Source organism: Actinoplanes sp. NPDC051513, from assembly GCF_044454685.1.
In the GTDB taxonomy this organism is placed as follows: domain Bacteria; phylum Actinomycetota; class Actinomycetes; order Mycobacteriales; family Micromonosporaceae; genus Actinoplanes.
Genome location: NZ_JBITDW010000008.1, coordinates 112004 through 167686, shown reverse-complemented (window position 1 = coordinate 167686; position 55683 = coordinate 112004). Strand labels below are relative to the sequence as shown.

The window sequence follows — 55683 nt, the reverse complement described above, 5'->3', positions numbered from 1 at the left end:
ACCGCGCGGGGAAGCCGCCGCCGAGGTCGAGCATCTCCAGCGTGATGCCGTCGGCCAGCAGGCGTCCCATCAGCTCGCCGGCCGCGCGGATCGCGGAGCGCCACGCGCCGGTGCTCTCGCACTGGGAGCCGACGTGGAAGGTGACGCCGTAGGGGCGCAGGCCCATCCGCTGCGCGAGCAGCATGAGGTCGTAGGCGTCCTCGACGTCGGTGCCGAACTTGTGCGACAGCGGGAAGACGCTGGTGCTGTCGTCGACGCGCAGGCGCACGTAGACGGCCGCGCCGGGCGCGGCCTCGGAGATCTTGGCGAGCTCGCCGGGGGAGTCGAAGGCGAAGCGCCACAGGCCGGCCTTGGCCGCGGCGCCGATCTGGCCGACCGGCTTGACCGGGTTGCTGTGCAGCACGGCGGCCGGGTCGACGCCGAGCGCCTGGAGCATCCGCAGCTCGCCGATCGAGGCGACCTCGAAGCTCGCGCCCCGGTCCGCGAGGGTCCGCAGGATCTCCGGCGACGGGTTGCACTTCATGGCGTAGAACGTCGAAACCCCGGGCAGCGCCGAGCTGAACGCCGCATACCGGGCCGCGACTGTGTCGAGGTCGGTCACCAGGTAGGGCGTGGGCACGTCGATCAACCGCAACGCGTCGGGGTGGAGCGCCGCCGGCCAGGAGGCGGCAGGGGCGTCGGCGCTCGTCGTGAGGGCGATTGTGCCGGTGCTCATGCGGCTCCTTCTGGTGGCGGCTCATCGGCCGCGGACGGGAGGGGACGGGCGAAGGGAACGGCGGGGGATGGGCGAAGGGGACGGCGGGGAGGGCTCAGCGGACGGCGTCGGCGCCGTCGAGGAACAGGCGGCCGGCCTCGTCGGCCGGGACCGGGCGGGAGAAGTAGTAGCCCTGCGCGAACTGGCAGCCCATTTCGCGCAGCGCCGCGAGCTGGCCGAACTCCTCGATTCCCTCGGCGACCGTGGCCATGCCGAGGCTCTTGCCGAGCTGGACGATCGTGTCGGCCAGCGCGGTGTCGTCGGTGAGGGCGCCGAGGCGCTCCACGAACGAGCGGTCGATCTTGAGGGTGTCGACCGGGAAGCGGCGCAGGTAGGCCAGCGACGAGTAGCCGGTGCCGAAGTCGTCGATCGCGAGCGTCACGCCGAGCGCCTTGAGCCGCAGCAGCTGCTCGAGGTTGTCGTCGGTGTCGGTCATCAGCACGCTCTCGGTCATCTCGAGGCAGAGCTGGTCAGCCGGCATGCCGGTCTCGGCGAGGATCCCGGCGACGACCTCGACCAGGTCGGCGCGGTCGAACTGGCGCACCGAGACGTTGACCGCCATCTTGACCTTCCGGCCACCCGACGCCGCGCTCCACTCGACCGCCCGGCGGCAGGCCTCGCGCAGCACCCAGCGGCCCAGCGGCACGATGAGGCCGGTCGCCTCGGCGATCGGGATGAACTCGGCCGGCGGGATCATGCCGCGCTCGGGATGCTGCCAGCGGGCGAGCGCCTCGAAGCCGACGACCTCGCTGGTCGCCAGGTCGACCGTGGGCTGGTAGTGCAGGTGCAGCTGGCCGCGCTCGAGGGCGAGACGCAGGTCGGCCTCCAGCTCGAGCCGGGCGACGAGCCCGGCGAGCATGTCGGGGTGGTACGCCGCGTAGCAACTGCCGCCGGCCGCCTTCGCCTTGTACATGGCCAGGTCGGCGTTGCGCATGAGCTGCTCGGCGACGTCGCCCTCGGGCTCGCCCAGCTTCGAGGCCGAGGCGAGGCCGATGCTGGCCTGCACGTGGATGTCGCGGGTGTCGCTGCCGAACGGCTGCTCGAGCACCTCGACGATGCGCTGCGCGACGCCTTCCGCCTCGTCGCCCGAGCCGGAGCCGGAGGAGGGCGACTCGACCAGCACCGCGAACTCGTCGCCGCCGAAGCGGGCCACCAGGTCGCCGTCGCGCACCGAGGCGCGCAGCCGGTCGGCGACCTGCACGAGCAGCTGGTCGCCGGCGAGGTGGCCGAGGCTGTCGTTGACCTCCTTGAAGCCGTCGAGGTCGAGGAAGAGCACGGTGACGTCGTCGGCGGGCCCGCGCTTGCGCAGCGCCTCGGCGACCCGCTCGCGGAACAGCGCGCGGTTGGCGAGCTGGGTGAGCGCGTCGTGGTACGCCTCGTGCACCAGCTGGTCCTGGAGCTCCTTGCGCTCGCTGATGTCGCGGGTGTTGAGCACCAGCCCGGCGACGCTCGGGTCGGAGAGCAGGTTCGTGATGGTCATCTCGGCCTGGCGGACCCGGCCGTCGCGGTGCCGCACCGCCAGCTCGAGCACGGTCGTCGCGTACGGACGGCCGGCGACCTGCCGCAGCGCCTGGGCGAGCCGGAGGCCCGACTCGGGGTCGACGAGCTTGGTGAGCCGCCGCCCGGTGAGCGCCCGCGCCGGATAGCCGAAGACCCGCTGCACCGACTCGCTCTGGTACAGCACGTCCGCCTCGGGCGAGACGACGGTGACGACGTCCGAGCTGTGCTGCACGAGCGCGTGGAACCGCTGCTCGCTGGCGAACAGCTCGGCGGTGCGGTCGGCGACGCGCGCCTCGAGCGTACGGGTGAGGTCGCGGTTCTCGCGGAGCGTGAGCAGCTGCCGCCCCACGATCAGCAGGATCAGCGCCGACCGGGTGTAGGCGACGAAGAGGTTGCTGTGCCCGGTCTTGGCGTACCAGACGACGGTGGTGAACAGGGCCGCGAGCACCGCGACGTAGGGGAGCAGGATGCCGATCGGCTGGCCGCCGTCGGTGGTTTCGTGCTCCTCGTCGGTGGCCGCCGGGATGGGCTTGGTCGCGGCGAGCAGGATCAGCGAGAAGCCGGCGAACCAGCCGATGTCGGTGATGCCGCCCGAGGAGTACTCGCCCTTGAGGTTGAGGTACGCGTAGGCGATGTCGGAGACCGCGAACGCGACGATGCCGCCGCCGACCAGCGCGAGGTGCGTGAAGGTGCGCCCGTGCCGCCGCTGCTGGGCGAGCATGTAGAGCACGATGGTCACGATGACCACGTCGCCGAGCGGGTAGGTCAGGCTCACGTAGAGCGCGAGCGCGGTGTCCTGCCCGGCCTCGATCAGCGGCGCGACCACGAAGATCCAGGCGATCAGCGAGAGCGAGGCGGCGACCATGAGGCCGTCGAGCACGCTGCGGACGCGGTTGGCGAGGGCCTGGGCGCGGCTCGGCAGGATCAGCAGGCCGGCCGGGGTGAGCGCGACCATCCCGAGGTAGCCGACGTCGGCGGCCGACGGGAACGGCGCTTCGACGCCGCGGAACGTCTCGAGGTAGACCCAGGCGCATTGCCCCAGCCCCCAGCTGAGCACGCCCAGGCCGATGAACGCCCAGCCCCAGCGCATCCGGCCGGTGAACTGGTGTGCCCGCAGCAGGCAGGCGACGGCCGCGGTGATCGCGGCGTAGCTGAGTCCGAAGTTGGAGACGAGCTGCGCGGTGCGCGGGCCGCCCACGACCGCTCCGAGCACCACGGCGAAGGCGACGACGACCGCGCCGACCACCAGGCACAGCCGCGACCAGCGGCTCAGCGCGACCCTGCCTGTCATGGGCTCTCCGGTCGGGTTGTCCTTCGGCGGATGTCCGTCCCGGGAGGGACGGATGTACCGGAGATCGGGACCGGCGGGCCGCGCTTGAGGGTTTCGCCGGGCAGAACCTGTGGCGCCGGGTGCAACTCGGATGCAGTCCCATTGACATTCGTCACTGCTCCGACAACGTTGTCATAGAGACGGAAGACCACCGGAGGTTGCGATGCTCCCCTCAATCTCGGCCGCCCTGCTCGCCGCGAGCCTCGCCGTGGCGCCGGTCGCGGCGAACACCGACCCGGTCGACCTGGTGAACCCGTTCGTCGGCACCGAGAACTTCGGCAACACCTTCCCCGGCGCGAGCGCACCCTTCGGGATGGTGCAGGTCAGCCCGGACACCGGCGGGCAGGGCGGCTACGACTACCGGCAGAGCTCGATCTACGGCTTCAGCCAGACGCACCTGTCCGGGGTCGGCTGCGGCGTGGCCGGCGAGCTGCCGATCATGCCGACGACCGGCGCGATCACGAGCGTCGACCCGGCCGCCTATCGCTCGGCCTACTCGCACGACGACGAGGAGGCCTCGCCGGGCTACTACCGGGTCGGGCTGACCAGATATCAGATCTCGGCGGAGCTGACCGCGACCCCGCGCACCGGCTGGCAGCGCTACGCGTTCCCCTCCACCGCGGCCGCGAACATCCTGTTCAACACCGGCAAGGCCAACCAGTCGGTCTTCGACTCCGAGATCCACGTGGTCGGCGACCGCACCGTCGAGGGGCGCGTGCACGCCGGCAACTTCTGCGCCGGCAAGGACGACCACACCGTCTACTTCACGGCGCGGTTCGACCGGCCGTTCGCGTCGTTCGGCACCTGGCGCGGCTCGTCGCTGAATGCCGGCACGAGGGATGCCGCGGGCACGGGTGGTAACGGCGCCTTCGTCACGTTCGACGCGTCGGCCGACCGCGATGTCACGGTGAAGGTGGGCCTGTCCTACACCGGCCTCGCGGGCGCCCGCGCCAACCTGGCCGCCGAGACGGGCGAGGGCTTCGACTTCGACCGGGTCCGTGCGTCGCTGCGCGCCACGTGGGTGGCCGCTCTTGCCAAAATCAAGATCGGCGGGGGTACGGGTGACCGCAGAGTCGCCTTCTACACCGCCCTCTACCACTCCCTGCTGCACCCGAACCTGGCCGGCGACGTCGACGGGTCGTACGTCGGGTTCGACCGCGCCGTGCACCGGGCGGACGGGTACACGCCGTACCAGAACTTCTCGCTCTGGGACACGTACCGGCCGCAGAACCAGCTGCTCGAGCTGCTCACCCCGGAGGTGGCCCGGGACGTGGCACTGTCCGTGGTGGCGATCGGGCGCGACGGCGGATGGCTGCCGCGGTGGGCGCTCGCCGACAGCGAAACCAACATCATGACCGGCGACCCGGTCACGCCGTTCCTGGTGGAGGCCTGGTCGAAGGGGTTGCTGCGTGGGCACGAAGAAGAGGCGTACGCGCTGCTGCGCGCCAACGCGACCAGCCAGCCGCCCGCGTCGTCGCCGTACAACGGGCGGACCGGGGTCGACTACTACAGCGCCCGCGGCTACATCCCGTCGGGGCTGCGGCTCGGGACGGACTGCGCGGCCAAGGGCGGCGACAACGACTGTCAGCACCCGGCGTCGGCCACCCTCGAGTACGCGGCGGCGGACGCGGCCCTCGCGCTGATGGCCCGGGGCCTGGGGAAGGCGGCGGACGCGGCGATGTTCGCGGGGCGCGGGCAGCGGTACCGCAACCTCTGGGACTCCTCGATCCAGCAGTTCCGGCCGCGGACGGTGGCGGGGACGTGGCTGACCCCGTACGACCCGGTGGGCGCCGCCGAGCAGTTCCACGAGGGCGGGGCCTATCAGTACCAGTGGCTGGTGCCGCAGGACCCGGCCGGGCTGGTGCGGCTGATGGGCGGCCGGGGCGCGGCCGAGAAGCGGCTGGACGACTTCTTCGCGTACGCGGCGCTCTTGACGGATCCGGCGGGGACGGCCCGGACCGCATGGATCGCCAGCCCTTACGACTACTACGCCAAGCCGACCTACAACCCGAACAACGAGCCCGACCTGCTCGCGCCGTACATGTACCACTGGGCGGGGGCGCCGGCGAAGACCGCGACCGTCGTGCGCGCGGCGATGACCCTGTTCACCACCGGGCCGGACGGGATGACCGGCAACGACGACCTCGGCACGATGAGCGCCTGGTATGTGTTCTCGTCGCTTGGGCTGTACCCGACGATGAGCGGGGCGAACTTCCTGGCGGTGTCGAGCCCGCAGTTCCCGTCGGCGGAGGTCGCGGTCGGCGCCACCACGCTCAGGATCACCGCACCCGGTGCCTCGGACGCCAACCGCTACGTCCAGCGGGTCCGGGTCAACGGCGCCTCGCTGCCCAACAACTGGATCCCCTGGTCGGCGATCGGCTCGGGCGGGACGATCGCGCACACCCTCGGGACGGCGCCGTCGTCGTGGGGGACCGGGGTGGCCGACCAGCCGCCGTCGGTGAACCAGGCGCCGGCGGACGGGCGCACCCACCTCGACGCGTCGATCCGGCCCTCCTCGGCGGCGCTGGCGCCGGGCGGGAGCGTGACGCTGACCGTGGACGTCGTCGGGCAGGCGCCCGGCGTGCTGCGCCCGCACCTTTCGGTTGCCGCCCCCGAGGGGTGGAAAGTTTCCATTCGCCAACCGCAACCGATCGTTTCCCACCGCAAGCCGACCGCCGCCTCAGGGGCGGTGACGGTCTCGGCTCCGGCGGGGGCGGCCTTCTCCTCGTACGATATGTCGGTCTCGGTGAGCGCCCGTGGCACCGAGCCGGAGGCAACGACGGCGAGCTTGATCGTCAGGAAGCCTTTGACCTGCGCTGTTGTCGGCGAGTCCGGGTGCGCCGTGGATCTTGGCAGCGAGCTCACCCGCGACGGAACCGCGACAGTCTCGTCGCCGGCGGAGGGAAATTTCGACGGCGGCGGGTGGAGCTACGACGCGGCGCTGATGCCCGCGGCCGGCCCGGTGACGTGGGGAGGGGTGGCCTTCGACGCGCCGGATCCGTCGGGCACCGCGCCGAATTTCGTGCAGGCGAATGGCCGGCCGCTGCTGCTGCCGCCCACCCCTTCAAGATCGATACATCTCGTTCTGACCTCGCACAACGGCCCGGTGAGCGGCGCGCTGACCCTGGGTTACGAGGACGGGACGACCGCCGAGGCGCCGCTCACGGTGGCGGACTGGTGCGGCAGCGCGGCCGCGGGCACGACGACCGCGCTGGCGATGGACCACCGGATCAAGGCCGGCCAGGGCGTCGACGGCCCACCGGTGAACCTCTTCGAGACGACCATCCCGGTGGGTGCGGGCCTGCGGTCGATCACCCTTCCGGCCGAGCCGCGCCTCTATCTCTATGCGCTAACCCTGGACCCAGCCGTATAGGTGCTCGACGTGGATGTGGACGACCAGCCGGCCGTCGGCCACCATGGCCCGGCGGTAGTCGTCCCAGTCCGGGTGCTCCTTGCCGGCGATCAGCCGGTAGACCTCGATCAGCTCCCCGACCACCGCGTCGTCGAGGGCCCACGACACCGCGCTCAGCTCGGCCGTGCCCTCGGCCACCGCGTAGCCGTGACCGCCCGGGGCGGTGACCTTCATGCTCACCCGGGGGTCGCGGCGCAGGTTGTGCACCTTCGCGAGCGCCGTCCTGGTGGAGAAGCGGATGAGCCGGTCGGCGGCGTGGTAGCTGACGTCCGACAGCTGCGGTCGCCCATCCTTCTTGATCGTCGCCACGGTCCCCAGCGAGCCGGCCGTGATGACACCCCAGAGGAGATCTTCAGACATGATCCGAACCCTAACTCGGTCGAAAGGACCAGACCGGCGATCGCTCTCGATCACTCTACGTGATCATCTACTTGTTACTGTGGGGCGGTGCCCCCGATTCGCGCCCTCGCCTCGCGATCGCTGATCCTCACGGCACTCGCCGTTCTCGGCACCGCGGCGCCCGCGGCCGCGTCGGTGGCCGGCCCCGCGCCGCCCGAGTCCGCGCTGGACGTGCTCGCCGGCACCCCGGCGACGGCCGACCTGGACGTCATGACCTTCAACCTCCGGTTCGCCGGTAGCGTCCCGCCGAACTCCTGGGCCCAGCGCCGCCCGGTGATGCGCACCCTGCTGACGAGCGAGCGGCCCGACCTGCTCGGCACCCAGGAGGGCCTCGCCGGCCAGCTGCGCGACATCGAGAGCGACCTGGGCCCCGGCTACGACTACATCGGCCTGGGCCGCGAGGGCGGCCACCTCGGCGAGCACATGGCGATCTTCTTCGACAAGGCCCGGCTGCTGCCGCAGAAGTCCGGCAACTACTGGCTCTCGGCGACGCCGCAGGTCCCCGGATCCATCGGCTGGGACGCCGCCCACATCCGCATGGTCACCTGGGTGCTCTTCGCCGACCTCGAGACCGGCCGACACTTCTACGCCGTCAACACCCACCTCGACAACGTCAGCGAGAACGCCCGCCGCCAGGCCGCGGCGCTCATCGGCGACCGGCTCGCCCGCCTCGACCCGCTGCCGATCGTGCTGACCGGCGACTTCAACAGCCCCGCCGAGCCGCGCAGCCAGGTCTACCGCCTCCTGGTCGACCGGGCCGGCCTGCGCGACACCTGGACCGAAACCCTTCGGCGCGGACCCGCCTGGGCCACGATTCACAACTATCAGCCCCTGATCCGCGACGGCGAACGCGACGACTGGATCCTCGCCTCCGCGGGCGTCACCGCGCTGGCCACCCTGGCCAACACCTACCGCGACGGACACCAGTACCCGAGCGACCACCTGCCGGTCCAGGCCCGCCTCCGCCTCCCGTAAGCCGGCATGAAGTCCGAGATCTACCAGCGGAAACGGCCGTCCGGCCGAGGCGCTCCGTGCGCCGCAGGAGCAGGGTCGTCGCTGGAAATCGGAACAAAGGGGAGGGAGTTCGTCATGAGCACTGTCCGCCGTGTCGCGGTGGCCGCCGTCGCCGTCGCCCTGGTCCCAGCGTTCGCCGCGCCGGTACACCCGGGAGTTCGCCGAGGCGAAGGCGCTCGGGTCGGCCACCTCCACCGCTCGCACCCCCGCGCAGACCGATGTCGCGCTGTTCTTCTCCGGCAACGCCGCCGTGCAGGTCAACACGGCGCTGCGTGACCAGGTGGCAAGGCGCGGCATGGACATCGTGGACGCCGCCCGGATGTTCGCGGCGGTCGACATGACCGTGCTGGACGCGCTGATCGTGACCTGGCAGGCCAAGCTCGACCGCGCCTACTGGCGGCCGATCACCGCCGTCCAGCTGGCCGACACCGACGGCAACCCGGCGACCGCTGCCGACCCGGCCTGGACCCCGCTGCTCACCACGCCGAACTACCCGGACTACGTGAGCGGCTACAACGCGGTGATCGCCGCGTCCTCCCGGGCCTTGGAGCACGTCGTCGGCGCCCGGCTGAACCTCACACTGGTCTCCACCGCCGCGCCCGGCGCCACCCGGCACTACGACAGCGGCACCGCCCTTCGCGGTGACGTGGTAGACGCCCGGATCTGGCTGGGCATCCACTTCCGTACCGCCGACACCGTAGCCCGCACGCTCGGCATCGACCTGGCCGACTGGGCGGCCCGCCACTACTTCCGCCCCACCGCCCGGCACGGCTGACCGGGGTGGTGACGACCCTGTGGTTCGTGGGAGTGTCGACCGGCCGGTCCGTGGTGAACGCGGCCTTCCCGCTGTGGATGGCCGGCCTCGGCCGCGACATCCGGCTGGCCGGGCGGGACCTGCCGGTCGGCGCGCCCGCGGCGAACTACCGTGCCCTGATCGCCGAGTTGCGGACGGGCGCGGCGCAGGGTGCCGTGATCACTTCGCACAAGGTCGCGGTGCGGCGCTCGGCCGGCGACCTCATCGATTGGCTCGACCCGATGGCGACCGAGTGCGGCGAGGTCAACGCCCTGCGGTGGCAAGACGGCAGGCTCCTGGGCTTCGCGCGGGATCCGCTGTCGATCGGGCGGGTGGTCGACGAGATCTGGCCGCGCGGCGAGCAGGTGATCTGCCTCGGCGCCGGGGGCAGCGCGATCGCTCTCGGCCGCCACCTGCTGTCCCGCCCGGGGCCGCCGGGACAGATCACCTTCACCGACCGGAGCACGGTGGCGGCGGAACACCTCCGGACGGTCCTGGCGCCGTGGGCGGACCGATTCACCGTACGGGTCGGGGAAGGGCCGTGGGATGCCTTGGTCACGGGCGGGCTGCCCGGCTCGCTCGTGGTCAACGCCACCGGGCTCGGCAAGGACCTCCCCGGTAGTCCGCTCTCCGCGACCGTCCGGTTTCCCGAGGCCGCCGTGGTGTGGGATCTGAACTATCGCGGTGACCTGGCCTTGCTTCGGCAGGCGCGGCAGCGCGGTGACCTGGTCGCGCACGACGGCTGGCAGCTGTTCTGCCACGGCTGGGCAGCCGCGCTCGGTCCGATCCTGGATCTGCCCGACGAGGTGGCGACCGCGCGCCGTTTCGCCGCGCTCGCGCAACCGTTGCGACCGGCCGGACCTTCCCCGCGGCCGCGCCGATCACCGGCGTGACCCTGCACCAGGGCCGCGCCGTGCACGCCGAGCAGTGGCGGCCCGGCGGCGACCTGCTGCGCGACGACGATCCGGCGACGGCCCGGCTCTTCGCGGCCCCGCTGGCCCGTCTGGTCGACCTGGCCGCCGACATCGAGATCGGCGGCGCCGAGCCCGGCGCGGTCGAGCCGCCGTTGCCCAACCCCGAGTGGACCCGCTGGGACCACGACGATCCCGGCGTCTGGCCGCGCATCCCGTACTTCGAGGGACACGACGAGTCGCGCGTGCCGGGGTTCGTGGTCGAAGCGGCCTTGCGGGTCCGGGACCGGCTCTCCGAGATCTACCTGCCGCGGGTCCTCGGGCACGCCGACTGGGAGTCGCCCCTTCACCGACGAGGAGATCGAGGTCGCCTGGGCGGCGAGCCTGTGGCTGGCCCTGCACAACGCTCGCGCCGAGGCCCTGCACGCCGGGACGCTGCACGCCGAGACGCTGCATGATCGCAGGCCGGTGGCGTTGAACGCGGTGGCGTCCCAGGCGACCGAGCGCCTACGTCTGGCGGGCGCCTAGGGATGCGAACCAGTTCTCCAGCTCGCGGGCGGAACGGGCCTGAACCCACCCGGGATCCCAGGTCAGGTCGTCGATCGCGTGGTAGGGGAGGCCGAGACGATCGCCGAGGCGGCGCGCCAGCGTCGATTTGCCGGAACCGGTGACCCCGTAGACCAGAATCCGTCGCACCCGGTCACCTTACGATTCATTCGTGTTCACCGTTGTCCGTGCATGCCTGCGGGACGGCGAGGGCGGCAGCCCGACCGCCGTGCTCGACGAGTCGCCGATGCCCGACGACGAGCGCCGGCTGGCGCCGGGGCGAGCGGGCGCCTCGCACGCGGTCTTCGTCGCGCCGAACGGGACCCTGCGGTTCTTCACGTCCGAGGGGGAGTTGCCGGCCTGCGGGCACGGGACGGTGGCGGCGCTGGCGCTGCTCGCCCATCGAACCGGTCGCGCCGAGCACCTGCTGAAGGTCGGTGGCCGCACCTTCTGGGGCCGGGCCGTTCTCGGCGAGGACGGCCTCTTCGACGCCGCCTTCGACCCTGGCCCGATCACCACCCGTGACCCCCTATTCGACGAAATTTCCGAAATGTCGGATGCAGTGGGTGTGGCGGCTGGCGTGGCGTCGGCGGCCGGCGTGGCCTGTGTCGCCACGCTGGGGCGGCCCCGGCTTCTCCTGCCGGTGGCCGACCGGGCGACCGTCGCTCGCCTGACCCCCGACCTCGAGCGCCTGCGCGCCGCCTCCGACCGGTTCGGCCTGCTCGGCTGCTATGTCTACGCCGTGCCCGACGCCGACGGCCGGGCCACCGCCCGCATGTTCGCGCCGGCCATCGGCGTACCCGAAGACATCGCCAACGCCAACAGCACCGCCTGCCTGGCCGCCCACCTCGGTCGCGACCTTCGGGTCGACATGGGCGACTCGCTCGGCAGCCCCGCCACTGTGACCGCCACGGCACAGCCGAGCGGCATCCTGGTCGGCGGCCTCGCGGCGATCTTGATGATGTAGCGCGGCAGCTCATCTCGATTCAGGAGCTGACCAGGCCGTCCTCGAAGGCGATGATCACCAGCTGGACCCGGTCGCGGACGCCCAGCTTGGCGATCGCGCGCGTGATGTGGGTCTTGGCGGTGAGCGGGCTGATGAACAGCTCCCGCGCGATCTCCTCATTGGACAGCCCGCGAGCCACCAGCCGCACCACCTCGCGCTCCCGCTCGGTCAGCACCGCCAGCCGATCGCCGCCGGAGGCAACCGCCGGCACGGGCCGGTTGGCGAACTCTCCCACCACCCGGCGGGTCACGCTCGGCGACAGCAACGCGTCACCGCGGGCGACCACCCGCACCGCCTCGCGCAAACCTTCGGGGGCGATCTCCTTGGTCAGAAAGCCGCTCGCCCCGGCCGCGAGCGCCGCGAACACGTACTCGTCGGTCTCGAACGTCGTCAGGATGACGACCCGCGTCCCGGGCAGCGACGCCAGGATCTCCCGCGTCGCCGCGATCCCGTCCAGGCCCGGCATCCGGATGTCCATGAGGATCACGTCGGGCCTCAGTTCCCGCGCGGTGCGGACCGCCTCGTCGCCGGTGGCCGCCTCGCCGACGACCGTGATGTCCCGGTCGCGGCGCAGCAGGCTGCGGAAACCGGCGCGGACCAGGTGCTGGTCGTCGGCGAGGAGAACGGAGATGGTCATGGAGCGCCTTCTCTACGGAAAGGGGATCGTTGCTCGTACGGTGAAACCGGTCTTGCCCGGACCGGCCGTGAGCGCGCCGCCCAGCGCGGCCACCCGCTCGCGCATGCCCGAGATGCCGTGCCCGTCCGCCACGTCGGCGGAGCTCGAGCCGTCGTCCTGCACGTCGACCACGACGCTGGCCGGCGCGTAACGCAGCGTGATCGCCACCTTGTGCGCCTGGGCGTGACGCACCGTGTTGGTCAGCGACTCCTGCACCACCCGGTAGACCGCCGTCGCGACCGGCGCCGGCACCTCGGCCCGGTCGCCGAACTCGTTGAGCGACACGTGCAGCCCCGCCGCCCGCACCTGATCGGCGAGCCGGTCCAGGCCGTCCAGATCTTCCACCGAGCCGTCCCGCAGCACGCCGACCAGCGACTTCAGGTCGGTCATCGCCCGGCCGCGCACCTCCTGCGCGAGCCGCAGCGACTCGCGCGCCTCGGCCGGGTCGGCGTCGAAGGCGTCGAGCGCCACGTTCAGGTGCACGCCCACCACCGCCAGCGTGTGCGAGACGACGTCGTGCAGGTCCCGGGCGATCTCCACCCGCTCCTCGGCGCGGCGGCGCCGGGCGTCGAGCTCACGCTCGTGCTCGTCCTGCGCCAGCCGGTGGGCGACCTCGCCGCGCCAGCGCAGCGTGTTCCGGTACGCGGTCGCGGCCGCCAGCACCGCGGCCATCCACAACGTCTCGCCGCCGACGTGCGCGAGCGCCCACTCGCCACCGTGGTGGATGTCGGCGTAGCCGTCCCAGGCGAACCCGAAGAGCAGCCCGCAGCCGACCGCGATCACCGCGGTCCGCAGCCGACCGGCCAGGACCAGCGCGGCGGCCGCGGCGCTGGCCGGCCATACCCAGCCCGAGCCGATGAGGTCCGCGGTGCGCCATGCGATCACGCTGAGGATCGACACGATGAGCACGGTGAGCGGCCGGCGCCGCAGGAAGAGGGTGAACACCGCGAGCCAGAACGCCAGCGTCACGGTCATGACCGTCTGGATGTTGCCGTCGGTGATGGCCAGCCCGGCCGGCACCCCGACGAAGGTGAGCACAGCAGCGATTCTTGTCATGCCCGGCACGCTAATTTCGGGCGCGGCCTGTCCGCGTCGTCCCACGGCCGTCACCCTCACGGACGCCTCCCGAGTAGGCGACTACTCCAATCGATGTAGCCGACATTAAGGTAGCCGGGTGACCGCCGCGGAACTTCTTGCCGCTTCCGGCCGATTCCCCATCGCAGCCGGCCTCACCGACGACGAGCTCACCGCCATCGAGCGCGAGTTCGGCTTCACGTTCTCCGCCGACCACCGCGCCTTCCTCGCGGCCGGAGTCCCCACCGGCCGCGGCTGGGTCGACTGGCGCAACCCCGACCGGGCCACGCTGCGCGAGCGTCTCGCGATGCCCGTCGAGGGTGTGCTCTTCGACGTGGCGGAGAATTCCTTCTGGTACGGGGGTTGGGGCCCTCGCCCGCCGTCGGACGCGGAGTCCTTCGCCGCCGCGCGGAGCTATCTGATGACCGTCCCCCGGATGATCCCGGTGTACTCGCACCGCTATCTGCCGGCCGCCGTGCCGGGCCAGCCGGTGCTGTCGATCTACCAGACCGACGTGATCCACTACGGCAACGACCTGCTCGACTGGCTCAACCGGGAGTTCTCCCTCGGCTCGCCCGCCGGTTCAATGACCCGCCCCACCGTCGCCTTCTGGCGCGACCTTGTCTGACTCTCGTTTGGCCCTCGCCCGCCGCTTGCCTTCGTGCATGGCCTGAACCCGGGCCACCGGAATGGTGTGGCCCTCGTCGATCAGACCCTGGTCGAGCGGCTGCGGATCGGGCATCGACTCGGCCCACGGGTCGCGGTCGCCCAGCAGCTTCAGCGCGGTGCGGACCGTGAAGTCTTCCGGGGTGACCTCGTCGAGGTCGTCCCAGCCGACGGGGAACGACACCCGCAGGCCCGGGCGGATCCGCGGGCTGTAGGCGGCGACCACGGTGGCCCCGCCCGACCGCGTCGCGTCGAGGAACACCTTGCCGTGCCGGTCTTCCCGGATGAACGCGGTCGTCGCGAGCTCGGGGTCGAGTCGCTCGGCGCGGGCCGCGACCGCCCGGGTCGCCGCCGCCACGACGTCGGCCGGGGCGTCCTTGATGGGCACGAAGACGTGGACGCCCTTCGAGCCGCTCGTCTTCACCGCGCCCGCCATTCCCACCTCGTCGAGCACCCGCTTGATCAGATGGGCGGCCTGGGCCACCACCGGGAACCCCGCGCCCTCGGGCGGATCGAGATCCATGATCAGGTGGGTGGGATGGTGGTCGCCGGCGTGCATGAGCGCCGGGTGGTACTCGATGGCCCGCTGGTTGCCGAACCAGAGCAGCGTGCGCCGGTCGTTGCACAGTGCGTAGGTGACGTTGCGGTGCGACGCCTCGGCCCACACCTCGGCGCGCGGCACCCACTCCGGTGTGTACTTCGGTAGATTCTTCTGCATGAATGCGTCCTGGCCGCGCAGCAGCCGAATCACCGACAGCGGCCGATCGCGCAGCACCGGCAGCATCCGGGCGCTGACCGCGTCGAGATAGTCGATGAGGTCGCGCTTGGTCGCCCCCGAGCCCTTGAACAGCTCCTGATCGAGGTTCGTCAGCGGTACGCCGTCCCGTTCCTCGCCCTTGTCCGCCATAGCCACCATCCTGCCCCAGGAACACATGCGATCTCGTCCCCTTCTGGTCGTGGCGGCAGCCGCGACGACAGCGGCCCTCCTCGGCGCGCTGCTCGGCTCCCGCCCCGCCCTGGTCATCGGCAGCCTGGTCACGCTGTTCGTGCTGACCGGCCATCCCGACCTGCGCGACGTGCCCGGCCCGACCCGCCTGTTGCTCTGGACCGGCCTGGCGTGCCTCGGCGGCGTCATCCTCGTGACGGCGTGGCGCTGGGCCGACGCCGGCGACCCGTGGACCGTGGCAGATCTGCGTGCCGCGTGGAAGACGCCGCTGCTCATGGCCGTCCTCGAGACGCTGGCCTGCGGCTTCCTCGCCGTCGCGGTCGCCCGCTCACCGCGCGAGCGCCTCCAGGAGCAGGGCCCCGGCCTGATCGCGGTGGTCGGCGTGCTGGCGCTGGCGGCCTCGGCGTGGATGGACGCCCGGACGGCGTGGCACAGCCGCCCGCGGTTCGACGAGGAAACGGTCTTCGTGGTGGCCGGCGTCCGCACGACCGGCCCCGCCCTCGACGTGTGGGGCGCCCTCTCCATCGGTGTGCTGCTCGCCGGCGCGGCCCTCACGGTCCTGGCCTGCGCCAGGCTGGCCAAACCCGCGTGAGGCGTCCGAGGATGACGATGTGGAGATTGCCGGGCGGGTGGCGGACGCGTTCGGGCTCGGGCGGGTGCTCGACTGCCGCCCGATGACCGGCGGGGTCATGAACCTGAGCTGGCGCCTGACCACGCCGGCCGGGACGTTCGCGGTCAAGCAGCTGCGCGACCGCTCGCCCGACGAGCTCCGGCCGCTTCTGGAGATCCTGCCGAGGCTCGCGGCGAGGGGCTTCCCGGTTCCGCTGCCGTGCGGTCGTCCCCTGTGGATCGACGGCGAGTGGTACGCGGTGGCTTCCTGGCTCGACGGCGAGTATCCGGCCGGCCTCGCACCGGCGCGCTGCACCGAGCTGGGCGAGCTGGTGGGCCGGCTGCACGTGGCGCTGGCCGAGCTCTGCCCGCCGGCCCCACCGCATCTTCCCGGCATCTCCAACCCGGTCGATAAGATCAAGAGCAAGCTTCACTCGTACGCGTCCCGCACGCCGGCCGACGATTTCGATCGTCACGCGCAACGGGAGATCGTCTGGCGGCTGGACCTGCTCGACGAGGCCGAGCCGCCCGAGGCCGAGCCACCTCAGGACGTGGATCTCGCGCCGTGCGGCTGGACACACGGCGACCTTCAGCCGTTCAACCTGCTGGTCGACGCCGAGGGACGGGTCACCGGCATTCTCGACTGGGATCGACTGGGGGTGCGGACCTACGCGCTCGAGGTGGTCCGCACCGCCACCATCACCTTCGGACGGTCGACCGACCGGATGGGCGCCTTCGTGCGCGGCTACCGCACGCACGTCCCGATCACCGGCGCTCAGCTCGCCGACGCCGCCCACCGCCGCTGGTGGACATTGCTGACCGAGGCGTGGCCGCTCGATCGCCACTACGACGACAACGACCACACCTGCGACCACCTGTTCGCCCGCCGCAGCGACTACCTCCGCTGGTGGACCGCCCACCGCGACGAGGTCACCGCCGCGCTGCGTTGACGATCGCCGCCCGGCCTATTTGGAGTGGGCGCTTGCCCACTTTGAGTGGGCAGATGCCCACTCTCACGGTGGAGAGTGGGCGCTTGCCCACCTCAAGTGGGCAGCCGCCCACTATGAGGGTAAGGAGTGGGCGCCTGCCCACTTTGAGTGGGCAAGCGCCCACTACAACCAGGGCCGGCCGGGCGCCGTCAGACGCTGAAGCCGCGGTGCCGCCGGAACAGCTTGCGCAGCATGAAGACGGTCTGCGCGATCGTGGCGATGTACATCACCGGCCAGCCCAGCGAGAGGATCGCCGACTGGACCGACACGCTCTGCTGGCTCCAGGCGTAGATCGCACCGCCCATGATGGCCAGCAGAACCACCAGCGGCATCACGTACGCCGAGCCCTTGCCCTTCTCGGCGTTCGCCTGGGCCGCCCAGTTGTCCTTGTCGGACTTGGCAAGGAACTGCGTCCAGGCGGAGACGAAGTGCCCCATCCGGATCCACATGTACAGCTCGGCCGGGACTATCAGGACGGCGTAGAGCAGGTCGGAGGCGCTCTTGTCCTTCATCGCCATCGTGAGGCGGAAGTTCAGCAGCATGGCCACGGCCGGCGGGATCAGCCAGATCGGGTTGAACACGAAGGCGTGGATCGACAGCGCCGCCACCAGCAGCAGCAGGAAGCCGAGCCGCGAGCCGATGTTGAACAGCATCGAGATGTTCTCGTACCACCGCAGCCGCAGGTTGGGGTGCATCGGCTGGCCCTGGTTGTCGCCGCGCGTGCCGGGCCAGAACAGGTCGATGGCGCCGAAGTTCCACTTGACCTGCTGGCCGTGCAGCGCGCGCAGGTTGGTCATCGGGCCGACGAACGCCCGGGCGGTGGCGCTGATCTTGGTGCTGAAGCCGGCGTCCTTGATCTGCAAGGACAGCTTGCTGTCCTCCACCTCGCTGTCGCGCACCCACGGCGCCTGCTGGTGGTGACGGATCATCACCGTCTCCAGCGCCCGCATGTTGAACAGGCTGCACTGGCCGCCCAGCACGGCCATGTTGCGGCCGCGCAGCAGGTTGTCCATGTTGAAGGCGGCGAACTGAGCCCGCTGACCGGAGATCAGGAAGCGCGCCATCGCCCCCTTGAAACGGTTCTTGTCGATGGTGTAAATGGCGCTGAGCCCGCCGATCCGCGGGTCGTCGGTCATCTCCAGCTCGAGCCGCTCCACACAGTCGCGGGCGAGGGTGGTGTCGCCGTCCACGCCCAGGACGTAGTCGAAGCCCCGGGAGAGGAAGTAGCCGTAGTTGAGCGCGCCGACCTTCTTGTCGGGGTTGGCGCCCATGTCGTGCACGTGGACCGTGGTGACGAACTCCTCGCCCTTCACGGTGCGGCGGTGCCGGCCCTCGAAGGTGCGGGCGATCTCGGGAGTGTCGTCGTCGGTGTTGTTGATGATGACGTGGATGACGTCCGGCAGGCGCGTCTGGCCGAGCAGGCTCTTCAGCACGTCGGCGATCGTGTCCTGCTCGTTGTAGCAGGGAATGATGCAGCTGATGGTGGCGTGGCGGGGGCCGCCGGCGGCGACCGCGGTGGCGATCTCGCCGGACACCGCCTCGACGCTCTCCAGCTCGGACAGTTGCGGGAGCGCGGGCGGCAGTGCCAGCGGTCCGGCCTTGGCGCTGCGGGGCAGCAGGATCTGGCGGTCGGTGGCGCGGCGGAGGCCGGGACTGAGCTCGGTCATTCGGAGGCACCGTTCGTGAGCAGCGGCAGGGTCAGGGTGTCGAGCGCGGTGGAGCGGTAGTAGCTGTTCGATTCCGGGGCGGTCTCCACGAGGAGATCCAGCCGTACGGTCAGCGTGAGCTTCGTTGCTCCGGTCGTCGCCTGCGGCAGCGTCACCACGGTGTTGTAGGGGTACGGCGGGGTGACGTCGAACTTGCCGTTGTCGGTGGCGGCCACGACCCGCTTCGTGCCGTCGTCCTGCGTCACCTGGAAGGTGCTGACGGTGACGCGGTGGCTGCTGTCGGCGTCCTCGATGTGGGCGGCGACGTTGATGGTCTTGGACGACTCGGCGGTGTAGAGCTTCGCGTTGTCGGAGGTCCAGTAGGTCAGCTGGACCGAGAAGTTGCCCTGTTTGAGCCGGCGCGTGGCGCTGCCGGTGTCCAGCGGGCCGCTGGGCCGGGCGGGCAGCTTGGCCACGACGGCCTCGCCGGTCGTGCCCGATGAGGGCGACGCCGACGCTGATGGTGACGGGGAAGGGGTGGTGGCTCTGGCGGCGCTGGTCGAGCCGCCGCCAAGTGGCTTGCTGCTGCTGGTGAGCTCCTTGAGGCTACTGCAGCCGGTGAGGCCGCCGCAGAGCACGGCGGCTGCCATGCCCACTGCCAAACTTCGGGGGAGACGAGTCATTCGAGTCCTGCGGTTCGCGTCGGTCAATGATCGGTGACCACGTCGGCGGCGCGAACCGGCAGTTGAGCCTTTTCCGCCGTGGCGGCCGAGGCGAATGCGTCACAGGCGGGCCAAGTCAGAGGCGGGATAGCGCCGCGGCGGGCAGGACCATCAGCAGAGTCAGCACGATGTAGCCGCCGCCGAGGCCGAAGCGGTGGTTCTTGGTGGCGATGACCGCCGCGACGAACGGGCCGATCAGCGTGAGGAACGCGGCCAGGTCGAGCAGGTCGTCGGCGTGCCGGGGACCGGTCAGCCCCGAGATCAACAGCAGGGGGACGGCGATCAGCCAGGCCAGCGTGACCGCGATCAACTTCAGATGCAGATGCGTACGGCGGGGCGCCTCGAGCGGGTCTTCGCGCCGGGCGAAGGCCATCCGCGCGGCGAAGCCCTCGGCCGGCTGGTCTTCGGTGGTCACGGACCAACCCTATTGGTCCGGGGCGCGGGGCGCCTCATTCGCAGCGGACAATTCACCCTCCCCGGCCGGCCGTTGCCGGGGTGCCGGGGAGGGTGACAGCCGAGGGCACGATCAGCTCTTGACCGAGCCCGCCATCAGGCCGCCGATGAACCAGCGACCGAGCAGCACGTACACGACGAGGGTCGGCAGCGACGTGATCAGCGCGCCCGCCATCGAGGCCGCGTAGTCCGGCGACTGGGCCCCGGCCAGCGCGTTCAGCGCGATCGTGATCGGCCCGTTCCGGGTGTTCGACAAGAAGATCGCGAACAGGTAGTCGTTCCAGGCCGACGTGAACTGCCAGATGATCGTGACGACGAAGCCCGGGATCGAGATCGGCAGGATGATCCAGCCGAACGTCCGCAGCAGCCCCGCGCCGTCGACCCGGGCCGCCTCGACCAGCTCCTCCGGCACCGTGGTGGCGTAGTAGTTCCGGAAGATCAGCGTGCAGATCGGGATGCCGTAGATGCAGTGCACGAACACCAGCGTCGGGATGCCCGGCGGGATGCCGATCGTGGTGACGATGTCGCGCAGCGGGATCATGACGGCCTGGTACGGGATGAACATGCCGAACAGGATCAGCGTGAACACCACGTCGGCGCCGGGGAAGCGCCACCGCGACAGCACGAACCCGTTCGCGGCCCCGATCAGCGAGGAGATGATCGCGACCGGGATGGCCAGCTCGAACGTGCGGATGAACGACGGCTGCAGCGACGTCCAGGCCTTGGCCCACGACGCCGTGGTCCAGTGCTCGGGAAGGTTCCACTGGCTGGTGACGCCGATGTCCGAGCCGGCCTTGAAGCTCGTCACGACCAGCACGTACAGCGGCATCAGCACGATGATCAGGAACAGGATCGCCAGGGCGTACTTGACGATCGATCCGGGGCCGAACGGGCGGCGCACCTTGCGCCTGGGCGCCAGGGTCTCGACCGCGGGCGGCGGCGCGGTAACCGTGGTCATGTGTTCTTCTCCGCCCGGCTCGTGTAGATCAGGTAGGGGACGATGACCAGCGCGACCAGCAGGAGCAGCACGATCGAGATGGCCGCCGCCTTGGCGTAGTCGCTGGTCAGCAACGTCTGCCAGACGTACACGGCGGGCACCTCGGTGAGCCACTGCGGACCCGACACGCTCATGATCAGGTCGAACATCTTCATCGACATGTGGCCCAGGATGATCAGCGCGGAGAGCGCGACCGGGGTCAGCTGCGGGAAGATCACGTTCCGGTACAGGCGGTAGGTGCTCGCGCCGTCCATGGCCGCGGCCTCGCGGAGCTCCTGCGGGATGCCGCGGAACCCGGCGAGGAAGAGCGCCATCACGTACCCGGAAAGCTGCCAGATGGCCGGCATGGCCATCGCCGCCATGCCCCAGTCGGGGTTGGTCCACCACTTGTTCTGCAGGAAGTCCAGACCGAGGCTGCCGAAGATGGCGTTGAGGCCGCCGGCGCCGTCGCCGGTGATCGGGTTCATCAGCCAGCGCCACACCACGCCGGAGGCGACGAAGCTGACCGCCATCGGGAACAGGTAGATGGTGCGGAAGAAGCCCTCGGCGCGGATGCCGCGCTCCAGGAGGAACGCCCAGAGCAGTCCGAAGACCAAGGCCCCGACCAGGAAGACCACCGTGAAGATCAGCAGGTTCCGCAGCGAGTGGAGGAACCGGTCCTGGATGTCGTTGGTGAACAGGTTCTTGAAGTTCTCGAGCCCGACGAAGCCCTTCGACCCCAGAGCGTTGTGCTCGTCGGAAAGGGAGACCTTCGTGGTCCAGGCGATCAGCCCGTACACGAAGACGGCGAGCAGGATGAGCGAGGGGGAGAGCAGCAGCAGGCCCGGTCCCCAGTGCCGGAGTCGGCGCATCAGGGCTCCTCAGTTTCGGCAATGCGCCTCGGGCGGGACGGCCGTAGCCGTCCCGCCCGGGGGATTCACAAGTGACTTACTTCTTACTTCTTGACGAACTGCGTAGCGGCCGCGGCCAGAGCCGTCTGCAGGGCGGCGACGTCCTGCTTGGTGCTGAACGCGCCGAGCGCGGAGTTCGCCGCGCCCTGCCAGCCCTGCGAGCAGGCCGAGCCGTGGGCACACGACGGAACCTGGGTCGCGGACTTCCAGTCGGCCATGGCGGCCTGCTGGTACTTCGGGTAGTCGGCGGGGGAGGCGTCGGTCCGGGCCGGGATGGAGCCCTTCTTGGTGTTGAACGCCTTCTGGCCGTCGGCCGAGCCGACCGTCTTCAGCCAGCACTTGGTGCCGTCGACGTTCTTGGCGCCCTTCGGCAGCACGAACGAGTCGGCCAGCCACTGGAAGGTCGTGCCGTTGCCCGGGAAGGTGAACCAGGCGTAGTCGGCGAACTTCTTGGCGTCGAGGTCGGCGGCCTCCCAGTCACCCATCAGCTGGTAGGCGGCCTTGCCGTCCATGACCAGCTTCTCCGCGTCGGTCCAGTCGAGGGCGTCGCGGTCGGTGTTGGTGTAGGTCAGCAGCGTCTTGAAGTCGTTGATCGCCTTCGTGACGTCGGCGCCCTTCCAGTCGGTGGAACCGTTCCACAGGCCGGTGAACTTCTCGGCGCCCAGGTCGGTGATGAGCACGGACTCGAACAGCATCAGCTGCGTCCAGTCCTTGCCGATCGCCAGCGGGGTCTTGATGCCCTTGGCCTTGACCTTGTCGAGGTCGGCGATGAAGCCGGCCAGGTCGGTCGGGTCCGAGGTGATGCCCGCGTCGGCCACGACCTTCTTGTTGGTCCACACGACGTTGGCCCGGTGGATGTTCGCCGGCACCGAGTAGATCTTGCCGTCGACCGTCAGGTTCTGGATCAGGCCCTGCGGGAACGCGGACTTGAGGCCCCACGTGTCGTAGTCGGCGCTGAGGTCCTCGACCTGGCCGGCGTTGATGTAGTCCAGCAGCTCGGCGCCGGCGTGAGCCTGGAACGTGTCCGGCGGGTCGCTCTGCTGCAGGCGGGAGGCGAGCACCTGCTTGGCGTTCGCGCCGGCGCCACCCGCGACGGCGCCGTTCACGAACTCCTGGCCGGCACAGTCCTTGCCGAACTGGGCGACGAGACCGTCGAGACCGGCCTTCTCACCACCGTCCGCCCACCAGGTGAAGACTTCCACCTTCTTGGAGCCGGAGCCCCCGTCGCCGCCGTCGTCGCTCGACCCGCAGGCCGTGGCCGTCAGCAGCGCGGCGACACCGACGACGGCCACTGCAGCCCGTCGAGTGAAGCGCATGGCTATCTCCCATCAAGAGATTGACATCGTTGTCAAATACGTCGGGGAGTACCGTGCCGCCTCAACCGCACACGTGTCAACGGCTGTTTCCGTGTCGTTACGTGCGGACCTATGTGGTCACTGTGGTGAACGTTCACCCGAGCCGCGGGCGATGATGGATGTAGAAATGACGATGGTTCGAGCCGGGCCAGTATGCCCGCTTATGCGCTCGTACGCGAGCCTGGCCGCCTCCCGCCCGATGGCGCTCATATCGTGAGCGACCACCGTCGTGCCGAGCACGTCGGCGAGATCGAAGTCGTCGAATCCGACCAGCGCCGGCGGAGTTTGCTGGTCACGCAGGGCGCGTAGCGCTCCCGTGGTGAGCCGGTTGTTGGCCGTGAAGATTGCCGTGGGGGCCGGGTCGAGCGCGAGAAGCTCGCGGACGGTTCGCTCCGCATGTCGCACATCGTGCACATCCGTACGGAAATATGGCTCCCACGCGGTGTTGCCGGCCGCCCGCATCGCGCTCACGAACCCGTCGATGCGCCCCCGCTGCGGCGCCATCCGGGCCAGGTCGGCCACCAGCGCGATCCGCCGGTGACCGTGCGCCAGCAGGTGCTCGCCGGCCGAGCGGGCGCCTCCCGCGTTGTCGATCAGCACGGCGTCGGCGGCCAGCCCGTCCGGCGGCCGGTCCAGGAAGACGAACGGCACGCCGCGGTTGCCCTCGATCGCCAGGTACTCGTGGTCGTCGGCACTGGGGATCACGAGCAGCGCGCGTACGCGTCGTTCCAGGAATGCTTCGACCAGGCTGCGCTCGAGCTCGGCGTCCTCGTCGTTGTTCGCCGTGATCAGCAGCAGGCCGTGCTGACGCAGCTCGCGCTCTATCCCGCTGGCCACGGCCGAGTAGAACGGGTTGGCGAGATCGCCGCTGACCAGGCCGACCAGCGCGCTCGTAGCGCCCCGGCGCAGCTCGCGGGCGATCCCGTTGAGGCGGTAGCCGAGCACGTCGGCGGCGTCGCGCACCCGGCGACCGGTCGAGGGCGCGACGTTGGGCTCACGGTTGAGCGCACGGGACGCCGTCTTGAGGCTGACCCCCGCGAGCGCGGCCACCTCGGTGAGCGTCGGCCGGCGGACGTTGGCATCGTCGGAGGGCATTTCTCTCCGCGGGCTCGGCGGCGGGACGGTTCAGATTATGACATCGATGTCGGCAAAGCCTATCCAGCAAGTCGCGTGGCGACTTCTCAGGGTGACATGCCCACATCCTTACGCCGCACACAGGGTGCGGACAGTGGTGGCTCAGAGGCTCTTGGTTCGCTCCAATCCGGCACACACACATCCGGAGGCGAGCATGCCCGACTCTGAGCTCGACAACGCTGCTGACCTCGACAACGCTGCTGACCTCGACAACGCTGCTGACCTCGACAACGCAGCCTACGTGCGGCAAGTACACGACAAGGGCCTGAGCTTCGACCTGAGCACGATGAGCCGGCGGCGGATGCTCGCCGTCCTCGGCGGCGCCGGCGCGGCCATCGCGGTCGCCGGCCTCCCCGGGGGCGCCGCCTCCGCGGCCACGCTGGAAGAGGTGGAGTCGGAGACCGCGGGGCCCTATCCCGCGGACGGGTCGAACGGGCCCGACGTGCGCACCCTCGACGGGATCGTCCGCCGGGACATCCGCTCGTCGTTCGGCACCGCCTCGGGCACGGCGTCCGGGGTGCCGCTGGAGTTCTCGCTCACGGTGGTCGACCTGGACGGCTCGCCGGTGGCCGGCGCGGCCGTCTACGCCTGGCACTGCGACCGGGACGGCAACTACTCGCTGTACTCGACGGGGATCACCGACCAGAACTACCTGCGCGGCATCCAGGTGACCGACGCGACCGGGACGGTCACCTTCACGAGCATCTTCCCGGCCTGCTACTCGGGCCGGTGGCCGCACATCCACTTCGAGGTGTACTCGTCGCTGGCCAACGCCACCAGCGGCGACGGCCCGATCGTGAAGACGTCGCAGATCGCGATCCCCGAGGAGGCCGCCGACCTGGTGTACGCCACGGACGGCTACAGCCGGAGCGTCACCAACCTCTCCCAGGTCTCCCTGGCGACCGACAACGTCTTCGGCGACGACTCGGCGGCCCGCGAGCTCGCCACGGTGACCGGCGACGTGACCTCGGGCTTCACGGCCACCCTCACGGTCGCGGTCGACCCGTCGGGAACGGAGGAGTCCGGCGGCGCGGCCCCGTCCGGCGGCGCGGCCCCGTCCGGAGGCGCGGCCCCGTCCGGCGGCGCGGCCCCGTCCGGCGCTCCTCCGTCGGGCGCTCCCACCACAACAGCCACGCCGACCGCGGCGGCCACGACAACCGCGGCGGCCACGGCGTCCCCCTCGGCCACCGCGACCGCCACGAAAAAGAAGAAGCGCCACTGGTGGTGGCCGTTCTCCTGGTGAGTGCTTCTCCGCTGAGCGCGGCCCGGGCTTCCGCCAAAGCCCGGGCCCGCAGGATCGCAACGCGGGTGGCAGGCCAACGCGCGCGATCCCGCCCCCCAACCGACATACGGAGGCGCTCCAATTACTCCGATGCCGGTGGCCTCATGGGTTTTTGGTTTGAGCGTCACCACTCACGCAGAATGAAGGGCAGGGCCAGCGAAGCTGGGCCCCGCCCGGCCTCGGCGGGAGCGACGATCTGTACCCACCACCCACGCACGACATGAATCTCTTGAATTTGACGTTCTTGAATCAGCCCGTCAGACCTCGGCCGTCAATTCGTAGACCTCGGTCGTCGGGTGGCCGGTGCGTTCGTGAATGCGCATGACGGCCTCTTTGCTCGGCCCCGTGCTGAGGCAGAACACCTTTCCGGATTCGGCGTCGAGCCAGGCGCGCTCGAAATGCACGCCCTCCTCGCCCTCGATTTTCAGGTCGGCCTCGTGGGCGTCGACGAGCTGTTCCGGCGTGACGCCGACGAACCCGCTGTGCACGTCCATGAACTTGGCCATGATGGCGATTCCTCCCGGTGGCAATGGTGCTGACAGGAAGAGACTGCCGGGCCGCGTGCAGTCGGACATCGGTCATTGCACCTAGGAAGGCCCTGGTGAGTGACCTAAAGTCGCGGGCGTGGACAGCGCGCTGAGCAGTCCGATCCTCGTCGGGCGCGACGACCTGGTCGCGCTCGCCGAGCGGCGGCTGGTGTCCGCGGCCGAGGGGTGCGGGGAGCTGTTGTTCCTGGCCGGCGAGGCGGGGATCGGCAAGTCGCGGCTGCTCGCCGAGATCGTGCGGCGGGCCGAGGGATTCACCGTGGTCACCGCGGGGGCGTCGCCGGGCGACGCCGAGGTGCCCGGCGGCCTGCTCGCCGACCTCGGATCCGAGCTGCGGCGGTGCGCGGCGGTGGCCGAGGTGGGCGCCCGGGTGGCGTCCCGGCTGCGCGAGTTCGCCGACGGTGATGCCGAGCGTCAGCGCAGGCTGCTCGTGTCCGACCTGACCGAAATAATCGCGGTGGCGGCGACGGGCCCATTGCTCGTGGCGATCGAAGACCTGCACTGGGCCGACGACATGACGCTGGACGTGCTCGGCCGGCTCGCCAGGCGGGCGTCGTCGCTGCCGATGCTGCTGGTGGGGACGTATCGCAGCGACGAGCTCTATCCGCGGGTGCCGATGCGGGCGTGGCGCGCCCGGCTGCTGACCCAGCGTCACGCCGAGGAGGCGCGGCTGGGCCGGCTGAGCCTCGCGGACACGGCGACGATGGCGAGCGCCATCACGGGGAGTGCGCTGCCCGGGGCCGTGACCGGGGCGGTGTTCGCGCGCAGTGACGGGATTCCGCTGCACGTGGAGGAGTTCCTGGCGGCGCGGGAGAGCGTGCCCGACACCTTGGCCGACGCGGTGCTGTCGCGCGCCGAGCAGCTCACCGAGGGCGCGCGCGGGCTGGCGGGGGTGGCGTCGGTTCTCGGGCGGTCGTTCGACCTCGATCTGCTGACCGCCATCACCGGTGACGGCCCGGCGGCCGTCGACGACGGGTTGCGGGAATTGGCGGAACGGTTCTTCGTGCAGCCGCATCCGGATCGGTCCACGTTCGATTTCCGGCACGCGCTGATCCGGGACGCGCTCTATGCCGATCTGACCCCGCATCGGCGCCGGGATCTGCACGCACGGGCCGCGGCGACCGCCGTCGAGGCGGGTTTTCCGGCGGCCTTCGTGAGCGATCAGTTCGAGCGGGCGGCGCTTCCCGGGCCGGCCTTCCACCACGCGATGGCGGCGGCGGCCGAGGCGGTCGGAATGTCGGCGCATCGGGAAGCGGTGGAGCTTTACCGGCGTGCCGAACGGACGGCGCCGGCCGTTCTGCCGGAGGGCGAGCGTGCCGGCCTGTTGACGGCGATGGCCGCCGAGCTGGCGGCGGTCGACGACAACGCGGGCGCGGCCGCCTGCTACGAGGCGGCGTATCGGCTGCGGCGCCAGCTGGACGACCCGCTGGCCGCGGCGGCGCTCGTGCCCGACTGGGTTGCGGCGCGACACCTGCTCGGGGCGAGCCTCGAGGAGCGGGCGGCGTCCCTGCGCGGCGCCCTGCCGCTGATCGCGTTCCGCACCGACGACCCCGCGCAGGAGGTGCGGGCCAACATCCACGCCGCGCTGGCCGCGGCCTACATGCTCGACCGCCGCCTGGCCGAGGCGATCGAGGACGGCGAGCTGGCCCGCTCGATCGCGGTCGAGGATTGCGACCGGGCGATGCGCTGCAACCTGGACGCCACGCTGGGCTCGGTGTTCCTTTTCGCGGGCCGTCTCGACGAAGGTCTCGAGCTGCTCGAGGGCTCGATCTCCCGGGCGGCCGCCTGGCGCTTCGAGCATCAGACGGCGCGCGGCTACCGCATGCTCGGCTCGAGCGCTTCGGTGCTCGTCGAGTACGACCTGGCTCTGCGGTGGCTGCCGGACGGCATCGCGTACGCGGAGAGGGTCGAGCAGTTCAACGACCTGAACTACCTGAAGGCCCACCTCGCGCACGTGCTGTGGGCGACCGGCGACTGGCGGGGCGCCGAGACCGAGGCCCGTCAGGCGCTGGCCGACGGCGGCGGCATCACCACCCGGATCACGGCCCTGCACGTGCTGGGATTCGTCGCGATGGGCCGCGGCGCCCCGGCGACCGCGGTCGAGCACCTGGGCGAGGCGGCCGAGCTGGGCGCCGGGATGCGCGAGCTCCAGCGGGTGTCGCCGGCCTGGTGGGGCCTGGCCGAGACGGCGCTGCAGAGCGGCGATCTCGACCTGGCGGTAGCGCGCTGCGAGCAGGGATTCGAGGCGTCCGCGCGGGTCCGGGACGCGGCCTACCTGTATCCGTACGTGGTCACCGGCGTGCGCGCCCACCTGGCGCGCTCCGGCAGCACGGCGGCGCGCGAGTGGCTCGAGCGAAGCGGCGAGCTGATCGGCGAGCGGGGGATTCCCGGGACGCTCGGCTCGCTCGTGCACGGCCGCGGCCTGGTGCACCTGCACGAGGGCCAGACCGGCAAGGCGCGCGACGAACTGGCCCGCGCGGCCACCTTCTGGCAGCAGCGGCGGCGGTTCTGGGAGGGCACGGCCGCCCTGGTCGACCAGGCACGGTGCGCGGCCCGCAGCCGCAGGCCGGCGGAAGCGGCGGCGTTGATGCAACAAGCCATTGACGCGTACGCCGAGGCCGGCGTGCCCATTCCCGCCCACCTCACGCCCCCGGACTCTCTTGCCACGGCCGCTTCGCTCCGCGGCGTTCCCGGCCAGGCCGCCGCGCGGCGCCCGGCCGCCGGCATCGCCGCCGCGTCGTTTCCGGCTTTGGATGCCACCTCTCGTTCGTCGGACGCCCTGTCCCCGGGCTCCACCTCTCGGGCCGCCCTGTCCCGGGCCGCCCTGTCCCGGGCGCCCCTGCCTCAGGTCTCCCGGCCGCCGGCTGCCCCTTCTCCGGCTGGCCTTTCTCCGGCTGGCTTTTCTTCGGCCGGACAGCCTCCGGCCTCCCGGTCGGCGGCGCAGGTATTGGCCCTGTCGGCCCGGGAGCTCGAGGTGGCGCGCCTGGTAGCGGCCGGGATGACCAACCGCGAGATCGCCGCCGAGCTCACCATCGCTCCCAAGACCGCCGCCGCACACGTCGAGCACATCCGCGCCAAGCTCGGCGTCTCCCGCCGCGCCCAGATCGCCACCTGGGTGGCCGGCCAGGGCTGACCGGGCTCATTCGATCGGGGTACGTCAAACGGGCCATAGCTGTTTGTCGATCAACTTGGCCACAATCGAGGCCATGACCGCTCCCGGCAACTCGGCCCTGGTCTTCACCCTGCTTGCCGTATTCCTGGCCTGTAGCGGCTACGCCGCCGGCCGCCTCCACCAGCGGTACCAGATGGAGCGCGACCGCGAGGAGGCCTACCGCGACGGCTACGACACGGCCACCCGCAGCATCTTCAGCATGGCCGCCCGCCTGGTAGCCCCCCGCCGCGGCGGCCGGCCCGGGTCGCGCCCGGTGGTCGACGGCTCGCTGGTGCGCTCGACGGCATCGTCGCCGGCGCCTTCGCAGGCATCGTCGTTGGGTCCTTCGCCGGCACCCGAGGTCACCATCCTGCCGGCAGCGGCCATCTCCGCCGCGGCCGCCCTCTCCGACCCGGCCCTCTCCGATCCTGCCTTCTCGGACCCAGCCCTCTCCGACCCAGCCCTGTCAGACCCTGCCCTCTCCGACCCAGCCCTGTCAGACCCTGCCCTCTTCAACCCGGCCCACTCTGGCCACGCCTTCTCCGAGCCGGCCCTTTCCGATCCCGCCGGTTCGGGGCCGGGATCCGCATCGGTAGATTCCCCGATGTTCTGGCCCGACCTGACCACGCCGGAGCCGAGCCCCGGGAACGGCTCGACGGGTAGCGCCGGCCTGCTCCACCGATCGGCCGGCGCCTCGCCCGTCCCTTCACCTCGCAGGGCCCCCGCGGCCCCGCCGAACGATGCGGCCTCTCTCGGCTTCCCCGTTCCGCCGCGTCCCCCGTCGCGCATCGTCGGGGAGCCCGCCGCGTACGGCGGGGTCGTCTATCGCCCCTTCCCCGACCCGCGCCTGGTCGGCAACGCCGAGACCCTGCCCGCCGACCGCGGCTCCTACCGCGTGCCCGGCCCTGCCTCGCCGCGGTCAGGTTCACAGGCGTCTGCCTCGCCGCCGCCTGCGCCGCAGTCTGTCTCGCCGGCGTCGTTGCCGGATCCTGCGTCGCGTCGGCCGGACGCCGAGCCCACGCCGGACCGTCTCGGAGCCGGGCCGGTCTCGCCGGGCCGCCTGGGAGCCGGGCCGGTCTCGCCAGGCCGCCACACCGTCCCGGATGAGCTCGTCCAGGCCGAGACCTACCGCCTGCCGCCCGACCGGGTCTACCGGGCCAAGGTCCCCGACCCCGCCGACCGGCCCGCGCTGCCCGAGGAATCCACCACCCGCCTCTCCGTCCCCAAGCCTCGCCAATCCTGATCACCGAAAAGTGTCGTACCCGGGGCGTAGATTCCGGGGCATGGTCACCGTCGATGATGTGCGCGAGGTCTGCCGCGACCTCCCGCGCAGCGAAGAACATCTGATACGCGACCGCGTCAAGTTCCGGGTCGGCAAGATTGTCTATGTCGCCTTCTCGCGGGACGAGACGGTGATGGGCTTCGGCTTCCCCAAGGAGGAACGCCTGGCCCTGGTCACGGCCGACCCCGGCACGTTCCACCTCCCCGGCGCGTCCGACATGCGGTTCAACTGGGTGCAGGCCTGGATGTCCGAGTTGGACGAGGACCAGATGACCGAGCTGGTCCTCGACGCGTGGCGCATGGTCGTGCCCAAGAAGGTCTGGTCCGCCTACCTCCCACGCCTGGCTTAGGGTTCACCGGCCGCGCCTGGCTCAGGGGTTCACCGGGATCTCGGGCACGTGCGGCGAGCCGGCGAGCGGCGTGGTGTCGGCGTATTTGATCTCGTAGGAGCGCTCGACGAACCGCCAGCCGTCCTCGGTCCGCTGGTAGCGGTCGTGGTAGATGGCGTAGTTCTGGTGTGACGAGCCGTCCTTGAAGCGGCCCAGCTCGGCGACGTAGGCCCGGCCGATCGCGGTGTCGCCGTCCACAACGATCGTGCCCGCGTGGGTGTTCTGGATGAAGAACTCCCACTGCGCCTGCATCCGGGCGATCCCGACGCGGATCCCCTCGCGGGTGGTGAGCTCGATGCCGGCCTGGGGGATTCGCCAGACCGCGTCGGGCACGAACAGGGCGGCCAGCCGGTCGTAGTCACGCATGGCGCCGGCGTCGGTGAACTCGCCCCGCAAGGCCTCGATCTCGAAGCGGTCCAGGACGTTCTGCAGGTCGATACTCATGTGGTTGCTCCTAACAGATCAGAAGAATCGTGACCAGGCCACGAAGGCGGACAGCCCCAGGAAGACCAGGTTGATCGCGACCGGCTGCATCTCACGCCGCCGCAGGTGGGTGACGATCGCGCCGGCCATCAGCAGGACCAGGCCGGTCGCGGCCAGCGGGGCCAGCACCGGCGCGATCCCGAGCGCGGCCGGAACCACCAGTCCCACGGCCGCGAGGATCTCCAGGACGCCGATGCCCTTGACCGATCGGGCGCTGAAGCGCGTGGCCCAGCCCATCCCGGCCGCGGCCAGCCGCTCCCGGGACCACACCAGCTTCAGCACGCCGCTGGCGAGGAAGGCCGCGGCCAGCGCCGCGGCGACGATCCAGAGGATGATGTTCATACCGACCTGACGAGACAGCACCGGCAAATGTCAGGCGGCCTCACAAATCGAGTCCCTGTTTCGTCGACATGGTGTGGAACGAGGCATGAGTGAACGCCGACAGCTGATCAACGTGGCGTACCGGCTGCTCGGGTCGCTGGCCGACGCCGAGGACGTGGTCCAGGAGACCTACGCGCGCTGGTACGCGCTGACCCCGGCCCAGCGGGACGAGATCGAGTCGCCGGTGGCCTGGATGACCCGGGTCGCCAGCCGCATCTGTCTGGACGTGCTCGGGTCGGCCCGGGTGCGGCGGGAACGCTACGTGGGCGAGTGGCTGCCCGAGCCGGTGCCGGACGAGGGGAGCGCCACCGACCCGGCGGACCGGATCACCCTGGACGAGTCGGTCAACATGGCGTTCATGGTCGTGCTCGAGTCGATGACCTCGGCCGAACGGGTCGCGTTCATCCTGCACGACGTCTTCCGCTACTCCTTCGCGGAGGTCGCCGAGGTCGTCGGGCGTACCCCGGCCGCCTGCCGCCAGCTGGCCTCGTCGGCCCGCCGGCGGGTCCGCACCTCGCCCGCGCCCGCCACGCCGCCCACCCGGGCCGGCGCGATCGTCCGCGACTTCAAGGAGGCGTGGCAGGCGGGCGACATCAACGCGCTGGTCGCGCTGCTGGACCCGGACGCCAAGGCGGTCGCCGACGGCGGCGGTCTGGTCGAGGCCACGCTCCACCCGATCGTCGGCGCCGAGGAGATCGCCCGCGGCCTGATGACAATTCTGGCCAGGATGCGGGACATGACGATGCTGCTCCGTACGGTCAACGGCCGGCCCGGCCTCGTCCTCCAGCAGGACGGCGTCACCGGGACGGTCATGGCCTTCGACATCGACGGCGACCGCATCACCCGGATCTGGGCGATCCGCAATCCCGAGAAACTCCGCCCGTGGACTTGATCGGGCCGCGCCCTAACGAGACCGCCTCCGCCGAGGCCTTCCGCCAGCCCTTCACCAAGGTCGACAAAACCTGCGCCGCCTGGATACGCCATCAGGTTTGAGGCCGCTTGATACGCGATCAGGCCTGAGGTCAGCCGCCGGGGCAGACGTCGTTGCTGCCGCTGTGGACCTGGCACGGCGGGTGGGGGTCGGAAACCCGGCGCATCTGGCGGGCGTGGTCGCCGGCTATGTGTGACTCGCGGACGATCAGCGCGCTCGGCGCCAGCAGCAGCACGAGCAGGGCCACGCAGGCCCAGCGCAGCGCCCGCCTGGTGAAGAACGCCGCGCCCAGAACGGGCAGGGCCAGCATGGCGATCGCGGCGACGGTGAGCATCGTGGCCCGCCGGTCGAGGTCGTCGGCGGTGGGCGCCTCCTTGACCAGGTGGTTGATCGCGCCGTCGGGCAGGAACGCGACCAGCAGATCGGGCTCGACGAAATACAGGGCCAGCGCGACCACGCCCAGCACGGCCAGCGCCAGGGCGGCGATCGCGAAGCCCTGCGAGACCCGCCCCCGCGTATCGTCGTCGGTGGATGTCATGGGCGACACCTTACGGAAGGCCCGCCGGCCAGGCTGCTCGTAGCTCCGTGACGAAGATCGCGGGCTGCTCGAGCGCGGCGAAGTGCCCGCCGCGGGCCGGTTCGTTCCAGTAGCGGATGTCCGGGAACCGGCGCGCCGCCCACCGCCGCGACGGCCGCGGATTTTCCCGGGGAAAGACCGAGCAGGCGGTCGGCACCCGGATGACGTCGGTGGCGTCCTCCCGGAACAGCGCCTGCACCTCGGCGAAGCTCTCCCGATAGAGCCGGGCCGCCGACGCGCCCGTCGCGGGCAGCCAGTAGAGCATCAGGTTGTCGAGGAACCGGTCGCGGTCGACCTCGCCGTCGGCCCAGGCGTGGAACTTCTCGGCGATCCACGTGCAGAGGGCCGCGGGCGAGTCGACCAGCGCGTACCCGATCGTCTGCGGCCGCGTGGACTGCACGAACGAATAGCCGTCCCCCGAGGCGGCCGCGGCCAGGTCGTCGATCGCGGACCGCTCGGCGTCGGTGAGGTCGTCGAGCGTCGCGGGGTCGGGCGCGACGAGGGGTGGCATCAAGTGGATCCCGATCAGCCGGGCCGGATGCCGCGCGCCCAGCGCCGCGCTGACGCTCGTGCCCCAGTCGTGCCCCTGGGCGATGAAGCGCTTGTAGCCCAGCCGTGTCATCAACGAGGCCCAGGCGTCCGCCGTTCGCGCGACCGTCCACCCCGGACCGGCCGGCTTCGCGCTGAACCCGTAGCCGGGCAGCGACGGGCACACCACGTGAAAGGCTGGCTCGCCCGCCGGCGGATCGGCGAGCGGCCCCACCACCTCGGCGAACTCGGCCACCGACCCCGGCCACCCGTGCGTCAGCACCAGCGGTGTCGCATCGGCCCGCGGCGACCGTACGTGCACAAAGTGGATCGCGAGCCCGTCGATCGCCGTCCGGAACTGCGGATGCCGGTTGAGCCGTTCGGCCGCCGCCGCGAAGTCGTAGCCGTCGGCCCAATAGGAGCAAAGCTCTTTCGCGTACGCCAACGGCGTCCCCTGTTCCCACCCGGGCGTCGTCGCCTCTTCGGGCCAGCGCGTGCGACGCAGCCGCTCGCGCAGGTCGTCTACGGCCGCGTCGCCGACCACCACCCGGAATTCGTCGATCACGAACGGCCTCCGGTTGGGCCACCGGATGGGCCCCCGGGTGGGCCGGCGGGTGGGCCTCCGGTTGGGCCTCCGGGTGGGCCGGCGGCGATGCGGGCCCGGACCTCGGCCATGCGGTCGGGGGAGTGGTGGGGCATCTCCCAGCGCGTTTCCATCCACCACGTGCAACCCGCCTCGGCCCACGGCGTCAGCAGCGCGGTGGCCCGGGCGGGATCGTCGGTGGGGGTCTCGCCCTCGGCGAGGATGTCCATGGTGGGCGGCGCGCCCTGTGCCGTCAGCCAACCGCGCATCTCGCGAACGGCCGACGTGCTCGGCTCGTGGCCGGGGATCACGCCGTCGCAGCGCAGCACCCGGCGCATCGACTTGAGGCGGGGCCAGATGGCCACCACCCAGATGGGGATTCGCTCCTGGACGGGACGGGCCACGTCGCCCAGGTCGTCGCGGCCGGTTTCGTACTGGTAGTAGGCGCCCGAGTAGGAGCGGGCGCCGGACCAGAGGGCTCGGATCAGGTCGATGCCCTCGTCCATCATCTCGGCGCGCAGGCGCAGGTCGGTGGGCTCGCCGGTGACGGGCAGATCGGTGGTGACGGCGCCGACGCCGATGGCTAGGACGGCGCGGCCGTTCGAGAGCTGGTCGAGCGTGGCGACCTGGCTCGCCACCTTCCACGGGCGGCGCCACGGCAGCGGCGTCAGCATTGTGCCCAGGCGGACGCGGGTGGTCTGGGCGGCCATCGCGGCGAGCAGCGACCAGGCGTCGACGCCGTACGCCGCTTCCCACACGAAGACGCCGTCCCACCCCGCCTGCTCGGCGAGGACGGCCAGGTCGAGCTGCTCGCGGGCGGTGCCGCCGGGGAGGATGATGCCTCTGGAGAGAGTGGCGCCGAGCCGTTGGGTCATGCGTCCTTGGTATCAGCACCCACCGACAATTTCCGGCCGAGCCGCAGCAGGATCTCCGAGAGGGGATCGGCGTCTGCGGGAACGGGCAAAGCGGGCGCGAAGGCGGCGCCCGGCGCGAGGCGGGACGCGTCGTCGGGCACGGACCGGGCCAGGGGCAGGGTGGCGGCGAGAACGGCGGGATCCGGGGCATAGGGCCGGCCGAGGGAAACGGCCACGTCCCACCCGTGCACCACGTAGTCGACCAGGTGGAACCCGATCGCCAGCCGGCCGGGGAAGGAAGCGCCGAACTCGGGCAGCTCGAACGTGCGGTCGAGGACCCCGGGCGCCGCGAAGGCGGACAGGACGAGATCGGCGGATGCCGCGTAATCCCGTACGGAATATGGCTTTGACGACCAGGCGGCGAGGTCGCCACCGTGACCCGACGCCGCCGCGGCAAAGCCGCGATGTTGCGCCGTCATGTGCGCGAGCAGCGCACCCAGATCCCACCCCGCGCAGGGCGTCGGCAGGGAAAGGTCGGCCGGGGTGAGGTCGGCGACGAGCTCGACGGTCGAGCGGACGGCGAGGGCGTCGAGAGCGATCAGATTAGTAGTCATACGCTTATCATCTACATGTGCTTACGATTTGGCAAGCGGAGGAGGATGCCGGATGTGGCGGAGACCGAGCGGGCCGACCTGGGTGCGATGGTGATGCGGCTGGGACGCCGGCTGCTCGCCATGGAGCAGCCGATTCTCGAGCACCACGGCGTGAGCATGTGGGCCTACGTCGTGCTGACCGGGCTGCGCGACGGCCCGGCCCGCGCCCAGGCGACCCTCGCGGCGGCGATCGGCGCCGACAAGACGCGGCTCATCCCGATCCTCGACGACCTGCAGAAACGCGGCCTCATCGAGCGCGATCCCGACCCGGTCGACCGCCGCGTGCGCCTTCTGCAGCTCACGGCCGAGGGGCGCCGGCTGCAGAAAGCGGTTCAGGGCGACATCAGAAAGGCGGAGGAAACGATCTTGGCGGAGACGGACGACCCCGAGGCGTTCATAGCCGCCCTACGAGCTCTTTCCTAGGGCCTCGGAAAGACCGCGGGCGGCCAGCCGGTCGGCCCGCTCGTTCTCGGGATGGCCCGCGTGCCCCTTCACCCAGTGCCACTGCACGTCGTGCCGGCGCACCGCCTGGTCCAGCCGTTGCCACAGGTCGACGTTCTTGACCGGCTGCTTGGCCGAGGTCAGCCAGCCGTTGGCCTTCCACTTCGGCAGCCACTTCGTGATCCCGTCCCGCACGTAGATACTGTCCGTGTACAACTTGACCGTGAGCGGGGCCCGGGTCAGCGCCTCGAGCGCGCTGATCGGCGCCATCAGCTCCATCCGGTTGTTGGTGGTCGACTGGGCGGTGCCGCCGCACATGTCCTTCTCCCGGCCGCCGTAGCGCAGCACGGCACCCCAGCCGCCGGGACCCGGGTTGGGCACGCACGCCCCATCGGTGTAGATCTCCACCTCGGTCATGCGAGCACCCTACCGACGGGGGAGAGTGAGGTCGGCCATCGGCGGGCCGCCCTCAGCGGGGTGTCAGCGGCGGGCACGTAGGGTGGCTGAGGCGGAAGGGGTCTGCGGGTGAAGAACAGCGCGGTCGAGGTGACGGATGTCGTCGTGCGCTACGGCGCCAAGACCGCCGTCGGCGCCAAGGTCGCGGTGGACAGGGTCTCATTGAGCGTGCCGCGCGGCCGGGTCCTGGCCCTGCTCGGGCACAACGGCGCCGGCAAGACGAGCCTGCTGCAGGTGTGCGAGGGCTTCCGCCGGCCCGACCAGGGCGCGTGCCGGGTGCTGGGCCTCGACCCGGTCGCCGATCACGACGCGCTGATGCCGCGCCTGGGCATCATGCTGCAGTCGGGCGGCTTCTATCCCTGGGCGACCGCCGCCGAGCTCCTCCACCTCTACGCGTCCTTCTCGGCGAACCCGATCGAGCCCGAGACGCTGATGGAGCGGCTCGGGCTGCACAAGACGGCCAAGACCCGCTACCGGCGGCTCTCCGGCGGCGAGCAGCAGCGGCTGAGCCTGGCGGTGGCGCTGATCGGCCGCCCCGAGCTGGTCTTCCTCGACGAGCCCACGGCGGGCATGGACACCGAGGCCCGGCACACGACGTGGCAGCTGATCGAGGAGCTGCGCGCCGACGGCGTCTCGGTCCTGCTCACGACGCACCTGCTCGACGAGGCCGAGCGCCTCGCCGACGACGTCGTCATCATGCGTGAGGGCCAGGTCGCGGCGACCGGCACCCCGGGCGAGCTCACGGCCGCGGCCGGCATCGACCTGCTGGAGGTACGGGCCGACGCCGGCCTCCAGCCCGCGCTCCCGTTCAAGGTCGCCGAGACCAGCCCGGGCGAGTACGCGATCACCGGCGCCCTCGACGCCGCCGCGATCGCCGACGTGCTGGCTTGGTTCGCCCGCGCCGGCGCCCAGGTCACGGCCGTGAACACCCGCCGGCGCACCCTCGAAGACGTCTACCTGGCCCTGACGGCCCAAAACACGGCGGCCCAAAACACGGCGGCCCAAAACACGGCGGCCCAAAGCATGACGGCAGGGGAGGCAGCGGCCCGATGACCACCTTCGCCCCGGCCCCGGCGCGCAACACCACCACGGCGATCCTGCGCAGCCAGATCAGGATGGAGCTGATCCTCACGGCCCGCCGCGGCGAGGCCGTCGTGCTCGCCATGGGCGTCCCGTTGCTGGTCCTGCTCGGCGCCGGCCTCACCGACGTCACCAACGTGCCCGGCGGCGACCGCCTCGCCTACGTGGTGCCCGGCGTCCTCGCGCTGACCGTCATGTCCACCGCGTTCACCGGCCAGGCCATCACCACCGGGTACGAACGCAGCTACGGCGTCCTCAAGCGACTCGGCGCCTCCCCGCTGACCCGCCCCGGCCTGCTCTTCGCCAAGACGGCCGCGATCCTCGCCCTGATCGTGGTGCAGCTGCTGGTGCTGACGGCGGTCGGCGTGGCCGTCGGCTGGCACCTCCACATCGGCCAGATCCTCCCCGCGCTCGGCATCACCGTGCTGGCCACCGCGGCGTACAGCGGCCTGGCCCTGCTGTTGGCCAGCGTGCTCAAGCCCGAGACCACCACCGGCCTGGCCACCCTGATCTACGTGCTGATGCTGGCCGCCGGCGGCATCATGTTCGCCGCGCCCGGACAGATCGCCGAGTTCCTGCCGCTGGCCGCGCACGCCGAGGCTCTGCGCGCCACGTTGTCGCACGACCAGCCGGTGCCGCTGGGCTCCTGGGCGAGCCTCGCGGTGTGGGCGGCCGTCTGCGTGATGGCGGCGGCCAAGAAGTTCCGCTGGGAGTAAGGCGCTCTGGTGCCCGCGGCGGCCAAGTCGCTCCGTTGAGCGGCGCATCCACCGATCGATGGACAACCGCTGACGGCCACGCGGTCGTTCCGCCCGGCCATGGCCGGCGAGCACGATCAGAGCCATGGAAGCCATTGAAGTCAGGGGACTTCGCAAGACGTACCCGGGTCACGAAGCCGTCCGCGGCATAGACCTCAGCGTCACGCGCGGCGAAGTGTTCGCGCTGCTCGGCCCGAACGGCGCCGGGAAGACCACGACCGTGGAGATCCTCGAGGGCCACCGGCGGCGCAGCGGGGGCGACGTCACCGTGCTCGGCGAGGACCCGGGCACGGCCGGCCGCGCCTGGCGGGCCCGCATCGGGATCGTCCTGCAGGACACGGACGACGCCGCCGACCTCACCGTCGCCGAGATGGTCAAGCACGTGGCCGGCTTCTACCCCGATCCCCGGGCGGCCGCCGAGGTGATCGACCTGGTCGGCCTCACCGAGAAGGCGAAGAGCAAGATCCGCGCGCTCTCCGGCGGGCAGCGCCGCCGCGTGGACGTGGCGCTCGGCATCGTCGGCCGCCCCGAGCTGCTCTTCCTCGACGAGCCCACGACCGGCTTCGACCCCGCGGCCCGCCGCCAGTTCTGGGACCTGATCCGCGCCCTGGCCGCCGAGGGCACCACGATCCTGCTCACCACCCACTACCTGGAGGAGGCCGAGGCGCTCGCCGACCGCCTTGCGGTCCTGGCGGGCGGCCTCATCGTCGCCGAGGGCACCCCGGCCACGCTGGGCGGGCGGGCGAACTCCGGCGCCAAGGTCAGCTGGCGGGAGGGCGGCGTGGCCAAGACCGAGCAGGTGGCCGACCCCACCGAGCTGATCAGGCACCTCGTCAAGATCGACGCCGACCTGACGACGCTCACGATCACCCGCCCCACCCTCGAGGACGTCTACCTCAACCTGATCGGAGCCGGCCGATGACCGCCGTCCAGATTCTGCCGTCGACCGCGATGACGGGTCTGTCGCGCGGCCGGGTGGAGATCCTTCAGTTCGTCCGCGACCGCACCGCCATGGTCTTCACCTTCGCGTTCCCGGCCATGCTGCTCCTGCTGTTCGGCACGATCTTCGGCGACTCCTACGACGAGACCGGCGTCAGCGCCAGCCAGGTCTACAGCGCCAGCATGATCGCGTACGGGATCCTCTCCACGGCCTTCATCACGATGGGCTCCGGCGTGGCGATGGACCGCGAGGACGGCACCCTGAAACGGCTCCACGGCACACCGATCACGTCGTCGGCGTACCTCTTGGGGAAGTTGATCCTGGTTCTGGTCCTGAGCGTCACGGAGGCCGCCGTCCTGATCCTCGTCGGCATCCTGGTCTTCGACATGCCGGTGCCGGACGCCGCGCATTGGCTGACGTTCGCCTGGCTGTTCCTGCTGTCGACCTTCGCCTGCACGGCCTGCGGCATCGCGGTCAGCGCGATCGTCAAGCACGCCCGCACGGCGGGCGCGATCCTCAACGTGCCGGTGGTGGCGCTGCAGTTCATCTCGGGCGTCTTCATCCACCCGATCACGCAGCTGCCCGGCTGGCTGATCACGGTGGCGTCGATCTTCCCGGTCAAGTGGATGAGCCAGGGCTTCCGGTACGTGTTCCTGCCGGACAGCATGAAACAGTTCGAGGCGGCGGGGCAGTGGGAACTGGGCAGGACGGCCTTGGTGCTCGGTGCGTGGTGTGTGATCGGATTGGTGCTGTGCCTGGTGACGTTCCGATGGACCGAGAAAGATCGGTGACCGTCGGCGAGGCCCACGTGCGTTACTCACAGTGGTGGGACGTGTACTTCGGTGTGGTCGCGGTGGCGGTGGCCACCGCGATCCTCATCAACGACAGTCACGCCTTGTGGCGCCGGCTCCTCGCGACCGGCGTCATCGCCGTGATGATGATCCTGCACGCGGTGGTCGGCCGCCGTTTCGTGCGGCGCGACGCCGAGGCGGTCTCTCTGGCGATCGTCCAGATACTTCTCTTCGCCGTAGCGGCCGCGGCCATCCCCTTCGCCACCTGGCTGCTCTTCGCGATGATCCCGATGATCTTCCAGCTCACGGACATCAAGAAGGCCATCCCGCTGGTCGTCGTGGTCAACCTGGTGACACCCGCGATCGACCTGGTGATCTCGCCGGAGAGCTTGCCGGGCGACCTGATGATCGCGCTGATCTCGGCCGCCGCCGGCATCTGGCTGGGCTTCTGGATCATCCGGGTGATCGAGCAGAACGTCGAGCGCGGCCAGCTCATCGCCGAGCTCGAGGCTTCGCGGGCCGAGGTGGCGCGGCTGTCGCACGAGGCGGGGGTGGCGGCCGAGCGCGCCCGCCTGGCCGGCGAGATCCACGACACGCTCGCACAGGGGTTCACCAGCATCATCACGCTGCTCCAGGCGGCCGACCCGGCGTTGCGCGACGAGCGGCTCGCGCTCGCGGTTCGCACCGCGAAGGAGAACCTGGCCGAATCGAGGGCCTTGGTGGCCGCGTTGACGCCGGCTGCGCTGACCGAGGGGTCACTGCCCGATGCCGTACGCCGTCAGGCGGCGCGCTTCGCGGAGGAGACGGGCACGCCCGCGACCGTGCGCGTGACCGGCGACGAGCGCGCGCTGCCGACGAAGGTGGAGGTCGTGCTGCTGCGCGCCGCCCAGGAGGCGTTGACGAACGTCCGCCGCCACGCCGGGGCCCGCGAGGCGGCGGTGCTACTCGCCTATGCTCCGGCGTCCGTGCGGCTCGTGGTGCGCGACGACGGGCGCGGCTTCGACCCGGCGGCGGCCGACGGGTTCGGCCTCAACGGGATGCGGGCCCGCGCCGACCAGGTTTCCGGTGTGCTGACCGTGCGCAGCGACCCCGACACGGGTACGACGATCGAGTTGGAGGTGCCGGCGTGACTATCCGGATCCTGCTGGTGGACGACCATCCCGTCGTACGCCATGGTTTGCGCGGCATGCTCGACGCCGAGCCGGACCTCGTGGTGGTGGGTGAGGCCGGTTCGGGCGACGCGGGCGTCTCGCTCGCGGCGGCCGAAAAGCCGGACATCGTGCTGATGGACCTGCGCATGCCCGACGGCGACGGCGTCTCCGCCACCGAGCACATCCTCGCCGCCGTCCCCGGCACGAAGGTGATGGTCCTGACCACCTACGAGTCCGACCGCGACATCCTGCGCGCCATCGAGGCCGGCGCCTGCGGCTACCTGCTCAAGGACGCCTCGCCGGCCGAGCTCGCCGACGCCGTGCGGGCCGCGCATCGGGGCGAGACCGTGCTGGCCCCGAGCGTCGCGTCCACATTGGTGCGTCAGGTACGCCAACCGGCGCCGCCCGCGCTGTCGGCGCGGGAGGCCGAGGTGCTGCGACTGGTGGCGAGCGGCCTGACCAACGCCGACATCGGCAGGCGGCTGTTCATCTCGGAAGCGACCGTGAAGACCCACCTGCTGCGGGTCTTCAACAAGCTCGACGTGGCCGACCGCACCGCCGCGGTGACGACGGCGATGCGGCACGGCCTGTTGTAGGGGCTACTTGTAGGGGCTACTTGTAGGGGTGTAGGGCTACCGCTCGCTGAACCGCTGCACGAAGGCGAGCGCCGTGTTCGCTACCTCGAGCCAGCCGCTGTCGATGGTCAGCGAGTGCCCGCGGTCGGGGATCGAGGCGAACTCGGTCACCCCGCTGTTCTTCTGCTGGATCTTGTAGTTGGCCTCGACGATGGCCGGCGGCACGGTGTGGTCCCGGGCGCCCGAAATGATCAGCATCGGGCCGCGGTACGCGTTCTCGTGGTCGACCTTGACCTGGCTCCACGGGTTGAAGTTCGCCACCGCGCCCTGGAACAGCGGTGCGCCCGGGGCGGGGACGGCGAACTCCTCGTACAGCAGGTGGGCTTCTTCCTCGCTGACGGCGTTGGCGAACGCGTACCGGAACTGCTCGTAGGTCAGCGGGATCGCCTTGTGGTAGTTGGCCGGGTTCTTCAGCACCGGCGAGGCCGAGCGCAGCGTGGAGACCGGCAGCGGCAGGACGCCCTGGAACGGCGCCGAGTCGATCCCCACGGTCGCGTTGGAGAGGCCGCGCCCGGCGATGATCTGCGCGAGCAGGCCGCCGAACGAGTGCCCGATCACCGCGGGCTGCTTGTCGAGCTTGCCGATGATGTCGGTGTAGTGGTCGGCGACCTGGCCGACGGTCTTGCCGGCGAGCACCTCGGGATGCGCGTTGGCCTCCGCGACGGTCTCGGGGTCGTCGGGCCAGCCGGGGGTGATCGGCGCATAGCCGGCGGCCTTGAACACCTCGGCCCAGCGCTCCCAGCTGTTCGGCAGCAGCCAGAGCCCGTGGATGAAGAGGACGGGCGTGAGGCCGCTCGCGTTGACCTGCTCGATGTCGTCGAGCGTGTGCTGCGGGATGTCGGTCATTGTGGATCCCCCTCGATTCGTTGCTTCGGGAATCAACTTAGGGAGGTGGACACCCTCACCGATACCGCCATTCGACCTAGATCACAGTGACCCGGCCTTCACAGCCGGCGCGCAGGATCCGCACAGGCAAGAGCGAGACCCGGCGCGCAGGATTCCTTTCGTCGTCAACGCCAGTCATCAACGAAAGAGGGTGAGCTACGCAGATGAAGCGGGAGACCGGACTGCGGCGGACTTCGCTGATCACCGGCGCCTTGGTCGCGGCGAGCGTGGCCGGCACGGTGGCGGTCGGAGTGGCCGCCCATGCCGCCGACACGTCTACCTCAACAACATCCACGACATCCACCACCACCGACGATTCGTCCTCGTCGTCCTCGTCGTCCTCGTCTTCTTCTTCCTCCTCCTCGTCGTCGGGCGACAGCTCGCCGACGCTGTCGTCGGGCGGGGACAGCAGCGGCCAGGCCACCTCGGGAGGGTCCTGACATGCCTCTCGTCGAGACACTGCCGATCGGCGCGGACACCGCGCAGTGGTCCGTCTGGGGAACCGTCGCCCGGATCGTGGTCACCGACCCGCGCCGGCTCGCCGAGGCGACCGACCTGGTCAAGGCCGAGCTGGCCGCCGTCGACGCGGCGTGCAGCCGGTTCCGCGACGACTCCGAGCTGCGTAGGGCCTGCCGGGCCGGCGGGTGTCCGGTCGCGGTCGGCCCGCTGCTCGCGCAACTGGTGGCCGCGGCGCTCGACGCGGCCCGGGACACCGACGGCGCCGTCGACCCGACCGTGGGCGGGGCGCTGTGCGGGCTCGGCTACGACCGGGACTTCGCGGCGCTGACCGGGCGGGCGGTGGCGCCCGCGGTGCGGGTCTTCGCCACCCCGGATTGGCGGGCCGTGCGCTTGACCGATCGGGGACTGCCCGCCCGGCACCTGGCCGATCGGGGGCTGGCCGATCGGGGGCTGGCCGATCGGGGGCTGGCCGATCGGGGGCTGGCCGATCGGGGGGCGGCCGGCTGGGAGTTGACGGTGCCCGAAGGGGTGCTGCTCGATCTGGGTGCGACCGCGAAGGCGGTGGCGGCCGACCGGGCCGCCGCCCGAGTGGCGGAGCGGCTCGGCGTGGGCGTGCTGGTCGCGCTGGGCGGCGACATAGCCACCGCCGGCCCGGCGCCGGCGGGCGGGTGGACGGTCCTGGTTCAGGACCGTCCGGGCGATCCGGCAGATACCGTACGGCTCCCGGCCGGCGCCGCGCTGGCGACGTCGAGCACGGCCGGCCGCACCTGGGGACGCCCCGGCGAGCTGCTGCACCACATCGTCGACCCGCGCACCGGGCGGCCCGCGCCGACCGTGTGGCGGACCGTCTCGGTGGCGGCCAACAGCTGCCTGCGGGCCAACACGCTCAGCACCGCCGCGGTCGTCCGCGGCCATGCGGCGCCCGACCTGCTCGGCCGCGTGCCGAGCCGCCTGGTCACGCCGAGTCTCGACGTGCTGCGCCTGGGCGGGTGGCCGTCGTGACCGACGCGCTGTGGTATTTCGCCCGCGGCTCGGGCGTCGTCTCGCTCGTGCTGCTCACGATCGTGGTCGCGCTGGGCATCGGCGCCCGGTCCGGCAAGCCGGCGTTCAACCTGCCGCGCTTCGCGGTCAGCCTGCTGCACCGCAACGCGGCCCTGCTGGCGGTCGTCTTCCTGGCCGGCCATGTGATCAGTCTGCTCTTCGACCCGTACGCCCAATTGCGCCTTTTTGAGCTGATAGTGCCGTTCGTCGGGAACTACCGTCCGGTCTGGCAGGGCCTCGGCACGCTCGGATTCGATCTCATGATCGCGATCGTGGTCACGAGCCTGCTGCGCCACCGCCTCGGCACGCGTGCCTGGCGGGCGGTGCACTGGCTGGCCTACCTGTGCTGGCCGGTCGCGCTGCTGCATGGCCTCGGCACCGGAACCGACAACGGCGCCTGGTGGCTCTGGGCGATCTCGCTGACCTGCGCCGGCGTCATCACCGCGGCCGTGGTCTGGCGCCTCTCGCCCGCTTTCACCCGTTTCCCGGCTCGCAAGGAGCGCCGCGTGGCGCTGCGCCTGCAGCCGCAGCTCGAGGAGGTTTCCCGATGACCCGCGTCCCGAGGAAGTTTCCCGATGACCCGCGTCCCTGAGGAGGTTTCCCGATGACCTGCGTGACGGAAGCGCCCAGCCGTCTCCTCTCCGGCGACGGCAGTCTCGACAGCCACCTGGCCCGGCACGGCCGCCTCCCTTTGCTCGACGGCAACCAGATGGTCGGGATGGCCCGCGACTCCGGCCTGACCGGACGCGGCGGCGCCGGCTTCCCGCTGTGGCGCAAGCTGACCTCGGTGGCTTCCCCCGCGGTCGTGATCGCCAACGGTGCCGAGGGGGAGCCGGCCAGCGCCAAGGACCGCATGCTGCTGACCCACCAGCCCCATCTGGTGCTCGACGGCCTGCACCTGGTCAGCTGCGCGACCGGCGCAAGCGCCGCCCATCTCTACGTCCCCGCCGCCCTTCATCAGGGCTTGCGCGACGTGCTCGCCGCCCGCCGCGGCGCCGGCCTCGACTCACTGCCGGTCACGCTGACCGCCGCTCCCGACGCCTTTGTGTCCGGCGAGGAGACCGCGGCGGCTTCCGCGGTCACCGGCGGCGGCGCGATCCCGGCCGACAAGCGGGACCGGCTCGCCGCCACCGGCACGCTCGTGCAGAACGTCGAGACCCTCGCCCACCTCGCCCTGATCGCGCGCTACGGCCCCGGCTGGTTTCTCGCCGCGGGCACCGCCGACGAACCCGGCACCTTCCTGGCCACGGTCAGCGGCGCGGTCGCCCGGCCCGGCGTGATCGAGGCCGGCTACGGCGTGCCGCTCGGCGACCTGATCGCGGCGGCCGGGGGAGCGACCGCCGATCTGCAGGCGGTGCTGGTCGGCGGCTACCACGGTGGCTGGGTGCCGGCCGACCCCGCGTTGCCGGTGAGCCGGCAGGCGCTCGCGCCGTTCGGGGCGTCGCCCGGCGCCGGCGTGATCGTCGCGCTGCCGTCTCACGCCTGCGGCCTCGCCCAGACCGCCAAGATCGCCGGCTATCTGGCCGACCAGGTGGCCGGGCAGTGTGGGCCGTGCATAAACGGGCTGCCGCGGATGGCCCAGACGCTGCGGGATCTTGTCGCTGGGCGAGGCCGTCCGGCCGAGGTCGAGCGCCTCGCGCGGCTGGTGACCGGGCGGGGCGCCTGCCGTCACCCCGACGGGACCGCCCGGTTGGTCCTGAGCGCTATGCGCGCCTTCGAAGCCGACGTCGCGGCGCACCTCAACGGGCGCTGCCTCGTGACAAGAGGGGGCTGGCGATGAGCCGCTTGCACATCGACTGGACGGCCTGCGACGGCCGCGGCGTCTGCACCGAGTTGCTCGAGGAGATGCTGGTTGAGGACGACTGGGGCTACCCGGTCGCCCGCGACGGCCAGCGGGAGCCGGTGGTGCCGCCGCCGCTGGAGGCAGCGGCGAAGCAGGCGGTGGATCGCTGCCCGATGCTCGCGCTCCGCCTGCTCCGCCTGCTCCGCCGCTGACCGGGTGTTACTTCAGACCCAGTGCCCGCTTCATGGTGAAGAACAGGTCGGTCTGGTTGGTCACGCCGAGCACGTTGGCCGCCTGCGGGCCGCCGGCGGCGATCCGCACCTCGGTGCCGGTGTGCTGCTGCGAGCCGGTGATCTCCGCGGTGGCGTAGCTGATCGTCATGTTGGCGTTGTCCGCCGTGATCAGCGTGGCGGTGTAGCCGAGCGTGGTGGTCTCCACGATCTGGCTGGTGTGGCCGCAGGTGGATCTCGGTCGACGTGTCGGCGAACTCGGCCGACTTTCGGCAGCCTTCTAGGATCGGTCGATGGCTCGGGCGGGACGGCTGGCGCGGCTTACAGCCGCGATCATGATCAGCGTGGTCGCGCTGGCCGGCGCGGTCCGGCTGGTCGGTCCCGCAGAGACCAATTCATCCGTACGGCGTCAGCAGACGTTCCTGCGTTCGGCGCTGGAGGACGGCGCCGCCACCCAGGCGCAGCAGCAGTTCCCCGAGGGCTATTTCTTCTCGTACGCCCTCTACGGCCTCACCGCCGTCAACCTCGGCGACCTGGATGAGGCCCGCTGGGCCCTGACCCACCTGGACTCCTCCGCGGCGCGCGAGCCCTTCGACGCCGGCCTCAGCCCGCAATACGGCGTCTTCTACCGGGGCTGGCTCAACTACCTGCGCGGCGCCATCCTCTCCCTGCAGCCGCGCGGAACCGCCGACCCCGCCTTCGAACGCGACTCCGCCGATCTGTCCGCCGCCTTCGACGCGTCGCCGGTTCCGTTCCTGGCCGCCTACCCCGGCCAGGCCTGGCCGGTCGACTCCACGGTCGCGATCGCCTCGCTCGCCCTGCACGACAAGCTGCAGCCCCCTCGCTACGGCGCCACGGTCACCCGCTGGCTCTCCGGCGTCCGCGTGAATCTGGACCCCGCCACCGGCCTGATGCCGCACACCGCCGACGTGGAAACCGGCGCTTTCACCTCCGGCGCCCGCGGCACTTCCCAGAGCATCATCCAGCGATTCCTTCCCGAAATAGACAGTTCGTTTGCCCGCGACCAATACTTGACATTTCGGACAAAATTCCTATCAAGGCCTTTAGGTCTAGGACCGGCCATCCGGGAATATCCGCACGGAATCTCCGGCCCCGCCGATGTCGATTCCGGCCCGCTTCCCCTGGGCATCTCTTTCCCCGCCACAGTCGTCACCCTCGGCGCCGCCCGCGTACAGGGGGATCGCTCTTTGGCTTCGGGCCTGGCCAACTTCGGCGAGGTCTTGGGCATCCCGCTCGACACCTGGCACACCCGCCGCTACGCCCTGGGCGTCCTCCCCCTCGGCGACGCCTTCCTGGCCTGGTCGAAGTCCGCCCGCCCGCTGGCCGCGAATGCCCAGCCCGCCCCGCCCGCCGCCCTCTCCTGGTGGTGGCGCGCCCCTTTGCTGCTGCTCTTCCTCCTGATCGCCGCCGCCCCCTGGCTGCCCGCGATCATTCGTCACCGCCGCGCCGCCCGATCCGCATCTTGAGCGCCCGCGATTATCCGTCGCCGCCGCGCCGCCCGATCCCCGTTCCGAAATCCGAGGACGTGCACTGCGGCACCTTGCCCGGATTTAAGCCGGAAAAATGCGTTCCGCCGGTAACGCCGTTATATGCCGGTTAGATTACGGAAGGCGCGGCCTCATGCCCGATGTTGTCGGGCATTTGCGCTGCTGGAGCCGGACATCCCCGGCGCCCCGAGCCGCCCTCAGGTGCGGTACCCGAACAGGCAAACCCGCGGCAACGCGGGGACGCAAAGCTAGGGGCCTCCCCCGACGGAGGCAGCCCAGCCGCCGAAGGAGAAAGAAAGCATGCGCTATCGAGAAGACCATGCGGCCAGAAGCGGCTGGGTTCCGCTTCCGCTGCGTGGTTCAAGGCCGGCGCGAGCGGTCCTGACGACCGCCGTCGCCGCCGCAATCGGCCTCGTGCCGGCCATCTTTATTGCCTCGCCGGCGATGGCGGTATCCGTGACCGGCGACATCACGTACACGACGCCGGTCACCATCGTCGAGGGTCAGAATGCCGCGATCCCCCTGACCTGGGCCGGCAATGTGGGTGCCGGGACGGTCGCGACTCCGGACAGCAACCTGACCTACGCGACGGTCGATGGCACCGCCAAGGCGCCGTACGACTACACCAGCACCACCGGGACGATCTCATGGACCGGAACCACAGGTGCGACCGCGTCGATCACGGTGCCGACGATCGATGACACCACGGACGAGGCCGAGCCCGAGAGCTTCACGGTCAACATCTTCGATCCGGACGCGTCGACGACGGTTCCGATCGAGACGGTCACCGTGAACGTGAGCGACAACGACAACGGGCCCACGTACACCATGGCGGCCAACAAGACGACCGTCGTCGAGGGCACCGACACCCAGGTGACGGTGACGGTGACACTCGGCGCGGCGTCCGAACAGAACGTCACCATCCCGATTGCGACCGAGGACGCGACAGCCAAGGCGGGCTCGGACTACACCCTCTACTCGACCCCGCTGGTGTTCACGCCGGGCCAGACGGTGAAGACCTTCAACGTCGCCCTCACGAACGACACCACCGACGAGGACGATCAGACGTTCAAGATCAAGGCCTCGGCCGGAACGAACGTGACCGGAGTCGCCGACCCGATCACGATCACGATCCAGGACGAGGACGCGGCGCCGACGGTGTCGTTCACCGGTCCCTCGACCACGGTGACCGAAGGTGGGGATCTGAACCTCCCCGTCTCGCTCTCCGCCGCGTCGGACAAGACCGTCACGGTGAAGTACGACACGAGCGACTACGCGTCCGGTGACCAGCCGGTCGGCGAGGGCATGGCCACCGCCGGCAAGGACTACACGGCGGTCGCCGCCGGAACCGTCACCTTCGCCCCCGGCGACACGTCGAAGAACGCGGTCGTGAAGACGACCGCCGACGACCTCGACGAGATCACGCCGGAGGACTTCCGGGCGACGCTGTCGGCGCCGAACAACGCGACGCTGGGCGCCACCACCACGACGATCGGAAAGATCGCGGACCCGGGTTCGACGACCTCGCCGACCGTGACGCTGTCGCCGAAGAGCGTGACCGAGGGGAACACCGGCACGTTCGTGGCGCAGACCTTCACCGTCACGCTGTCGAAGGCCTCCGGCAAGACGCAGATCGTGCACTGGGCCGCGTCGAAGGCCGGCCCCGACACCACTACGGCGGACGTCGACTTCAAGCTCGCCAGCGGTGACCTCACCTTCGCCCCGGGCGACCTGTCCAAGACGTTCACCGTGGACGTCATGGGCGACAAGATCGACGAGGTCGACGAGACCTTCACCATCACGCTCGGCAACGGGGCGGGCGCCACGCTCTCCTCCGCGACGGGTGACCTCAAGGCCAACCCCGTCACCATCACCGACGACGACGCCAAGCCGACCTTCACGGTCAACAACGTGTCGACGCCGGAGGGCAACAACGCCTCGGTGGCGCTTTACACCGTCGCCCTGTCCAACCCGACCTCCACGGCCCTGACCTGGAGCGCGGTGCAGACCGACGACACGGCGAAGAGCAACGCCACCGGCAACCCGGCGACGGCCTTCGGTACGGACGACTACGCCGTTCCGGTCGGTACCTTCAGCATCCCGGCGGGCCAGACCAACGGCTACGCCTTCGTGCTGGTCAACGGTGACGCGATCTACGAGGGCGACGAGACCGCGTCGATCAAGTTCACGCCTACCGTGGGCGGCTCGGCGGTCACCGGCACCTCGGCGACCGGTCAGCTGATCCTCAAGAACGACGACACCGCTCCCGTGCTCGAGGTGCTTCCGGCCTCCGGCAAGGAGGGTGACTCCATCGCGGTCAAGGGTGTGATCACCGGTCAGTCGCAGACCCCGCTGAGCTTCACCATCGGCTACATGGGCAAGGCGATCGGCTCCGCCAAGGCGGCCTCGGCGGACGACTTCGTCAACCCGGGCGCCAAGGTCGTCGACGTCGTGGCCGGCACGGCCATCGGCACGCAGCTCGACCTCGGCACGCTGAAGGTCAACACCGACACCGTCAAGGAAGGGCCGGAGACCATCGAGGTCAGCGGCTTCGGTCTCGGCAACGTCGGCACCGTCAAGCCGGGTGTGGTCACCATCGCCGGCGACGACGGGTCGCTCCCGACCGAGCCGGGCGAGCCCGGCACGGGCGCGGTGACGATCTCGGCACCGAAGAACATCGTCGGCGCGGTCACCGTGACGATCGAGGGCAAGGCGCCGGCCGACAGCCCGGTCGACCTCTGGGCCGCCCCGATGGGCGGTGGTGGCGAGCTCAAGAAGATCCTCTCCACCAAGAGCGACAAGGACGGCCACTACTCGTTCGACCGCTGGATCGGCGAGGGCTACCGCTTCGCGGCCGCCTCGGGCAAGGACCAGTCGGACGAGGTCATGGTCACCGTCACGCAGAACCCGGTCTTCGTGGCCAGCTCGCCCTCGAAGGGCATGCTGAGCCTCGCGGTCCAGGGCAACCCGCGTGGCCCCGGCCAGACCGTCATCGTGCAGCGCGCGATGAGCGGCAAGTGGGTCAACGCGTGGCGCGGCACCACCGGCAGCGACAACATCTGGCGTGGTAGCGCCAAGCTCGCTTCCGGCACCGTGGTGACCGTCCGGGCCTTCGTCGCCGGCTACACGCCGGACGGCCTGGCCCCGGGCTACACCGCCGCCAAGAAGATCATCATCAAGTAAGCACCACCTGACCGAACAAAGGCGGGGGCGGCCACTGGCCGCCCCCGCCGCTTCGCGTTCGCGAATTCCCAGTCCAGACCCGAACCGAAGGATGCCAAGCGCGACAGAGTCCCTGCCGCGACCAGCAAGCGGCGCTGGGAATGCGGTGCGCGAAAACGGGCGGCGGCGTGGTGCGCGGCGGCGAGCGGCGCGGCTGCGCGGTGGGCGAGTGGTGTGGTGCGCCGCGTCGGGTGGCGCCGGTGCCCGACGGGCGAGTGGCGTGGTGCGCGGCGGCGAGCGGCGCGGCTGCGCGGTGGGCGAGTGGTGTGGGTGCCCGACGGGCGAGTGGCGTGATGCGCGGCGGCGAGCGGTGTGGTGCGCGGCAGGGGGTGCGCGAGGCGGCCAGCGCGGATCCGCTACGGCCGGCGGCGCAGGCTTCGTGGCGTGTTGGGGCGGCCTACGTTCGCGGGTGGAAGAGGTTGCGGCGGGGGCGCTGCTGTGGGTCTATCCACGGTGGGGGCACGAAAACGGGTAGCCGGTCTTTGCCGAGATGCGCTTGCCACCCGCCGGCCGGGGCGTGTAGCAGGCGGTGATGGTGTCGGCAGAGCAGGACCAGGTTGTCCAGGTCGGTCCTGCCGCCGTCGGACCAGGGACGCAGGTGGTGTGCGTCGCACCAGCGCGAGGGGCGGTCGCAGCCGGGGAAGGCGCAGCCGCCGTCGCGGACGGTCAGGGCTCGGCGTAGGGCGCCGTGGGCCAGGCGTCGGCTGCGGCCGGCGTCCAGGACCTGGGAAGCGCTGCCCAGGATCAGCGGCAGGATGCGGGCGTCGCAGGCGAGGCGGCGTGTCGTCGCGGCGGAGATGCGTTCGTCGTCGGGCAGGACACCGACGCCTAGCTGGCCGGGTTGGGCGTGAGCGCTCGGCTGGCCGGGTCGCCCGTGAGCGGCCAGCCGGCCGGGCTGGGCGGGGATGCTCAGCTGGGAGGCGAGCGGAGCGAACGGGATGGTCAGCGCCAGCTGGGGCGGCTCGCCGCCGTCGTGGGGGAGCTCGCCGGTTCGCAGGGCCAGGCGGCACACGTCGATCAAGGCGTCGGCGCGGCGTTGCGGGAAGGAGCGGTCGTCGTCTGGCATCGGGCCGCAAAGAGGCTGCAGGGCGGCGCTCACGATGGCGGCGTCCTCGACGCCCAGGGCGCCGGACAACCGGACCAAACCCTCGACTGGCAGCGAGAGCGTGAGGGAACGCCGGGGATGGGCGCGAGCTTCCGCTCGGCGCAGAGCCGCCTCGTCGGCCAGTTCGGCGATCTCGGGGGCGACGTGCGCCAGGATGCGATCGCCCAACTTGCGCAGCTGGTAGGCGGGGAACTGGGCCGCCATCTCGATCAGAGTGGATTCCGCATGGTTGGCGACTCGATCGGGATCCAGGTGACTTGGGTCGTCGCTGTCGGTTGCGGGCACGCGGGCGGCGGTGGCGTCTGGCTCTGTCGCGGCCAGTGCGTCGGAGAGGGCGTATGGGACGGCGTTGACAGCGGCAGCGATTGTGGTGGCCTGGCGTATGTCCAGAAGGCCGTCGATCAGGGCGCGCTCGACTGCTGGTCTTGTTTGCAGGATGGCGGCGGCCTCGGCCAGATCGCGAGCCGGCCGATGGTCCAGGCGCAATTGGTCGCGCAGCCAGGCAGCGGGGGTGCGATGGCCGTGTTTCGTGGGAAGCTCCCGGAGGGTGGCCTCGCGGACGACGCGGATCTGGAGGGCGGCGACGGTCTGCTGTAGACGGTGGGTTGCTCGCAGAAGATCCAGCAGCTCGGCGTCGGGCAGGGGCCACAGCGAAGAGTCGGCCGCCTTGGTGGCTTCCTCTTCCCATCTGTGGACCGTGTCGAGCATGCCTCAAGTATCGAACATGCGTACGACAAAAGTGGGCGAGTGCGGGCTGAGGTGCCCGCACTCGCCAAGGAAATACACGGTCAGTCGACCTCGGCTACTGCCTGGGCGAACTGGGCGGAATAGAGCCGGGCGTACGCCCCGTCGGCCGCGATCAGCTCGTCGTGGGTGCCCTGCTCGACGATGCTGCCGTGCTCCATCACGAGGATCACGTCGGCGTCGCGGATGGTGGAGAGCCGGTGCGCGATCACGAAGCTCGTCCGGCCGCTGCGCAGCGTGTTCATGGCCCGCTGGATCAGCACCTCGGTGCGGGTGTCGACCGAGCTGGTGGCCTCGTCGAGGATGAGGATGCTCGGCTCGGCGAGGAACGCCCGCGCGATCGTGATCAGCTGCTTCTGGCCGGCGCTGACGTTCGAGCCCTCCTCGTCGATCACCGTGTCGTAGCCGTCGGGCAGCATCCGCACGAAGTGGTCGACGTGCGCCGCCTCGGCCGCGGCCCGCACCTGGTCCATGTCGAACGAGTCGGCGCCGTACGCGATGTTCTCGGCGATCGTCCCGCCGAACAGCCACGTGTCCTGCAGGACCATGCCGATCTGCTCGCGCAGTTCCTCCCGCGGCATCGAGTTGATGTCCACGCCGTCCAGCTTGATCCGCCCGGAGTCGACGTCGTAGAACCGCATGATCAGGTTGACCAGGGTGGTCTTGCCGGCGCCGGTCGGCCCGACGATCGCCACCGTCTGCCCGGGCTCGGCCACCAGCGACAGGTGCTCGATGAGGGGCTTGTCCGGCAGGTAGCGGAACGACACGTCCTCGAAGGCAACCCGCCCGTCGGCCCGCTCCAGGTTGACAAAGGGCGGTTCGGGCGACTGCTCGGGCGCGTCGAGCAGGGCGAACACCCGCTCAGCCGACGCCACGCCGGACTGGATCAGGTTGGCCATCGAGGCGACCTGGGTCAGCGGCTGGCTGAACTGGCGCGAGTACTGGATGAACGCCTGCACCTCGCCGAGCGACAGGTTGCCGGATGCCACCTGCAGGCCGCCGACGACCGCCACCAGCACGTAGTTCAGGTTGCTGATGAACATCATCGCGGGCTGGATGAGGCCCGAGATGAACTGGGCGTGGAAGCTCGACGCGTACAGCTTGTCGTTGTGCTCCTCGAACGTCCGCCGGGCCTCGTTCTGCCGGCCGAAGACCTTCACCAGCGAGTGGCCGGTGAACATCTCCTCGATGTGGCCGTTCAGCTTGCCGGTCGTCTTCCACTGGGCGACGAAGTTGGGCTGCGAGCGCTTGCCGATGAACGTGGTCACGAGGATCGACACCGGAACCGTGACCAGCGCGATCAGCGCGAGCAGCCACGAGATCCAGAACATGAACCCGAGCACGCCGACGATCATCAGCAGGGCCGTGACCAGCTGGGCGAACGTCTGCTGGAGGGTCTGCGCGATGTTGTCGGTGTCGTTGGTAGCCCGGCTGAGCACCTCGCCGCGCGCCTGCTGGTCGAAGTACGACAGCGGGAGCCGGGACAGCTTCGCCTCGACATCCTCCCGCAGCCGGTAGACGGCCTTCTGTACGACGGTCGCGGTGAGCCGGCCCTGGAAGACGCCGAACAGCCAGGCGCACAGGTAGACGACCGCCACCCAGCCGAGCAGGTGCAGCAGCTTGTCGAAGTCGATGCCCTGGCCGGGGATGAAGTCGATCGCGGAGAGCAGGTCGGCGCGGGTGTTCTCGCCGTTGGCCCGCAACTGCTCGACAATCTGCGCCTTGCTGACGCCCTCCGGCGTCGATTTGCCGATCACGCCGGAGAAGATGATGTCGGTGGCGTGGCCGAGCAGGCGCGGGCCGGAGACCGACAACGCGACGCTGGCGACGCCGAACAGCAAAACCAGAGAGACCAAGGCACGGTACGGCTTGAGCAAGCTGAGCAGCCGCTTGGTGGACCCCTTGAAGTCCTGCAGCTTCTCGGGCGGCCCGCCGGCGCCCATCATCATCCGGGCCGCGGGCGGACCTCCGACGGGAGGGCCCTCGCGACGAGTTGGGGCAGTCACGCTGTGCCTCCAAAACCAGACCAAGAAACCTTTACGCGATCACGACACTCGCTTCGCTCGGTCATGCCGCGGCCTCCTGCTCGGTCAACTGCGAGAGAACGATCTCGCGGTACGTGGGGTTGGCGTCCATCAGTTCGGCATGGGTGCCCGTGCCCACGACGCGGCCGTCGTCGAGCACGATGATGCGGTCGGCGTCGCGGATGGTGCTGACCCGCTGAGCCACCACGACCACGGTCGCGTCGGCGATGTGCGCGGTCAGCGCGGCCCGCAGCGCCGCGTCGGTGGCGTAGTCGAGCGCCGAGAACGAGTCGTCGAACAGGTAGATCTCGGGCCGGGCCACGAGCAGCCGGGCGATCGCGAGCCGCTGCCGCTGGCCGCCCGACACGTTCGTGCCGCCCTGGGCGATCGGCGCGTCGAGGCGCCCGTTCATCTTCTCCACGAAGTCGCGGGCCTGGGCGATCTCGAGGGCCTCCCACAGCTGCTCGTCGGTCGCGTCCGGGTTGCCGTACCGGAGGTTGGTCGCCACCGTGCCGGTGAACAGGTACGGCTTCTGCGGGACGAGCCCGACCGTACGCGAAAGCAGGCCTTCCTCGAGCTCGCGCACGTCGACGCCGTCGACCAGGACCTGGCCCTCGGTCGCGTCGAAGAGCCGCGGCACCAGGTTGAGCAGGGTGGTCTTGCCGCTGCCCGTACTGCCGATGATGGCCGTGACCTCGCGTGGTCGCGCCGTGATGCTGATGTCGGAGAGCACCGGCGCCTCGGCGCCCGGATAGTGGAAGCCCACGCCGCGCAGCTCCAGGAAGCCGTGCCGGCTCAGCGTGGTGACCGGGGCGAGCGGCGGCGTGACGCTGGACTCGGTGGTGAGCACCTCGCGGATGCGCTCGGCGCAGACCTCGGCCCGCGGGATCATGACGAACATGAAGGTCGCCATCATGATCGACATCAGGATCTGCATGAGGTAGCTGAGGAACGCGGTGAGCGCGCCGATCTG

The 55683-nt window shown here is 70.8% G+C and carries 55 protein-coding genes and 1 riboswitch (2 of these 56 only partly in view); of the genes, 27 read left to right on the top strand and 28 right to left on the bottom strand.

Translation table 11 applies throughout. The annotated features are described in order from the left end of the window. Together ACIA5D_RS26140 and ACIA5D_RS26135 are read right to left on the bottom strand one after the other, a co-directional pair. On the bottom strand, positions 1-715 hold the 5' portion of the coding sequence (locus ACIA5D_RS26140) for a type III PLP-dependent enzyme (RefSeq protein ID WP_396032815.1). The gene continues 479 nt to the left of window position 1, outside the view; only the first 715 of its 1194 coding nucleotides appear in the window; it begins with the start codon at positions 713-715; the stop codon falls past the left edge of the window. 94 nt (positions 716-809) lie between these two features. Then, on the bottom strand, positions 810-3545 hold the full coding sequence (locus ACIA5D_RS26135) for a putative bifunctional diguanylate cyclase/phosphodiesterase (RefSeq protein WP_396032814.1): 2736 nt from the start codon (positions 3543-3545) through the stop codon (positions 810-812). 202 nt (positions 3546-3747) lie between these two features. Here ACIA5D_RS26135 and ACIA5D_RS26130 point away from each other — a divergent pair, with 202 nt between their 5' ends. Next, positions 3748-6957 carry a GH92 family glycosyl hydrolase gene (locus tag ACIA5D_RS26130; RefSeq protein ID WP_396032813.1) on the top strand — a complete coding sequence of 1070 codons (3210 nt, stop codon included), beginning with the start codon at positions 3748-3750 and terminating at the stop codon, positions 6955-6957. On the opposite strand, the gene ACIA5D_RS26125 is transcribed toward ACIA5D_RS26130, so the two are convergent. Next, a complete protein-coding gene (locus ACIA5D_RS26125; protein WP_396032812.1) occupies positions 6934-7356 on the bottom strand; it encodes a PPOX class F420-dependent oxidoreductase in 423 nt (140 codons plus the stop codon). The genes ACIA5D_RS26130 and ACIA5D_RS26125 overlap by 24 nt on opposite strands. Before the next feature lie 87 nt (positions 7357-7443). Between ACIA5D_RS26125 and ACIA5D_RS26120 the strand changes: the two genes are divergently transcribed. The 4 genes from ACIA5D_RS26120 (at position 7444) to ACIA5D_RS26105 (ending at position 10571) form a co-directional block, all read left to right on the top strand. Continuing rightward, entirely contained in the window at positions 7444-8370 is a 927-nt protein-coding gene (locus ACIA5D_RS26120) for an endonuclease/exonuclease/phosphatase family protein (RefSeq protein ID WP_396032811.1), read from the top strand. Positions 8371-8500: 130 nt separating this feature from the next. Beyond that, positions 8501-9184, top strand: a complete 684-nt coding sequence (locus ACIA5D_RS26115) for a vanadium-dependent haloperoxidase (protein WP_396032809.1) — start codon at positions 8501-8503, stop codon at positions 9182-9184. A gap of 26 nt (positions 9185-9210) precedes the next feature. Continuing rightward, positions 9211-10095: a shikimate dehydrogenase family protein gene (locus tag ACIA5D_RS26110; RefSeq protein ID WP_396032808.1), complete on the top strand. Its 885-nt coding sequence runs from the start codon at positions 9211-9213 to the stop codon at positions 10093-10095. Then, positions 10092-10571, top strand: coding sequence for a hypothetical protein (locus ACIA5D_RS26105; RefSeq protein ID WP_396032807.1), 480 nt, complete (start codon positions 10092-10094; stop codon positions 10569-10571). Before ACIA5D_RS26110 ends, ACIA5D_RS26105 begins: the two co-directional genes overlap by 4 nt. A 49-nt stretch (positions 10572-10620) precedes the next feature. Here ACIA5D_RS26105 and ACIA5D_RS26100 read toward each other — a convergent pair whose 3' ends face one another. Further along, positions 10621-10809, bottom strand: coding sequence for a hypothetical protein (locus ACIA5D_RS26100; protein ID WP_396032806.1), 189 nt, complete (start codon positions 10807-10809; stop codon positions 10621-10623). Positions 10810-10831: 22 nt separating this feature from the next. On the opposite strand from ACIA5D_RS26100, the gene ACIA5D_RS26095 reads away from it, so the two are divergent. Then, positions 10832-11626: a PhzF family phenazine biosynthesis protein gene (locus ACIA5D_RS26095; RefSeq protein ID WP_396032805.1), complete on the top strand. Its 795-nt coding sequence runs from the start codon at positions 10832-10834 to the stop codon at positions 11624-11626. 19 nt (positions 11627-11645) lie between these two features. Here ACIA5D_RS26095 and ACIA5D_RS26090 read toward each other — a convergent pair whose 3' ends face one another. Continuing rightward, complete coding sequence (locus tag ACIA5D_RS26090; protein WP_396032804.1) at positions 11646-12302, bottom strand: response regulator; 657 nt, start codon at positions 12300-12302, stop codon at positions 11646-11648. 12 nt (positions 12303-12314) lie between these two features. Next, a complete protein-coding gene (locus ACIA5D_RS26085; RefSeq protein ID WP_396032803.1) occupies positions 12315-13397 on the bottom strand; it encodes a sensor histidine kinase in 1083 nt (360 codons plus the stop codon). Positions 13398-13515: 118 nt separating this feature from the next. Between ACIA5D_RS26085 and ACIA5D_RS26080 the strand changes: the two genes are divergently transcribed. Then, positions 13516-14043 (top strand): hypothetical protein, encoded by a 528-nt coding sequence (locus ACIA5D_RS26080; protein WP_396032801.1) that lies wholly within the window; start codon positions 13516-13518, stop codon positions 14041-14043. On the opposite strand, the gene ACIA5D_RS26075 is transcribed toward ACIA5D_RS26080, so the two are convergent. Beyond that, positions 13999-14988 carry a DNA polymerase domain-containing protein gene (locus ACIA5D_RS26075; protein ID WP_396032800.1) on the bottom strand — a complete coding sequence of 330 codons (990 nt, stop codon included), beginning with the start codon at positions 14986-14988 and terminating at the stop codon, positions 13999-14001. The two genes, ACIA5D_RS26080 and ACIA5D_RS26075, sit on opposite strands and share 45 nt — an antisense overlap. A 25-nt stretch (positions 14989-15013) precedes the next feature. Between ACIA5D_RS26075 and ACIA5D_RS26070 the strand changes: the two genes are divergently transcribed. Together ACIA5D_RS26070 and ACIA5D_RS26065 are read left to right on the top strand one after the other, a co-directional pair. After that, complete coding sequence (locus ACIA5D_RS26070) at positions 15014-15619, top strand: hypothetical protein (RefSeq protein ID WP_396032798.1); 606 nt, start codon at positions 15014-15016, stop codon at positions 15617-15619. Between the two features lie 19 nt (positions 15620-15638). Continuing rightward, on the top strand, positions 15639-16586 hold the full coding sequence (locus ACIA5D_RS26065; RefSeq protein WP_396032797.1) for a phosphotransferase: 948 nt from the start codon (positions 15639-15641) through the stop codon (positions 16584-16586). A gap of 188 nt (positions 16587-16774) precedes the next feature. Here the strand turns inward: ACIA5D_RS26065 and ACIA5D_RS26060 are convergent, their stop codons facing one another. From ACIA5D_RS26060 to ACIA5D_RS26030, 7 genes are all read right to left on the bottom strand, one after another. Then, complete coding sequence (locus ACIA5D_RS26060) at positions 16775-18292, bottom strand: glycosyltransferase (protein ID WP_396032796.1); 1518 nt, start codon at positions 18290-18292, stop codon at positions 16775-16777. Then, a complete protein-coding gene (locus ACIA5D_RS26055; protein WP_396032795.1) occupies positions 18289-18921 on the bottom strand; it encodes a hypothetical protein in 633 nt (210 codons plus the stop codon). The genes ACIA5D_RS26060 and ACIA5D_RS26055 overlap by 4 nt, the downstream gene beginning before the upstream one ends. A gap of 148 nt (positions 18922-19069) precedes the next feature. After that, a complete protein-coding gene (locus ACIA5D_RS26050; RefSeq protein ID WP_396032794.1) occupies positions 19070-19408 on the bottom strand; it encodes a hypothetical protein in 339 nt (112 codons plus the stop codon). Positions 19409-19519: 111 nt separating this feature from the next. Next, positions 19520-20404, bottom strand: a complete 885-nt coding sequence (locus ACIA5D_RS26045) for a carbohydrate ABC transporter permease (RefSeq protein WP_396032793.1) — start codon at positions 20402-20404, stop codon at positions 19520-19522. Further along, on the bottom strand, positions 20401-21294 hold the full coding sequence (locus tag ACIA5D_RS26040; protein ID WP_396032792.1) for a carbohydrate ABC transporter permease: 894 nt from the start codon (positions 21292-21294) through the stop codon (positions 20401-20403). Before ACIA5D_RS26040 ends, ACIA5D_RS26045 begins: the two co-directional genes overlap by 4 nt. An 83-nt stretch (positions 21295-21377) precedes the next feature. Beyond that, positions 21378-22649: an ABC transporter substrate-binding protein gene (locus ACIA5D_RS26035; protein ID WP_396032791.1), complete on the bottom strand. Its 1272-nt coding sequence runs from the start codon at positions 22647-22649 to the stop codon at positions 21378-21380. Positions 22650-22766: 117 nt separating this feature from the next. Next, the gene (locus tag ACIA5D_RS26030; protein WP_396032790.1) at positions 22767-23783 is read right to left on the bottom strand and encodes a LacI family DNA-binding transcriptional regulator; all 1017 of its coding nucleotides are present in this window, start codon (positions 23781-23783) and stop codon (positions 22767-22769) included. Between the two features lie 193 nt (positions 23784-23976). On the opposite strand from ACIA5D_RS26030, the gene ACIA5D_RS26025 reads away from it, so the two are divergent. Next, the gene (locus tag ACIA5D_RS26025) at positions 23977-25065 is read left to right on the top strand and encodes an intradiol ring-cleavage dioxygenase (protein WP_396032789.1); all 1089 of its coding nucleotides are present in this window, start codon (positions 23977-23979) and stop codon (positions 25063-25065) included. A gap of 296 nt (positions 25066-25361) precedes the next feature. On the opposite strand, the gene ACIA5D_RS26020 is transcribed toward ACIA5D_RS26025, so the two are convergent. Further along, a complete protein-coding gene (locus tag ACIA5D_RS26020) occupies positions 25362-25679 on the bottom strand; it encodes an SCO4226 family nickel-binding protein (protein ID WP_396032788.1) in 318 nt (105 codons plus the stop codon). A gap of 49 nt (positions 25680-25728) precedes the next feature. Between ACIA5D_RS26020 and ACIA5D_RS26015 the strand changes: the two genes are divergently transcribed. The 3 genes from ACIA5D_RS26015 to ACIA5D_RS26005 all read left to right on the top strand — a co-directional run bounded on the left by ACIA5D_RS26015 (position 25729) and on the right by ACIA5D_RS26005 (position 30431). After that, the gene (locus tag ACIA5D_RS26015) at positions 25729-28782 is read left to right on the top strand and encodes a helix-turn-helix transcriptional regulator (protein WP_396032787.1); all 3054 of its coding nucleotides are present in this window, start codon (positions 25729-25731) and stop codon (positions 28780-28782) included. A 73-nt stretch (positions 28783-28855) separates the two neighbouring features. After that, positions 28856-30043, top strand: a complete 1188-nt coding sequence (locus tag ACIA5D_RS26010) for a hypothetical protein (RefSeq protein WP_396032786.1) — start codon at positions 28856-28858, stop codon at positions 30041-30043. Positions 30044-30083: 40 nt separating this feature from the next. Beyond that, complete coding sequence (locus ACIA5D_RS26005) at positions 30084-30431, top strand: MmcQ/YjbR family DNA-binding protein (protein ID WP_396032785.1); 348 nt, start codon at positions 30084-30086, stop codon at positions 30429-30431. A gap of 21 nt (positions 30432-30452) precedes the next feature. Here the strand turns inward: ACIA5D_RS26005 and ACIA5D_RS26000 are convergent, their stop codons facing one another. Together ACIA5D_RS26000 and ACIA5D_RS25995 are read right to left on the bottom strand one after the other, a co-directional pair. Then, entirely contained in the window at positions 30453-30914 is a 462-nt protein-coding gene (locus ACIA5D_RS26000; RefSeq protein WP_396032784.1) for a nuclear transport factor 2 family protein, read from the bottom strand. A gap of 18 nt (positions 30915-30932) precedes the next feature. Beyond that, on the bottom strand, positions 30933-31316 hold the full coding sequence (locus ACIA5D_RS25995) for a DoxX family protein (RefSeq protein ID WP_396032783.1): 384 nt from the start codon (positions 31314-31316) through the stop codon (positions 30933-30935). 64 nt (positions 31317-31380) lie between these two features. Between ACIA5D_RS25995 and sigJ the strand changes: the two genes are divergently transcribed. Then, on the top strand, positions 31381-32226 hold the full coding sequence (sigJ, locus tag ACIA5D_RS25990; RefSeq protein ID WP_396032782.1) for an RNA polymerase sigma factor SigJ: 846 nt from the start codon (positions 31381-31383) through the stop codon (positions 32224-32226). A 130-nt stretch (positions 32227-32356) separates the two neighbouring features. Here sigJ and ACIA5D_RS25985 read toward each other — a convergent pair whose 3' ends face one another. From ACIA5D_RS25985 to ACIA5D_RS25970, 4 genes are read right to left on the bottom strand one after another with little or no spacing between them, the layout of a single operon-like run. After that, the gene (locus tag ACIA5D_RS25985; protein ID WP_396032780.1) at positions 32357-32803 is read right to left on the bottom strand and encodes a hypothetical protein; all 447 of its coding nucleotides are present in this window, start codon (positions 32801-32803) and stop codon (positions 32357-32359) included. A gap of 10 nt (positions 32804-32813) precedes the next feature. Further along, entirely contained in the window at positions 32814-33935 is a 1122-nt protein-coding gene (locus tag ACIA5D_RS25980) for an epoxide hydrolase family protein (protein ID WP_396032779.1), read from the bottom strand. Next, the gene (locus tag ACIA5D_RS25975) at positions 33932-34828 is read right to left on the bottom strand and encodes an LLM class flavin-dependent oxidoreductase (protein WP_396032778.1); all 897 of its coding nucleotides are present in this window, start codon (positions 34826-34828) and stop codon (positions 33932-33934) included. Before ACIA5D_RS25975 ends, ACIA5D_RS25980 begins: the two co-directional genes overlap by 4 nt. Continuing rightward, positions 34825-35421, bottom strand: a complete 597-nt coding sequence (locus ACIA5D_RS25970) for a TIGR03086 family metal-binding protein (protein ID WP_396032777.1) — start codon at positions 35419-35421, stop codon at positions 34825-34827. Before ACIA5D_RS25970 ends, ACIA5D_RS25975 begins: the two co-directional genes overlap by 4 nt. Positions 35422-35466: 45 nt before the next feature. Here ACIA5D_RS25970 and ACIA5D_RS25965 point away from each other — a divergent pair, with 45 nt between their 5' ends. Further along, positions 35467-35883 carry a MarR family winged helix-turn-helix transcriptional regulator gene (locus ACIA5D_RS25965; RefSeq protein WP_396032776.1) on the top strand — a complete coding sequence of 139 codons (417 nt, stop codon included), beginning with the start codon at positions 35467-35469 and terminating at the stop codon, positions 35881-35883. On the opposite strand, the gene rnhA is transcribed toward ACIA5D_RS25965, so the two are convergent. Further along, complete coding sequence (rnhA, locus tag ACIA5D_RS25960; RefSeq protein WP_396032774.1) at positions 35866-36318, bottom strand: ribonuclease HI; 453 nt, start codon at positions 36316-36318, stop codon at positions 35866-35868. The genes ACIA5D_RS25965 and rnhA overlap by 18 nt on opposite strands. A 108-nt stretch (positions 36319-36426) precedes the next feature. Here rnhA and ACIA5D_RS25955 point away from each other — a divergent pair, with 108 nt between their 5' ends. From ACIA5D_RS25955 to ACIA5D_RS25930, 6 genes are all read left to right on the top strand, one after another. Then, a complete protein-coding gene (locus ACIA5D_RS25955) occupies positions 36427-37410 on the top strand; it encodes an ABC transporter ATP-binding protein (RefSeq protein WP_396032773.1) in 984 nt (327 codons plus the stop codon). Next, positions 37407-38153 carry an ABC transporter permease gene (locus tag ACIA5D_RS25950; protein WP_396032772.1) on the top strand — a complete coding sequence of 249 codons (747 nt, stop codon included), beginning with the start codon at positions 37407-37409 and terminating at the stop codon, positions 38151-38153. Before ACIA5D_RS25955 ends, ACIA5D_RS25950 begins: the two co-directional genes overlap by 4 nt. 124 nt (positions 38154-38277) lie before the next feature. Next, complete coding sequence (locus ACIA5D_RS25945) at positions 38278-39114, top strand: ABC transporter ATP-binding protein (RefSeq protein ID WP_396032771.1); 837 nt, start codon at positions 38278-38280, stop codon at positions 39112-39114. Continuing rightward, the gene (locus ACIA5D_RS25940; RefSeq protein ID WP_396032770.1) at positions 39111-39923 is read left to right on the top strand and encodes an ABC transporter permease; all 813 of its coding nucleotides are present in this window, start codon (positions 39111-39113) and stop codon (positions 39921-39923) included. The genes ACIA5D_RS25945 and ACIA5D_RS25940 overlap by 4 nt, the downstream gene beginning before the upstream one ends. Beyond that, on the top strand, positions 39902-41053 hold the full coding sequence (locus ACIA5D_RS25935) for a sensor histidine kinase (RefSeq protein ID WP_396032769.1): 1152 nt from the start codon (positions 39902-39904) through the stop codon (positions 41051-41053). The genes ACIA5D_RS25940 and ACIA5D_RS25935 overlap by 22 nt, the downstream gene beginning before the upstream one ends. Next, the gene (locus ACIA5D_RS25930) at positions 41050-41670 is read left to right on the top strand and encodes a response regulator (protein WP_396032768.1); all 621 of its coding nucleotides are present in this window, start codon (positions 41050-41052) and stop codon (positions 41668-41670) included. Before ACIA5D_RS25935 ends, ACIA5D_RS25930 begins: the two co-directional genes overlap by 4 nt. Before the next feature lie 36 nt (positions 41671-41706). Here ACIA5D_RS25930 and ACIA5D_RS25925 read toward each other — a convergent pair whose 3' ends face one another. Both ACIA5D_RS25925 and ACIA5D_RS25920 read right to left on the bottom strand, forming a co-directional pair. Continuing rightward, positions 41707-42555 (bottom strand): alpha/beta hydrolase, encoded by an 849-nt coding sequence (locus tag ACIA5D_RS25925; RefSeq protein ID WP_396032767.1) that lies wholly within the window; start codon positions 42553-42555, stop codon positions 41707-41709. A gap of 76 nt (positions 42556-42631) precedes the next feature. Beyond that, entirely contained in the window at positions 42632-43018 is a 387-nt protein-coding gene (locus ACIA5D_RS25920; RefSeq protein WP_396032766.1) for a hypothetical protein, read from the bottom strand. Positions 43019-43035: 17 nt separating this feature from the next. Between ACIA5D_RS25920 and ACIA5D_RS25915 the strand changes: the two genes are divergently transcribed. From ACIA5D_RS25915 to ACIA5D_RS25900, 4 genes are read left to right on the top strand one after another with little or no spacing between them, the layout of a single operon-like run. After that, complete coding sequence (locus tag ACIA5D_RS25915; RefSeq protein WP_396032765.1) at positions 43036-44055, top strand: FAD:protein FMN transferase; 1020 nt, start codon at positions 43036-43038, stop codon at positions 44053-44055. Beyond that, positions 44052-44645: a ferric reductase-like transmembrane domain-containing protein gene (locus ACIA5D_RS25910; protein WP_396032764.1), complete on the top strand. Its 594-nt coding sequence runs from the start codon at positions 44052-44054 to the stop codon at positions 44643-44645. The genes ACIA5D_RS25915 and ACIA5D_RS25910 overlap by 4 nt, the downstream gene beginning before the upstream one ends. 53 nt (positions 44646-44698) lie before the next feature. Next, positions 44699-45874 carry an NADH-ubiquinone oxidoreductase-F iron-sulfur binding region domain-containing protein gene (locus ACIA5D_RS25905; RefSeq protein WP_396032763.1) on the top strand — a complete coding sequence of 392 codons (1176 nt, stop codon included), beginning with the start codon at positions 44699-44701 and terminating at the stop codon, positions 45872-45874. Continuing rightward, entirely contained in the window at positions 45871-46089 is a 219-nt protein-coding gene (locus ACIA5D_RS25900; protein ID WP_396032762.1) for a ferredoxin, read from the top strand. Before ACIA5D_RS25905 ends, ACIA5D_RS25900 begins: the two co-directional genes overlap by 4 nt. 7 nt (positions 46090-46096) lie before the next feature. Here the strand turns inward: ACIA5D_RS25900 and ACIA5D_RS25895 are convergent, their stop codons facing one another. Continuing rightward, on the bottom strand, positions 46097-46315 hold the full coding sequence (locus ACIA5D_RS25895) for an alkaline phosphatase (RefSeq protein ID WP_396032761.1): 219 nt from the start codon (positions 46313-46315) through the stop codon (positions 46097-46099). A gap of 85 nt (positions 46316-46400) precedes the next feature. Here ACIA5D_RS25895 and ACIA5D_RS25890 point away from each other — a divergent pair, with 85 nt between their 5' ends. Both ACIA5D_RS25890 and ACIA5D_RS25885 read left to right on the top strand, forming a co-directional pair. Continuing rightward, on the top strand, positions 46401-47594 hold the full coding sequence (locus ACIA5D_RS25890; RefSeq protein ID WP_396032760.1) for a hypothetical protein: 1194 nt from the start codon (positions 46401-46403) through the stop codon (positions 47592-47594). Positions 47595-47822: 228 nt separating this feature from the next. Continuing rightward, positions 47823-47902: riboswitch (cyclic di-GMP riboswitch) on the top strand. 157 nt (positions 47903-48059) lie between these two features. Then, positions 48060-50798, top strand: coding sequence for a Calx-beta domain-containing protein (locus ACIA5D_RS25885; RefSeq protein ID WP_396032758.1), 2739 nt, complete (start codon positions 48060-48062; stop codon positions 50796-50798). A gap of 436 nt (positions 50799-51234) precedes the next feature. On the opposite strand, the gene ACIA5D_RS25880 is transcribed toward ACIA5D_RS25885, so the two are convergent. The 3 genes from ACIA5D_RS25880 to ACIA5D_RS25870 form a co-directional block, all read right to left on the bottom strand. After that, complete coding sequence (locus tag ACIA5D_RS25880; RefSeq protein ID WP_396032757.1) at positions 51235-52650, bottom strand: DUF222 domain-containing protein; 1416 nt, start codon at positions 52648-52650, stop codon at positions 51235-51237. 80 nt (positions 52651-52730) lie between these two features. Continuing rightward, positions 52731-54635, bottom strand: coding sequence for an ABC transporter ATP-binding protein (locus tag ACIA5D_RS25875; RefSeq protein WP_396033080.1), 1905 nt, complete (start codon positions 54633-54635; stop codon positions 52731-52733). Between the two features lie 118 nt (positions 54636-54753). Next, on the bottom strand, positions 54754-55683 hold the 3' portion of the coding sequence (locus ACIA5D_RS25870; RefSeq protein ID WP_396032756.1) for an ABC transporter ATP-binding protein. The gene runs 807 nt beyond the window's last position; 930 of the gene's 1737 nt are visible here — the last part of the coding sequence; its start codon lies beyond the right edge, outside the window; the stop codon is at positions 54754-54756.

Bases quoted from the DNA above. Each gene is read 5' to 3' on its own strand.
- ACIA5D_RS26135 (WP_396032814.1), bottom strand. From the start codon at position 3,545: ATGACAGGCAGGGTCGCGCTGAGCCGCTGGTCGCGGCTGTGCCTGGTG.
- ACIA5D_RS26130 (WP_396032813.1), top strand. From the start codon at position 3,748: ATGCTCCCCTCAATCTCGGCCGCCCTGCTCGCCGCGAGCCTCGCCGTG.
- ACIA5D_RS26125 (WP_396032812.1), bottom strand. From the start codon at position 7,356: ATGTCTGAAGATCTCCTCTGGGGTGTCATCACGGCCGGCTCGCTGGGG.
- ACIA5D_RS26090 (WP_396032804.1), bottom strand. From the start codon at position 12,302: ATGACCATCTCCGTTCTCCTCGCCGACGACCAGCACCTGGTCCGCGCC.
- ACIA5D_RS26085 (WP_396032803.1), bottom strand. From the start codon at position 13,397: ATGACAAGAATCGCTGCTGTGCTCACCTTCGTCGGGGTGCCGGCCGGG.
- ACIA5D_RS26075 (WP_396032800.1), bottom strand. From the start codon at position 14,988: ATGGCGGACAAGGGCGAGGAACGGGACGGCGTACCGCTGACGAACCTC.
- ACIA5D_RS26070 (WP_396032798.1), top strand. From the start codon at position 15,014: ATGCGATCTCGTCCCCTTCTGGTCGTGGCGGCAGCCGCGACGACAGCG.
- ACIA5D_RS26060 (WP_396032796.1), bottom strand. From the start codon at position 18,292: ATGACCGAGCTCAGTCCCGGCCTCCGCCGCGCCACCGACCGCCAGATC.
- ACIA5D_RS26055 (WP_396032795.1), bottom strand. From the start codon at position 18,921: ATGGCAGCCGCCGTGCTCTGCGGCGGCCTCACCGGCTGCAGTAGCCTC.
- ACIA5D_RS26045 (WP_396032793.1), bottom strand. From the start codon at position 20,404: ATGACCACGGTTACCGCGCCGCCGCCCGCGGTCGAGACCCTGGCGCCC.
- ACIA5D_RS26040 (WP_396032792.1), bottom strand. From the start codon at position 21,294: ATGCGCCGACTCCGGCACTGGGGACCGGGCCTGCTGCTGCTCTCCCCC.
- ACIA5D_RS26035 (WP_396032791.1), bottom strand. From the start codon at position 22,649: ATGCGCTTCACTCGACGGGCTGCAGTGGCCGTCGTCGGTGTCGCCGCG.
- ACIA5D_RS26030 (WP_396032790.1), bottom strand. From the start codon at position 23,783: ATGCCCTCCGACGATGCCAACGTCCGCCGGCCGACGCTCACCGAGGTG.
- ACIA5D_RS26025 (WP_396032789.1), top strand. From the start codon at position 23,977: ATGCCCGACTCTGAGCTCGACAACGCTGCTGACCTCGACAACGCTGCT.
- ACIA5D_RS26020 (WP_396032788.1), bottom strand. From the start codon at position 25,679: ATGTCCGACTGCACGCGGCCCGGCAGTCTCTTCCTGTCAGCACCATTG.
- ACIA5D_RS26010 (WP_396032786.1), top strand. From the start codon at position 28,856: ATGACCGCTCCCGGCAACTCGGCCCTGGTCTTCACCCTGCTTGCCGTA.
- ACIA5D_RS26005 (WP_396032785.1), top strand. From the start codon at position 30,084: ATGGTCACCGTCGATGATGTGCGCGAGGTCTGCCGCGACCTCCCGCGC.
- ACIA5D_RS26000 (WP_396032784.1), bottom strand. From the start codon at position 30,914: ATGAGTATCGACCTGCAGAACGTCCTGGACCGCTTCGAGATCGAGGCC.
- sigJ (WP_396032782.1), top strand. From the start codon at position 31,381: ATGAGTGAACGCCGACAGCTGATCAACGTGGCGTACCGGCTGCTCGGG.
- ACIA5D_RS25985 (WP_396032780.1), bottom strand. From the start codon at position 32,803: ATGACATCCACCGACGACGATACGCGGGGGCGGGTCTCGCAGGGCTTC.
- ACIA5D_RS25975 (WP_396032778.1), bottom strand. From the start codon at position 34,828: ATGACCCAACGGCTCGGCGCCACTCTCTCCAGAGGCATCATCCTCCCC.
- ACIA5D_RS25970 (WP_396032777.1), bottom strand. From the start codon at position 35,421: ATGACTACTAATCTGATCGCTCTCGACGCCCTCGCCGTCCGCTCGACC.
- ACIA5D_RS25965 (WP_396032776.1), top strand. From the start codon at position 35,467: ATGCCGGATGTGGCGGAGACCGAGCGGGCCGACCTGGGTGCGATGGTG.
- rnhA (WP_396032774.1), bottom strand. From the start codon at position 36,318: ATGACCGAGGTGGAGATCTACACCGATGGGGCGTGCGTGCCCAACCCG.
- ACIA5D_RS25950 (WP_396032772.1), top strand. From the start codon at position 37,407: ATGACCACCTTCGCCCCGGCCCCGGCGCGCAACACCACCACGGCGATC.
- ACIA5D_RS25945 (WP_396032771.1), top strand. From the start codon at position 38,278: ATGGAAGCCATTGAAGTCAGGGGACTTCGCAAGACGTACCCGGGTCAC.
- ACIA5D_RS25940 (WP_396032770.1), top strand. From the start codon at position 39,111: ATGACCGCCGTCCAGATTCTGCCGTCGACCGCGATGACGGGTCTGTCG.
- ACIA5D_RS25935 (WP_396032769.1), top strand. From the start codon at position 39,902: ATGGACCGAGAAAGATCGGTGACCGTCGGCGAGGCCCACGTGCGTTAC.
- ACIA5D_RS25925 (WP_396032767.1), bottom strand. From the start codon at position 42,555: ATGACCGACATCCCGCAGCACACGCTCGACGACATCGAGCAGGTCAAC.
- ACIA5D_RS25915 (WP_396032765.1), top strand. From the start codon at position 43,036: ATGCCTCTCGTCGAGACACTGCCGATCGGCGCGGACACCGCGCAGTGG.
- ACIA5D_RS25905 (WP_396032763.1), top strand. From the start codon at position 44,699: ATGACCTGCGTGACGGAAGCGCCCAGCCGTCTCCTCTCCGGCGACGGC.
- ACIA5D_RS25900 (WP_396032762.1), top strand. From the start codon at position 45,871: ATGAGCCGCTTGCACATCGACTGGACGGCCTGCGACGGCCGCGGCGTC.
- ACIA5D_RS25890 (WP_396032760.1), top strand. From the start codon at position 46,401: ATGGCTCGGGCGGGACGGCTGGCGCGGCTTACAGCCGCGATCATGATC.
- ACIA5D_RS25885 (WP_396032758.1), top strand. From the start codon at position 48,060: ATGGCGGTATCCGTGACCGGCGACATCACGTACACGACGCCGGTCACC.
- ACIA5D_RS25880 (WP_396032757.1), bottom strand. From the start codon at position 52,650: ATGCTCGACACGGTCCACAGATGGGAAGAGGAAGCCACCAAGGCGGCC.
- ACIA5D_RS25875 (WP_396033080.1), bottom strand. From the start codon at position 54,635: ATGATGATGGGCGCCGGCGGGCCGCCCGAGAAGCTGCAGGACTTCAAG.